Raw genomic sequence first — 54859 nt, forward strand, 5'->3', positions numbered from 1 at the left:
CACGGTGACGGCCACGGTGGTCGGCCGGGATGGCCGTCGCACCGTGGTCAGCCAGGAGGTGGAAGTGACTGCGCCGTAGGAGGGAATCAACCCTTCTTCTGGGCCGCGATCCAGCGGTCGGTCGCCGCCTCGAGCACGTCGAGCGGCACCGCGCCGTGCGACAGCACCTCGTTGTGGAAGGCGCGCAGGTCGAAGTCCTTGCCCAGGGTCTTCTCGGCGCGCGTACGCAGTTCGCGCAGCTTCAGTTCGCCGATCTTGTAGCTGAGGGCCTGGCCGGGAATCGCGATATAGCGTTCGACTTCCTGCACCGCCGTCACTTCGTTCTGCGGCACGTTGTCCATGAAGTAGGCGATCGCCTGCTCGCGCGTCCAGCCTTTCGAGTGGATGCCGGTATCGACCACCAGGCGCACGCCGCGCCAGATTTCGGCGGTCAGGCGGCCCACCCACTGCCATGGATCGTTGTACATGCCGATTTCCTGGCCCAGCATTTCGCTGTACAGGCCCCAGCCTTCCGAGAAGGCGGTGCTGCCGCCGAAGCGGCGGAACGCCGGCAGGCCGGTCGTTTCCTGCGCCAGGCTGCGCTCGAAGTGGTGGCCGGGAATGGCTTCGTGCAGGAAGAAGGCGGTGGTCGTGAAGTTGGTGCGGGTCTCAGGCTTGTAGGCGTTGAAGTAGAAGACGCCGGGACGCTTGCCGTCCACCGAGCCGCGCTGGTATGAGGCCGGGGCCGCGCTCACTTCGCGGAAGGCTTCCACCGGACGGATCTCGAACGGCGCCTTCGGCACGCGCGCGAACAGCTGGTCGACCTTGGCCTCGACGCGCGGACGCATCGCCTCGTAGGCCGCCTGGATTTCTTCGCGCGACTGGAAGCGCAGCTCGGGCGCGGTGTTGAGGTGATTGAAGAATTCCTTCAGCGTGCCCTTGAAGCCGACCTTGGTCTTGGCTTCTTCGAACTGCGCGCGGATGCGCGCGACTTCGCTCAGGCCGATCTCGTGGATCTGTTCCGGCGTGAGGTCGGTCGTGGTCGAGCGGCGCGCCAGGAAGGCATACCACTCCTTGCCGCCGGGGAGAGCGCCGATGCCGGCCGTGTCGCGGCCCGCAGGCAGGTAGGTGTCCTTCATGAAGGCCAGCAGCTTGCGGTTGGCTGGCGCCAGCTGTTCGCGCACCATCTTGCCGTAGGCCTCAGTCAGGCGCGCCTTGTCGGCAGCGCTGAACGACGCCGGGAATTTCTTCGTCGGCCCCATATAGGTGCTGGTGTCGAGATTGTCGCTGCCGACGTTCTCGAGCTGCGGCAGCACGCGCTGGATCAGCGCCTTCGGCATCACGATGCCCTGCTTGATGCCGGTGCGCATATTGGCGATGCTGTCGTCGACGGCCGGCGCGTAGCCGGCGGCGCGCTTGAGCCAGTTCTCGTAGTCCTGCACGGTCTGGAACGGCTGCGTCGAGGCGCCGGAACCCAGTTGGGCCATCAACAGATGCAGGCCCGAGAACTGATCGACCGGCACCAGGTCGGACGGGAAGCGCAGGCCGTCGAGGTCTTGCTGCAGGCGGTAGCGCAGCAGGTCATAGCTGATGCGGTCTTCCGACTGCAGCGGCGCGGGATCGAACTTGTCGCTGCTGGCGAGGTATTTTTCGGCCAGCGCGCGGGTCTGCTTGCGGCTCTCGGCCGACGAGGTCGGGCCGAAGCGGTCGTTGTAGCGATGGTCGCCATTGAAGGTGGCGGCGATCGGGTTTTCGCGCAGGTAGTCTTCCCAGTAGTCGCTATATAACTGGTTCATCTTTTCCGGCGTGGCCGGCGTCTTGACTTGGGCGACGGCGGGGAGGGCTGCGAACAGCGCGGTGCACAGCGCAGTGCGCAGCGCATTGGACAGAATAGGGGGGAGCGAGCGGGTCATGTCTTCTCTAGGTGGTCAGGGCAATGCAAGAATAGCATGATGGCCCAGGTGCAATACAACAGGGAGATGGCTCGCCGCAGAAACCCTTGCAGCCCGATTGTCCAGTGGTAAGCTATTGATGTTGTCATACCAACCCAGAGGGATTCCATGAAACCGCTGTTCTCCTCCGAAGACGAAGCGAAGGCTGCATCGACGACCCCCGTGACGCCTGCCGCCGGGCTGCCGCCCCTGCTGGATCCGGCCCTCACGCCGGACGCGCTGCCGGCGTTGCGGCCAGAGGCGGGAGCAAAGCCGGTGATCCCCGTCGATCTCACCGGCATCGACGACAAGGCCATCGAGACCCTGGGCAGCGCCGCCGGGCCGGGTGTGGCGAAGGTGTCGGCCAAGCTGCTGGGCACCGTGCGCGCATCGGACGCCGACGTGTTCGGCACGCAGCTGAACGAACTGATCGCCACCTCGAAGGGACTGGACCCGGCCAAGCTCAAATCGGGCGGCCTGCTGTCGCGCGTGTCGAACATGTTCGGCTCGGTCAAGGAAAAGATGCTGTCGCAATACCAGGTGGTCGAGTCGCGCATGGACACCCTGGTGTCCGAGATGACGCGCCACGCCAATGTGCACCGGGCGCGCATCCACGACTTCGACGAGATGTACAAGGGCCTCGAGGTTTACTATCAGGGCCTGGATGCGGACGTGAAGAAGGGCGAGGCCTGGGCCAACCGGCTGCGCCAGGCGGTCGCGCAGCAGGCCGCGGCGGCCAATGCCTTCGAGGCGCAGCAGGCGACCGAACTGCGGCGCCGCCTCGAGCGTCTCGAAAAACGCATCGACGACCTGCGCCGCGCCATGCTGATGGCCACGCAGATGGTGCCGCAGATCCGCCTGTCGCAAGACAATGCGCGCGCGTTGACGGACACCTTCACCGACATCGTCAATGTGTCGATCCCGGCCTGGCGCAATGTGTTCTCGCTTTACCTGCTGCAGCTGGAGGCCAAGCAGAGCGCGGCGGTGGCGAATGCCGCCTACGACGCCACCGACGCGGCCTTCCGCGCCCAGGCTGACATGCTGCTGGAAAATACCGAGACCGTGGCCCGCGCCAAGCAGCGCTCGATCGTCAGCCTGGAAACCGCCCAGCACGTCCAGACGCAGCTCGTAACTGCCTTCGACAAGCTCGAACAGATCTCGAACGAGGGCCAGCAGCGCCGTCGCGACGAGCTGCCGAAGCTGCAGGCGCTGGAGCAGGAGCTGATCGCCAGGTTCTCGCCAGGCGCGGCGTAATTTCAACCCAAACTACAAGGAAAGCTCATGTCGACGACGCTCCAGACTGGCCACCGCATCAACCTCGAAAAATCCGCACCGGGCTTGAAGCGCGTGCGGATCGGCCTCGGATGGAAGGTCAATGCGGCCGAGGGCCACGCCTTCGATCTCGATTCGTCGGTGTTCCTGTGCCGGAAGGACGCGGACGACCATCCGGTCATGATCAGCAACGCCCACTTCGTCTATTACAACCACACGACCTCGCCCGATGGCGCCGTTGTGCACTCGGGCGACAACCGCACCGGCGACAAGGATGGCGACGATGAAGTCATCACCGTCGACCTGGCCAAGGTCGATGCGGCGGTCCTGGAAATGCCGATTGTGGTGACCATCCACGACGCCGAAGTGCGCAAGCAGAACTTCGGCGCCGTCTCCGGCGCCTATGTGAAGGTGTACAACGACGAGACTGGCGAGACGATCGCCGAATACAACCTGAACGAAGACTACTCGGACAAGACCGCCCTGCAATTCGGTTCGCTGTACCGCAGGGATGGCGAGTGGCGTTTCCAGGCCGTGGGCGCGGGGTTCAAGCTGAACCTGGCGACCTTCATTCGCAAGCTGGGCGGCACTGTCTGAGCAGCGGTACGTTTTTCTCTTCCTGAGCGCTGATGGCTTGCGCCGGCGGGTAGATCGATGACACACCAGAAGCCCAAGGCATTCGACTTCGGCGACGCGCCGGAACCGTCGTCTGATCCGGTCGACCGTCCGGCCGGGCCGCGGGCGTTCGATTTCGGCGATGAGCAGGATGCGTCGGCGGCGCCGGACCGCAATGGCCCGCCCAGGGCGCTGTCCTTCGACGATGTTCCGGCAGCGCCGGCTTCTGCCGCCGTGACCAGGAAGACCGTGGCGCGGCCGCTGTTCGACAGCGAAGACCATCCGGCGGTGCGCGATGCGCTCGCCACCGTCCACGCCGAGTATCCGAACGTGTTCGCGCATTCGGAGCAGCGGCTGGCGATCCTGTTCCGCCGCATCCTGCCGGTGAGGCTGGCGCTGGTCACCGAATGGGCCGAAGCGCCGCTGATGGAGCAGGCGGCGCTGCTCCAGCCCATTACCGAACTGGTACTGAAATTCACGCAGATGGGCGTGCCGGCGCTGCTCGAGGCCGCGCTCGAAACCACCAAGGGGCCGCCAAGCATGTTCGGCCGGCTGTTTCGTCGGCCGACGTCGCCGGCCGAGTATCGCCCGGTGCTGACGTCGTCCCGCACGCAGCTCATGCAGCTGATGGACGACAGCGAGGTCGCCGTGCGCAATCTGGAAGAGTCGGCGAAGGGGCTGGGCTTGCACCTGCTCGTGCTGGCCGTCGTCTCGACACTCGTCGAGGATGCACCGGATGCGGCCTTGCGCGATGCGCTCGTGCAGCGGCGCACCTTGATCCAGCAGGCGGTGCGTCAGGCCGAGCTGTCGGTGCTGCAGATGAAGCAGGTGCGGCAGCAGGCGGCGGATTTGATCGGGCAGGTGTCGTCGTTTTTGACTGTTACCTTGCCGGCGGTGGAAATGGCGCAGGCGCAGGGCGGGGCGCGATAGGCTCCAGGCGCCCTGAAACAGGTGCGGCTGTTAGAATTTGCCATAGCCTCAGGGCCCTTTTGCAGGAGTATACAAATCCTACGTTTTCTCATCACTGCGGCAATCGCCAGGCCAAGGTTGACGGCCGCCGTTGCGATATTCATGTTGGCCGTCTTGGCCGGTACGATGACCTACACCGGTTTTCTCGTCATCGGGGTGGTGGCCGATTATCTCGGCACGGGCCGGATCGCGGCAGGACTGCTTCTCGGCGTTCTTTTCGCGAGATTTCCCTGGATAAAAGAGGGCAGGTTGCGCATTGTCGGCCTCTTGCCCAAACCTGCGCGTCGGCCGCTCATCGTGAGCATACTTGTACTGAGCCTGTTCACCTTTGTGGCGCGAGGCGACTACGTGCCGGCACTGTTTGCAGGTGTCGCGACGGCTTTTGTTCTAACTTACCCATGGCTGCGGCGAACGATTGTCGATCGCGTGTCTTCGTCTGTTTTCAAATTCGCCGGCCAAAACCGTCCCGAGACCGCCGACGACACGGTCATTGAAGGCGAATTCAGGGAACGAAAAGAATGAGCTCGATTGCTTCAGGCCAAATGGGAAAACTCGCGTCGTAATCCTTCCTCAGGATGTTTGCTCATCAAGAAGCTTTTCGACAGCCCGGCTTCTGCGTACTATGTGGCTTGATGTGTCTTGGAGATAACAGCTGGCAGGCAATGTCCATGTATTGACGGGCTTGCTGCTGCGCGTATCCACGATTTCAAAGTCCCCTTTTAAGCAAAGGCTACGATGACTGCACAAGCAACTGGCGCGAAACCGCGTGGATTGACCCGTGTCCTGAATTTCATCGAGGTGGCCGGTAACAAGCTGCCCGATCCCGCCATCCTGTTCGCCCTGCTGCTGGTCCTGGTCTGGATCGTCTCATGGGCGATGTCGGGGGTGGTGTTCGACGAAGTCGACCCGCGCACCGGCCAGGCCATCGCGATCAAGAACCTCCTGGCGCCGGCCGCCCTGACGGATTTCATGGCGAAGATGGTCAATATCTTCGTCACCTTCCCGCCGCTCGGCGTGGTGCTGGTGGCGATGCTGGGGCTGGGTGTCGCGGAATATACGGGCTTCATCAATGCCGGCCTGCGCAAGATCCTCGCGGTCACGCCGATGGCCTTGCTGACCCCGGTGCTGATCGGCGTCGCCATCCTGAGCCATATCGCCGTCGATGCCGGCTATGTGCTGGTCATCCCGCTGGGCGCCGTCATCTTCTATGCCGCCGGCCGCCATCCGCTGGCCGGCATCGCGGCCGCCTTCGCCGGAGTGTCGGGCGGCTTTTCGGCCACCTTCTTCCTGCCGTCCAGCCTGGATCCGCTGCTGTCCGGCCTGACCCAGGTCGCCGCGCGGCTGTCGTCCGATCCGGCCGCCGCATCGATCGTGATCAATCCGCTCAACAACTACTATTTCACGACGGCGTCGACCTTCCTCGTGATTGCCATCGGCTGGTTCCTGACCGATAAAGTGATCGAACCGCGCCTGAAGAAAACGGAGATCGACGGCGACCCTGCCGGCCTGCCGCGCATGGATCCCCTCCAGCCGCACGAAACCAGGGGCTTGCGCTGGGCCGTCGTGGCGATGCTCGCCAGCCTGGCGCTGCTGCTGGCGTCGATCGCACCGGAAACCTCGGCCTGGCGCGCGCCGGATACAGGCGAACTGACGCACTCGTCGGCGCCGCTGATGCAGTCGATCGTGGCGCTGATCTTCATCTTCTTCCTGATCCCGGGCGTGGTCTACGGCTACGTCGCCGGCACCGCGAAGAACCACCGCGACATCGTCAAGGGCATGAGCCATGCGATGAGCGGCATGGGCTACTACATCGTCATGGCGTTCTTCTGCGCGCTGTTCATCTTCGCCTTCGGCCAGTCCAACCTGGGCGCGCTGATCGCCCTCAAGGGCGCATTGTGGCTCAAGGACATGGCCTTTCCCTTGGGCGTCACGCTGGCCGGCATCATACTGCTGACCGCGAGCGTCAACCTGTTCATCGGCTCGGCGTCGGCCAAGTGGGCGCTGATCTCGGCGGTGATGGTGCCGATGCTGATGGAGCTGGGCGTGTCGCCCGACCTGACCCAGGCCGCCTACCGGGTGGGCGATTCGTCGACCAATATCATTACGCCCTTGCTGCCGTACTTCCCTCTGATCATCGTGTTCTGCCGCAAATACGTGCAGTCAACCGGCATCGGCACCCTGATCGCCCTGATGCTGCCTTATTCGATCAGCCTGATCGTGTTGTGGACCCTGTTCCTGCTCGGCTACTGGGCGCTGGGGCTGCCGTTGGGCATCGGCTCTACTTACACCTATCCAGCAGTACCTTGATATGGCGAAACGCGGAATAGCTTAAGTTTTTCGTGATGCCGCCCGATATTCTCATTATCGACAATCAGTGACCCGGGACGCGGTCAAGGCCGAATTCGATCGCTGGGAAAAGGACGGCATGCCGGCGGACTGATGTGTCCGGTATGCCCGGCGTGGTCCTCCAGCCGCTCGGCAATCGCGCGCACCGCAGTCGCGTAGCTGCGGCTCGCGCGCAGTGATACCCCGGACTCGAGATGCAGCAGCATATCGCTGTTGGGCAGGGCTTCGACCTTCTGTACACGGTCTGCCGCAACGATGATGCTGCGATGAATGCGTATGAACCGGGCGCCATCGATCCGTGCGCCAAAGCGTGACATGGTGTCGCGCAGCAGATGCTGTTGGCTGCCGACATGCAGCGCGATATAGTTGCCTTGCGCTTCGATCCAGTCCACTTCGGACAAGGGCAGCGACAGTGGCTGGCCGCGCCGTTTGACGTCCACATGCGTCAGCACCAGCGCCGGCTTCGCGACCGGTGCCGGCAAGGCCGTCCGGGGAAGATTCGCCTGGACCAGCGCAGTGAGTGCGGCCAGCGCGAACATCAGCAGGGTGATATTGCCTACCAGTTGGTCCAAGATCTCGTCCCAGGACGGCAGCCACTGTCCGGCGAAGACCCATGCTGCCAATAAACACGATACCACCACCAATATCAGCGCCAGTCCGGCGACGCCAGCGGCATGGATCAGCAGATGGCGGCGGCACTGGGGGCCGCGCAGCGGAAACCGCTCGACCAGTGCCTGGATCGCCGAGGTGACCGTCGTACCCAGCAGGGCGGCCACCAGGATGCGGATCGCTTCGTGGGACCAGCTCAGTGACTGGCCGGCCTGGCTGGCTCGCTGGATGTTGCCGGGCTCAAGCACCAGCAGGAAGGCCAGCCAGTACAGCATGACCCAGGCGTGCGTACGCACCCAGGCGGGCCAGGACGGCGCGGGGGTGGAATAGGCAGAGGTCCTCATGCACCGATTCTAGCAGCGCACCACTGCTACACAAGAATGGGATGACCGGGTGGAAAAAGTGATCATCCGGTCTGGCCTCGCCGCCGCGGCCAGGCGACACTGGCCGCTGATCAATTGTGACGGAGTGACTATGTGGAAGGCGATCTGCAAAGGGGGCTGGGCGATATTATTAGCGAGCGCGGGCTGGGGGCAGGCGGCGCCGGTGATGACGGCCGATGGCGCGGTGGCCGGGCAGCGGCAGGCCGGCGTGCACGTGTATCGCGGCATACCGTTCGCACTGCCGCCACTGGGTGCGTTGCGCTGGAGGCCGCCGCAGCCGCCGGCGCCCTGGCAGGGCGTGCGCGATGCCAGCAAGTTTGCGCCGGCGTGCATGCAGCAGGGCGTATCGATGCCCGGCGAAACGGCGCCGTCGGTCAGCGAGGATTGCCTGTATTTGAATGTGTGGGCGCCGCCACGGCGCACAGGCCAGCATCTGCCGGTGATCGTGTGGATCCACGGTGGCGGCTATACCAATGGGTCGGCGTCGATGCCGCTGTATCACGGCGACCGCCTGGCGCGCAAGGGCGTGCTGGTGGTCACCGTCGCCTACCGCCTCGGCGCGCTGGGCTTTCTGGCGCACCCGGCGCTGAGCGCCGAATCGCCGCAGCGATCGTCGGGCAATTATGGTCTGATGGACCAGATCGCGGCATTGGAATGGGTGCAGCGCAATATCGCTGCCTTTGGCGGCGACCCGAAGCGCGTGACCGTCGCCGGGCAGTCGGCCGGCGCGATGGCGGTCAGTGCGCTGCTGGCGTCGCCGCGTGCACAGGGACTGTTCCAGCGCGCCATTGCGCAGAGCGGTGGCATCTTTGAACCGTTGCAATTAGCTCCCGGCTACCTGCTGGCCAATGCCGAACGCGATGGCGCCGGCTATATGGCATCGCTCGGCGCCACCACGCTGGAGGCGATGCGCATGCTGCCGGCCGAACGCCTGGTCGGGTCCAACGCCGTCAGTCACCCGGTGATCGAGCCGGACGTGCTGCCCCTGGCGCCGTACGACGCCTATGTGCGGGGGCGCTTTCACGATGTACCGTTGCTGATCGGTTCCAACAGCGAAGAGGCGCGCGCGCTGGTCGATGTCACCAAGGTGAGCGCCGACCGCTTCGAGGCGGACATCGGCGCCAGTTTCGGCACGCTGCCGCCGGCGCTGCTGGCGGCCTATCCGCATGCCACCGACGCGCAGGCGCGCGAAGCACGGCTCGCCTTCGAGCGCGACCTGCGGTTCGGCTGGGACATGTGGGCGTGGGCGCGGCTGGCCCAAGCCGGGCGCAGTCCCGTGTATTACTACAGCTTCGAGCAGCGCCCGCCGTTCCCTGCCGATTCGGTGCATGCCGGCTGGGGCGCCAGCCACTTTGCCGAATTGTGGTACATGTTCGACCACCTCGGGCAGGCGCCGTGGGCGTGGCGCGACGGCGATCGCGCGCTGGCGGCGGCAATGTCGGGCTACTGGGTGCGTTTTGCCGCCGCTGGCGATCCCAACGGCAAGGGCTTGCCGCACTGGCCGGCATTTCGTGGCGCGGCCGGGCAAGTGCAGCGTCTGGGCGATTCGATCGGCCCCGGCCCGGTGCCGGCGCTGGAACAGCTGCAAGTGTTCGATGCCGTGTATGCCGGGCTTCGCGGCAGGCCGTTCGGGGACTGAGCCGGCAGGCTCAGTTTTTCTCGGGATCGTGGCCCCAGTTCATCAGTGAATAGCGCCAGTCGCTCGATGCTGGATCGCTCTTGGTAGGCCCCTGCGCAAGGTGCCGGTGGATGTACCCGACCACCTTGCGCATGTGCGCAATGTCCGCCGCACTCAAGTCCCGGGCGTGCCGGTGCAATAGTTCGACGATGCGGCGTCCGGACTGGTGCCCGGTCGATTCGGCATTGCCGTGCTTCTGGCCGACACGCCTGGAATCGTCAGTCTCGAGCCACTTCTCCAGTTGGGTTGGCGTCATGTTTACCGCCTGCTTGAATTCCGCGACCGTCTGGCGCCTGGCGGCGTCCTCATCACCGGTGCCTGCCTGTTTTGACATGCTTACTCCAATGAACATTAAAATTGGCATCGTCCGTCTGATGTCCGGCAGACCATACCCACTTTTAAAGTATCACGAGCGCTGTTTTTCCTGGCGCACCAGAAATCGCTTGATCCTGCTTGCTGTCGAAGCAAGCCAGGAAAGCAGAACGTCATGCAGAAAACAAAAACGCCACCCGAAGGTGGCGTCTTGTTTGCAGTGCTTTCGCAATGCCGAATTCTTGGTGGCCCGGGGCGGAATCGAACCACCGACACAAGGATTTTCAATCCTCTGCTCTACCAACTGAGCTACCAGGCCAAGAGGCCGCAATTATAGCAGCGTTTGCGCAGGATAAACAATCCCGCGCCTGCGTCACCCCTTGGACGAGATCCGCTGCGCGTGATCCCGCTCCAGCGCCAGGCGTGACTCGCGCCGGCCCTTGGCTTCCTCGAAGCGGCGCAGTTCATCCGGCGTCGACGGTTCCAGCGGCGGAATCGCCGCCGGCTTCTTGTCGTCGCCCACCGCCACCATCGTGAAGAAGCAGCTGTTCACATGGCGCACCACCTTGCTGCGGATGTCCTCGGCAATCACCTTGATCCCGATTTCCATCGAGCTGCGGCCGGTGTAGTTCACGGCGGCCAGGAAAGTCACCAGCTCGCCCACGTGGATCGGCTGGCGGAAAGTCACCTGGTCGACGCTCATCGTCACCACATAGCGGCCGGCGTAGCGGCTGGCGCAGGCATAGGCGACCTGGTCGAGCAGTTTCAGGATGGTGCCGCCGTGCACGTTGCCGGAAAAATTGGCCGTGTCGGGCGTCATCAGCACCGTCATGCTGAGCTGGTGGGAGGGCAGGTTCATGGTCGTGTCATTACAAAAGGTATTCGGTGCTTGATGTTGCCTTAGAAACTGCTGCGCGGCAAGTTCGACGGTTGGCGGAGGCCGTTTTTGAGCCCGTCGAAGCACGCATATCGACATACCAATAAAATCGTAGTCATTGAAAAACGAATCGTATAGGCTCGGCGAATGAACAGCGAATTTCCCCATCAGGGTGGATCGGTGCAGTGGCACCTCGGTCCCGTCATCGACGCATTGCGCACCTCGCGCGAATCCACCCACAATATCCGGCACCAGGGCAGGGTGCGCGAGCTGCCGTCGCGTGAAGTCGTGCGCCAGATCGTGGACGGCATTTCCGCGGCCCTGTTCCCCACGCATTATGGCCGCCCCGACCTGAACGACGAGAGCATTGACTACTTCGTCGCCGACACGCTCAACGTGGCGCTCGACCGCCTGGCCGAGCAGGTACGGCGCGCGCTGCGCTTTTCCCCCGAGTTCTCTTCGGAGCACGACCAGACCGCGGACGCCGTGCTGACCGAGCGCGCCCGCGCCATCACGCGCGAGTTCGCCGCCAGCCTGCCGGCCGTGCGCGCGCTGCTGGTGTCCGACGTGCAGGCCGCGCTGGCCGGCGACCCGGCCGCCACCTCGGTGGCCGAGATCATGCTGTGCTATCCCGGCACCATCGCCATCCTCTACCACCGCATCGCGCATTGCCTGACTCGCCTTGGCGTGCCGTTCCTGGCGCGGGTGGCGGCCGACATCGGGCACTCGCTGACCGGCATCGACATCCACCCCGGCGCGCAGATCGGCGGCAGCTTCTTCATCGACCACGGCACCGGCGTCGTCATCGGCGAAACCGCGATCCTGGGCGAGCGCGTCCGCCTGTACCAGGCCGTCACGCTCGGCGCCAAGCGCTTCCCGGTCGACGAGAGCGGCGCCCTGGTCAAAGGCACGCCGCGCCATCCGATCGTCGAGGACGACGTCGTCATCTATGCCGGCGCGACCATCCTTGGCCGCATCACGATCGGCGCCGGTTCGACCATCGGCGGCAACGTCTGGCTGACCCAGAGCGTCCCGCCGGGCAGCAATGTGTCGCAGGCGCAGATGCGCAACACCTGAGTCATCAGATGGCGTGCACCGCATGCAGGCTGTCGAGGATCGCCGGTTTCAACGGCGACAGCGCCAGCTTGCCGCGCTCGCGCGGCCACGGTGCGTCGTTCGTAAACTCGGCGCGTACCGGGCCGGGCACGCCATCCATCAACACCACGCGGTCGCTCAGATAGATCGCCTCATCGATATCGTGCGTCACCAGCAGCACGGTCAGGCCGCGCTGGCGCGCCGCTTCCGCCAGCAGGTCTTGCAGGCGCATGCGTGTGAAGGCGTCGACCGCCGAGAACGGCTCGTCCAGCAGCAGCACGTGCGGCTCCAGGTACAGGCCGCGCGCGATGGCGGCGCGCTGGGCCTGGCCGCCCGACAGCTGCTTGGGCAGCGCATCGCCATACCCTTTCAGGCCGACTTCTTCCAGCAGGGCGTGGGCCCGCTCCAGGTTCGGCCGCCCGTGTCCGCCGAAGACGACGTTCTGCGCCACGGTCAGCCACGGGAACAGGCGCGGCGCCTGGAACACCAGGCCGACGTCGGCATCCGGCCCCGTCAACTGGCGGCCGTCGAGGCGCACCGCGCCGCGGTAGGCGGAGTCCAGCCCTGCCACGATCGACAACAAGGTGCTCTTGCCGCAGCCGCTGGCGCCGACCAGGCTGACGATCTCTCCCTGGTCCAAGCCCAGGCGCAGGCCGCGCAGCACGGTGCGCACGCCGTGGCGCTTTTCATCGATGGCGATGTCGAGAAAACTCATCGCGCCGTCCTTTCCACATAATTGTCGCGCCACGCCAGCCAGCGCCGTTCCAGCGCCTGCATCGCGCTGTCGCTGGCCTTGCCCAGCAGGGCCAGCAGCACGATGGCCGCCAGCATGATGTCGGCGCGGCTCGACTCGCGGCCGTCGGTCAGCAGATAACCCAGGCCGCGGCTGGCGGCAATCAACTCGGCCGCCACCATGAACATCCACGCCAGGCTCAGGCCGTTGCGCAGGCCCGTCAGCACCGAGGGCAGGGCAGCCGGCAGCAATACCCGGCGCGCCAGCGCCAGGGGAGACAGGCGATACAGCAAACCGACCTCGGTCAGGCCACGGTCGACGCCGCGGATGCCGGCCACCACGCCCATGTACACCGGGAAGAAGGCGCCGATCGCGATCAGGATGATCTTCGGCGCCTCGTCGATTCCGAACCAGAGCAGCAGTAGCGGCACCCAGGCCAGCGAGGGAATCGCGCGCAGCGCCTGGAAGCTGGGGTCAAGCAGGCTTTCCGCGCGCCGGTTCAGGGCCACCAGCGCGCCGAGCGGCAGCGCCAGCAGGGCGCCGGCGGCGAAGCCGGCCGCCACCCGCAGCGTGCTGGCGCCGACGTGGCCGGCCAGGCCGTTCTCCAGCAGCCAGGACAGGGATTCGAGGATGGCGCTCGGCGGCGGCAGCAGGTTGGCCGGCACCAGGCCGGCGCGCACGCCGGCTTCCGCGCCGATCAGGGCCAAGGCCGGCAGCAACAAGCCCAGAGGGAAGCCGAGGCGGCGCCATGCGCGCCGCGCTTGTGACTGCGGAGGAGCGTCCAGGGTGATGGCCTGCCGTTCCATGTCAGGCCCTGGTGAGCTGGCGCGCGAAGCCGGTGTCGACCAGGCCGGCGATCGCCTTGTCCAGGTCCGTGCCGGGGCGGACCAGCGCCTCGTCGCGCAGGATCGGCGCCGCCAGCTGCAGCGCGCGCAGGTGCTCGGCGGTCGGCTGGGCGTTGCTGAAGTCCGAGCGCAGCTTGACCTGCAGCAGCGCGACCGGCAGCGGCACCTTGGCCTCTATCGACAGGATCTTGGCCGCTTCGGATGGATTGGCGCGGGTCCAGGCGCGGGCGCGCTCATAGGCCTTGATCACGCGCGCGGTCTCGTTCGCGCGGGTGGCCAGGAAGTCTTCGCGCACGTTCAGGAAACCATAGGTATTGAAGCCCACGTTACGGTACAGCAGACGCGCGCCGCCATCGAGTTCGGCCGCCGCCATATGCGGATCGAGGCCGGCCCAGGCATCCACGCGGCCCTGCTCCAGCGCGGCCCGGCCGTCCGCGTGCTGCAGGCTGACGTGCTCGATGTCGCTGCGTTTCAGGCCCACGGTCTGCAGGGCGCGCAGCAGGAACAGATAGGGATCGGTGCCCTTGGTGGCAGCCACCTTCTTGCCCTTCAGGTCGGCCAGGCTCCGGATCGGCGAATTCTTGGGCACCACCAGCGCCGTCCACTCGGGCCGCGAGAACAGGTAGGGCGTGCGGATCGGATTGCCGTTGGCGCGGGCCAGCAGGGCCGCCAGGCCGGCGCTCGAGCCGATGTCGATGCTGTTCGCGTTAAGGTACTCGAGCGCGCGGTTGCTGCCTGCGCTGAACACCCATTTGATGCGGGTGCCGTCGGCCTTGAATTCTTCTTCGAGCCAGCCGAAGTGGCGCAGCACCAGGCTGGTCGGCGAGTAGTGGGCGTAGTCGAGGCGCAGCTCCGATAAGGGAGCCGCGCGTGCGGGCAGGACGGCGAGGGCGGCGCCGCTGGCGGCCAGTTGCAACAGGCTTCTTCGTTTCATGATGGTCCTTTGATGGTGATTCAAGCTGCCTGGATGCCAGACAGCGGGGATGCGATCTCGACCCGGTTGCCCGGATGGCCGGGCGCCAGGCGCGGACCCTGGCCGAGCAGTTGCCCGCGCAGCGTGCCGCCCCGTGGGGCGGCGTCGTAGCGTCCGCGCCGCGCCAGTTCGGGCACGATGTGCTCGACCACCAGCGTCATGTCTTCGAGCGGCAGCGCGAAGGCGAGGTTGAAGCCGTCGGCGCCGGTGTCGTCGATCCAGGATTCGAGCTGGTCGGCCACCTGGCGCGGGTCGCCCACGATGATGGGACCGCGTCCGCCAAGGCCGATGAATTCGGCCGCTTCGCGCACGGTCCAGTCGCGGCCCGGATCGGCGGCGCTGAGCGAGGCCAGGGCCGAACGGCCGGCGTCGGTGTCGATGTACTCGATGGTGTCGTCCAGGTGGTGGCGCGCGAAGTCGACGCCGGTCCAGCCGGAGAGCAGGGTGAGCGCGGCCTCGACGTCGACGTGGCGCCGGTATTCCTCGAGCCGCGCCTGCGCCTCGGCCTCGGTCGCGCCGGTGATGACGAGGGCCTGGGCATACACCAGCAGCGCATCCGGATCGCGGCCCTCGGCACGCGCGGCGACGCGCACGGCGTCGACGCCGCGTTTCACCACCGCCTTGCTCGGGCCGCTGATGAAGGTGGCTTCGGCATGGCGTGCGGCGAAACGGGCGCCGCGCGGCGAGGCCCCGGCCTGGTACAGGAAGGGCGTGCGCTGCGGCGACGGCTCGCACAGGTGAAAACCCGGCACCTCGTAGTAGCGGCCCTTGTGCCGGATCGGGTGCACCCTGGCCGGGTCGGTATACATGCCGCGCTCCTTGTCGCGCTTCACCGCGCCGTCTTCCCAGCTGCGCTCCCACAGCTTGTAGACGACCTCCATGTATTCGTCGGCCAGGTCGTAGCGCTCATCGTGGCCGGGTTGCTGGCCAAGGCCCAGGTTGCGCGCGGCGCTGTCGAGGTAGCCGGTGACGATGTTCCAGCCGATCCGGCCTCCGCTCAGATGGTCGAGCGTCGACATGCGGCGTGCAAAGGTATAGGGGTGTTCGTAGGTCAGGGCGGCGGTGACGCCGATCCCGAGGCGCGTGGTGGCGTGGGCGATCAGCGGCACGAGGGCCATGGGATCGTTCAGCGGGACCTGCACGCCGTGGCGCAGCGCGGCTTCCGGGCCCTTGCGGTAGACGTCGTACACGCCCAGCACGTCGGCGAGAAAGATGGCGTCGAAGCCGCCGTTCTCCAGCAGCTGCGCCAGCTCGACCCAGTAGCCGGGCGTCAGGTAACGCTCGCTGTCGCTTCTCGGATGGGTCCACAGCCCGGGCGACTGGTGGCTCGGGGTGTTCATCTGGAAGGCATTGAAGCGGATGCGGCGCGCCATCACCTGGCTCCGGTGGATTGCAGCGCCAGCTGGTAATCGGTCTTGGCGTAGTCGGCGAAATGCTTGTTGGTGACGTCCAGGAAGGCGCGCGATTTGTAGGCGGCCGCCAGGTCGCGCGCGAAGGGCTTGTCGCGGTCTGGCGTCCTGACCGCCACCAGGTTGGCGTAGGCCGGCGAGATCTTCTCGGTGCGCAGCGCGTCGCGCAATTTGAGGCCAGATGCCAGCGCATAGTTGCCATTGACGAAGGCATAGTCGGCGTCCTGCAGGGAGCGCGGCAACTGGGCCGCCTCCAGCGGCAGCAGCTTGACGCCTTTCGGGTTGGCGACCACGTCGCGCTCCGAGGCGCGGATCGGATCGACGCCAGCACGCAGCTTGATCCACCCCAGTTGGTCGAGCATGACCAGTGCCCGCGCCTGGTTGGTCGGGTCGTTGGGCAGCGCCACGGTGCTGCCGTTTTTCACGGCGTCGAGGCTCTTGTGGCGGCGGCTGTAGATGGCGATCGGCGCGGTCGGCACCTTGACCAGCTCGGACAGCGCCAGCTTGTGCTGGGCCGCGAAGCGGTCGAGATAGGTCACGTGCTGGAACACGTTGGCGTCGAGCGATCCCTCGGCCAGCGCGAAGTTGGGCTGGATGTAGTCGTTGAACTCGACGATGCGCACTTTGTAGCCCTGTTTCTCGAGGATGGGCTTGATGCCCAGCCTGACCTGGTCGGCATACGGTCCGGCGCTGGTGCCGATGACGATTTCCTTTGGATCCTTCGCTTGCGCATTGGCGGCGACGGCGAGGGCGATGGCCAGGATCAGCGGGCTGGCGAGCAGGATGCGGCGGTTCAGGCTCATGGAGTTCCTTCCGTTTCTTTTTTGTTTGTCGGTTCAGCGCTTGTCCAGGCGGCGCGCGAGGCGTCCGCCGCCGAACTGGATCAGCTGCACCATGGCGATCAGGATCGCGACCGTGATCACCATGACGTCGGTCTCGAAGCGGTAGTAGCCGTAGCGGATGGCGAGATCGCCGATGCCGCCGCCGCCCACCACGCCGGCCACCGCCGAATAGGACAGGAAGCTGATGGCGAGCACGGTCAGCGCCAGCACCAGGCCCGACCGGGCTTCCAGCAACAGCACGCGGGTGACGATCTGCAGGCGGGTGGCGCCCATCGCTTCGGCGGCCTCGATCACGCCGCGCGGTACTTCGTGCAGCTGCTGTTCGACCAGGCGCGCGAAATAGGGGATGGCGGCGCAGGACAGCGGCACGCTGGCGGCCAGCGGCCCGATCGAGGTGCCGGCGACGATGCGCGTAAACGGCACCAGGGCCACCATCAGGATGATGAAGGGGAAGGAGCGCACGGTGTTCACCAGCCAGCCCAGCACTTTGCCGATGCTGCGGCCACGGCCTGGCTCGCCCGAGCCGTTGAGGAACAGGACCACGCCGAGCGGACCGCCCAGCAGCACCGCGGCCGAGAGGCCGATGCCGAGCATGAGCAGGGTTTCGCCGAAAGCGCGCCACAGCTCGGGCGCGACGAGCAGGATTTTTTCAAGCATGCAGCTCTCCTGGCGGGAGGCCGGCATGGACGGCGGCGGCATGGGCTTCGGCGGCGTGAGCTTCGGTGGCGTGATACAGCAGCTCGCGGCCGAGCGAGGTCTTGCGCGGCTCGCTGTGGTCGCGCAGGTCGAACAGTTCGGCGATGCGGCCATCCTCGACCACGGCCGCACGCTGGCACAGGCTGCCCAGCGCCTGAAGCTCGTGGCTGACGATGACGATCGTCACCCCCAGGCGCGCATTGATGTCGCGCAGCGTATCGAGCACGCTGCGCGTGGTGTCCGGGTCGAGGGCCGACGTCGGCTCGTCGCACAGCAGCACCGTGGGATAGCTGGCCAGTGCGCGCGCGATCGCCACCCGCTGCTTCTGGCCGCCCGACAGGCGCGCCGGATAGCTGCCCGCCTTGTCGAGCAAGCCGACCAGGTCAAGGCATTCGGCCACGCGCGCCTTCAGGCGCGGGGCGTTCATCGCGCCGTGGATGCGCAGCGGGAAGGCCACGTTCTCGAACACGGTGGCGTTGGCGAGCAGGTTGAAGTGCTGGTAGATCATGCCGATGCGGCGCCGTGCCTCGCGCAGCTCGCGCGCGCCGAGGGCGGTCAGTTCCTGGCCGGCGACGCTGATGCTGCCGCTGTCGGGCTTTTCAAGAAGGTTCATCAGGCGCAGCAACGTCGATTTTCCGGCGCCGCTGCGGCCCACCAGGCCGAAGATCTCGCCCGGCAGGATCTCGAGCGAGACCTCGCGCACGGCGTCGAAGCGGCCGCCTTCCGGCAGCGCAAAGGCCTTGCTGGCGCGCTCGACGCGGATGACTGATACGGAAGCTGTCATGTCGGTCAGGAATAGGGTGTCGGATCGGGCACGCGGCCGCTGAGCGCGTAGCGCCCGAGGTCGCGCAACTTGTAGTCGACCGGGTCGTGCAGGGTGTGCACGCGCGCGTTGCGCCAGAAGCGGTCGAAGCCGAAACGGCTGGATGTGGCGCGCGCGCCGAGCAGTTCGAACATCTGGTTGCTGATCTCGATCGCGGCGCGGTGCGCCAGCACCTTGGCTTCGGCAACCGCGATCGCCACCAGGCCGCGCTCGCGCGCCGTCACGGCGTCGCCCTTGCCGATGGCGGCGTCGAGCTGGCGCGCGGCCTCGTCGGCCAGCAGCGCGGCGGGACGCACGGTCAGCCACAGCTGGCCATAGCGGTGCTGGGTGAAGGGATCGTCGATCGCATCGTCGACGCCGGACGCGAACCAGGGGCGCGCCTGTTCGAGCGTGTAATCGCGCGCGGCATCGAAGGCGCCCTGGGCGATGCCAAGGTACAGATTGGCCATGATGAGCTGGGCGACCTGGGAGCGCAGGGTGGAGCGGGCGGTCGGCGCCTGGCCCGGGGCCTGCAGCACCAGCGCGGTCGGCAGGTAGACCTTCTCGAAATGGACGTTGCCGCTGTCGGTCTGGCGCTGGCCGAAGGCGTCCCAGTCCGCTTCCACGTGCACGCCAGCCTGCTCGGTCGGCACCACGGCGATCAGGGCGGCGTCGGCTTCACTGTCCCAGGCGGACACCGTCAACCAGTCGGAACCCACCGAGCCCGACGAAAAACTCTTCACGCCGTCCAGGATATAGCCGGCCGGCGAGGCGGTGGCGCGGGTGCGCTTGTCGAGCGGGTTCAGGGCGTTCCCCCAGAACAGCTTCTGGCGCACCGTGGCAGTGAGCAGGCTGCGCTGCTGCAGTTCGGTGCCGTAGAGCCCTATTCCGGCCAGCTGCAGGTGGTGGAAGCCGAACAGGTGGGCCAGCGCGCTGTCGGCCTTGGCCAGGATGCGCACGGCCGCCATCACGGTGGCCCAGTCGGCGCCCTGGCCGCCGAATTCGGTGGGAATCGACAGCGTGAGCAGGCCTGACGCGCGGATCAGTTCGCGCTCGTGCTTCGGGTGGCCGCCGGCGCGATCGCGTTCGACGGCGGTGGCGGCCAGGCGCTCGGCCAGGTCGGCGGCGATGGCCAGCGGATCGGGTATGGCCGCTGTGGCGTAGTCGTCTTGTGGACGCAATTGCTGCAGGATGGAGGACATGGGGCAGTGTGCCGATGTTGGGTGAACTGCCATCTTGCATCCCAAGCTGGCGCCGCGTGAACGAAGAAATCCGGCCATGAATATGCGCGAAAAGTTAAAACGACAAACGCATATCGATGAGCGAAACGATTCGTTGGGTCGATCGTGCGCGCGGCGTACGCTGTGACGATCGTCGTCAACACTGGAATTCACCATGAGCGTCATCTTGCTGGGCGGTAGCCCGTCGTCGCAGTCGTCCTGCAGCCGCCTGTTGCAGCACGTGGGAGAAAAACTTGCCGTCCACGGCTGGCGCACGACGCGCCTCGAGGTGCGCGAACTGCCCGGTCCTGCCTTGCTGCGCATGGATGCGAATGACCCGGAACTGGCGCGCGCGCTGGCGCTGGTGGCCCAGGCCGACGCGCTGGTGGTGGCCACGCCAATCTATAAAGCGGCCTATACCGGCATGCTCAAGCTGTTCCTCGACCTGCTGCCGCAGGACGGCCTGCGTGGCAAGGTCGTGCTGCCGCTGGCGACCGGCGGCAGCCAGTCGCACCTGCTGGCGCTCGACTATGCATTGCGCCCGGTGCTGGCCTCGATGTCGGCGCGCGCCATCCTGTCCAGCATCTATGCCACGTCCGAGCAGGTCGCCTGGGACAGCGAGCGCGGCACGCGCCTGGCGGGCCCGATCGCCGAGCGGGTCGCCGAGGGTATCGAACAGCTCGACGCCGAACTCCAGGCGCGCGTACAGACAGCCGCCGCTGCCTGATTCACCGAGGACTTACCGTGTCGACTCCCAGTATTTTCTGGTTCATCCCAACCCATGGCGACAGCCGCTATCTCGGCACCACCAAGGGCGCGCGCCCGGTCAATGCCGATTACCTGAAGCAGGTCGCGGTCGCCGCCGATACCCTCGGCTACGACGGCGTGCTGCTGCCGACCGGGCGCTCCTGCGAGGACGCCTGGATCGTTGCCTCGTCGCTGATCAACGCTACCACCAGGCTGAAATTCCTGGTCGCGATCCGTCCCGGCCTGTCGACGCCCGGGCTGGCGGTGCGCATGGCCTCGACCTTCGACCGCCTGTCGAACGGGCGCCTGTTGATCAACGTCGTCACCGGCGGCGACCAGGGCGAGCTCGAAGCCGACGGCCTGTATGCCGACCACACCAAGCGCTACGAGATCTCGAGCGAATTCTTCAAGGTCTGGCGCGCCAGCATGGCGGGCGAGGGCGGCGCGGCCGGTTACGACTTCGAGGGCAAGCACATCCAGGTCAAGGGCGCCAGGACCTTGTATCCGGCCGTGCAGAAACCGTATCCGCCGCTGTACTTCGGCGGCTCGTCCGAGCCGGCGCACGAGCTGGCGGCCGAGCAGATGGACGTCTACCTGACCTGGGGCGAACCGCCAGCGGCGGTGGCCGAGAAGCTGGCCGACATCCGGGCGCGCGCCGCGAAGCATGGCCGCACGCTGAAATTCGGCATCCGCCTGCACGTGATCGTGCGCGAGACCAATGAAGAAGCCTGGCGCGCGGCCGACGAGTTGATCAGCCACCTGGACGACGACACCATCGCCAAGGCGCAGGCCGCGTTCGCGAAGATGGATTCGGTCGGCCAGCGCCGCATGGCGGCCCTGCATGGCGGGCGGCGCGACCAGCTCGAAGTCTCGCCCAATCTGTGGGCCGGCGTGGGCCTGGTGCGCGGCGGGGCGGGGACGGCGCTGGTGGGAGATCCCGAGACGGTGGCGGCGCGCATGCGCGAGTATGCGGATCTCGGCATCGAGACCTTCATCCTGTCGGGCTATCCGCACCTGGAGGAGTCGTACCGCTTCGCCGAACTGGTGTTCCCGCTGCTGGGGAAAGGAACGGAGCAGGGAGAGCAGTCGATCACCGGCCCGTTCGGCGAGATGATGGCCAGCGACATCCTGCCCAGGAAGGCCGCCTGAAAGGCAGCCTGCTCCCGCCTTCATCGCGCTTTGCTATGATGGCGCGATGACTATCCTGCTGGTTCCCGGCTATATGGCCGACGAGACGCTGTGGGACGGCATGCGCGACCGGCTGGCCCCCTTCGGCCCGCTGGCGCATGCCGACCTGCGTCACGATTCCACCCTCGAGGACCTGGCGCGCCGCGCATTGGCCGAGGCGCCGCCGTCCTTCATCCTGATCGGCTTCTCGATGGGCGGCTACGTCGCGCGCGAGATGGTGCGCCAGGCGCCCGAACGCGTGCGCGCACTGGTGCTGATCGCCACCTCGACCCGGCCCGATTCCGACGCCGTCCGCCAGGGCAAGCGCACGGTGGCCCGGGCGGCGCCGTCGGTCTCGTTCGCGGGACTGAGCCGCACCGCGATCGCCAGCTCGCTGCATCCGCGCGAGGTGGATAACGAGGCCTTGATCGAGCGCGTGCGCATGATGGGCGTGCGCCTGGGCGGGGTGGCTTTTCGCAACCAGTCGATGGTCGAGCGGCCGGGCGACCTGCATCTGCTGGGCGAGATCCGTTGTCCGACCCTGGTGGTGGCGGCCGGGCATGACCGCTTGCGCAGCCTGGAAGAAGCGCAGGAGCTGCATGCCGGGATCGCGGGGGCGCAGTTCGCGCTGGTCGAGGACAGCGGGCACATGATTCCGCTCGAGGCGCCGCAAGCATTGTGCGATGTGATCGTGCCGTGGTTCGAGCAATTGCAGGACAGCTGAATCAGGCCGGCGCGAACCTCGCGCACCAGCCGTCCAGGCCGCGGATCGCTTCTTCCTTGAGCTTGGCCTCGATCTCGATATGCGGCGCGGAAAGGTAGGACGAGGGCATCGTCGCGATCAGGTCGGAATGCTGGCGGTCGTTGAAGCCTTCGCGGCCATTCGAGATGTGCACCAGCTGGTGGGCCGGGTCGGGCCAGGTGGCGCGCGCCCTGGCCACCATCTCGGCCACGCTCGGATGCTCGTAGCTGTCCAGCTTTTCGTGGACGATGTGGTGGTGGGCGTCGAACACCATCGGCACGCCGGCGCGCACGCAGACGGCGTGGATTTCGTCGGCGCTGTAGGCGTATTCGTCATTCTCCAGGCCGATGCGGCAGCGGATCGCGTCCGGCAGGTCGGCAATGCGCGCGACCAGATTGTCTTCGCGGTCGGCCTTGCCGCCGTGGATTTCCAGCAGCGCCCAGGGCGAACGCGGCTGGTCCAGCAGATCCATGATGTCGGCGTGCATCTGCAAGATCTTGACGCTGTTGGCCACCACGTCTTCCGAGTCCGAACTGAGCACCACGAACTGATCGGGATGCATCACCAGGCGGATGCCGCGCTCGATCGCGCGCCGGCCAGAGCGGCCCAGGGTTTCCTTGAACTGCTGCAGGACGTCCAGCCCGAACGGCGTATCGGAAAAAGGGAAGATCGACGAGGGCATGCGGTAGAGCGCGATGCCTTCGCGCTCGCAGTAACGCAGCGCATTGTCCAGGGTCTGGATATTGTCGCGATAAATGTCTTCCAGCAAGCGGCGCTGGCCATCTTCCGAATGCTCGAGCAGGCGCTTGCGCGTGAGCGCGCGGTAGCGCACGTCCTTCGAGACGGTGATGCAGACGAGGCCGAGTCGTGGTTGCGGGGCGGACTGGGTCATGTGTTCTGGGCCGGCGCCGCGAGACGCGGACAGGGAGGTTGATATTGAGAGGCAGTCTATCCGAAGCAGCTTTCAGGGGCGGCGCGGCTCGGCCCGCAATCCGGGTCGAAGGCGGGGCAGGCATGGGGCTTGCCCTGCGGCGACTGTGCCTGTCTCTACCTAACGCGGCGCGCCGAACACCTGGGTCCAGTAGATGACGCCGGCCTGCCGCTCCGGCGTGACGCCATAAGCGGCGCCCATCTCGGTGAAACCGCGGTTCATGATGTTGGCGCAATGTCCGGGGCTATCGAGCCAGCCTTCGACGGCTTCGCGCGGCGAGCGCTGGCCGAAGGCAATGTTTTCGCCCACCCGACGCCAGGTATAGCCGGCGCGCAGGGCGCGGTCGGTGGCCTGGCTGCCATCCTTGCCTCGGTGGCTGAAGTAGCGCCCCGTGGCCATGTCGCGGCTATGGGCAAGTGCGGCATCGCCCAGTGCGGGGTTCCAGCTCAGGGGCGGCGCGGCCGGGAACGCTTGCTTGCCGCAGGAGCGGGCACTGGCGCGCGCCGCATTCACTTCATCCAGGATCGCGCGGCCGGCTTCGCGCCAGTCGGGATAGGTGGCCGAGGGCAGCGGCGGCGCCGGACGCGCCAGCACGACAGTCCAGGTCACGCCCTCGCGGTAGCTGCCGACCGCAGAGAAACGATCGCTCAGCAATACCTTGCAGTATTTTTGCGCCAGCACGTTCATGGCGGCCTGGGCATCTTCGGGACCGGTGACGTAGACCGCCTGTGCCTGCGCGGCAGGGTAACCGGCGCGTTCCAGCGCGGATTCGATGAAGGTGCCGGCGCCGATGCGCACCTGGGCCAGGGCCGGTTGCGGATCGAGCGCGGCGGCCGGCGCGGCGGAGCGGCCCTCGCAGGCTCCGGGTGCGGCGCGATAGGCATTGACCAAGTTCGCCAATGTATCGACCGTGAGCGCGGGTTGGGCAAGGGCCGCTTGGGGCGATAGCAACCCGATGGCCACGACTATCCCGGGCAGCATCCGGTAGGCATGGCACAGGCGTGGGAATCGTTCTGGAGCAGGCATCGATTTCGTTCTACAGGCAGACAGCTGGCAACTGACTTCGGTGGCGCAACGGACAAGTAGGCTGGCGCGAGAAGGACGGGAACATCCGCGCCGTCATCCAGATGGGGCTGAAAGCCGGATTTCCAACAAAGGTCATTTACCCTGCATAAATTTCTCGGAAACAATCTTAAAGGTAACAAAAGTTGCTATTATGAAATTTTAATGAGGTGTCTTGCCCTGCTGGCAGGCACCGATCTTCAGGAGTTGGCATGAGTTTGTGGACCGTTTCCGTCGTCGATGCACAGCAGTTGATGGACCAGGCCAGTCACGCGCTGATCGGCAAGAATGTGCAGTATGTCATGGCATATCTGGATCGTTTCATCGACTGGCATGGCACGCTCGACGTCAAGGTCAACATCAAGTCACATGCCGACCTGAAGAGTGAACTGGGCTGGGAGCAGGACGGTATTATCCCTGCGACCGAGATGTCCTGGATTGCCCAGGACGGCGTGCTGGTCAAAAGCAATTTGATCGAGATGACCACGGGCGTGGACATGAATGGCAGCGAATCCGACGCCGGCTTCACCATCTACCTCGGTGCCGATGGCAAGATGCGAAATTATGGCGTACCTGTCTGGCTTGATCCCGATCCCGTATTTTTCAAGTCGCCGGCCATTCCTCCCGGTACGCATGACTTCGTTTCGATCGCCTTGCATGAAATATTGCACACGATCGCTTTCGACCAGCCGAATATCGCCAGCGGCACCCTCGGCAGCAAGGTAGCGTTGCGCGATGGAGTTTACTACTTCGAGGGAGAAGCGACCATGGCCTTGCTGGGGCGGCCGTTAGCCCTGGATGAGGTTGGCCACATCATCATCAAGCTGACACCGGAGTACATGTTCGGTGGAATGATCGGCGATATTGGCAACTATGAACAGAACCGCTGGGACATTGGCCGGATTGAACTGGCAGTGATGCAAGACCTAGGAATCGACGTCAAACTGCCCGTAACCGGTCTTCCATATACCGACCTCGACGACAAGAGTCCGAATATCGTCGGGACGGCGGGCGACGACGTGCTGTACGGCGACTTTCAGCCGAACGTCATGACCGGAGGGAGCGGCAATGACGTGTTCGAAGGCGGCGCCGGCGACGATACCCTGAATGGCGGCGCGGGCCGGGATACCGCCCTGTACGCCGGCAGCGCGGATGGCTATGACGTCAAATTGCTTGGCAGGCACATCACCGTGGTAGATCGACAGTGCAATGAGGGCATCGATACACTGGAAAGTATCGAACGCATTCACTTCTCCGACAGCGCGCTTGCCTTCGACGTCGATGACAATGCGGGCCAGGCATTTCGCATCTACCAGGCAGCCTTTGACCGTGCGCCGGACCTGGCTGGTCTTGGGTACTGGATCGACCGGATGGATCGCGGCGATTCGCTGCAAGTGCTGGCCGAAGGTTTCATCGGCAGCGAAGAGTTTGCCGAGACCTATGGAACGTTGAGCGCGGACGGCTTCATCATCGCGTTGTACGGCAATGTGTTGGATCGTGAGCCGGACCAGGGCGGCCGTGATTACTGGATAAACGTATTGAGCGGTGACGATGGTATCGCGGCGCGCGCCAATGTGCTCGCGCAGTTCAGCGAGAGCAAGGAAAACGTCGGGAATCTCGCAGAACTGATCGCGAACGGCATCGCCTTCATTCCGTACGCCTAGCTTTTATTGCGATGTCTGCATCTGGGTCTGGGGTGTGCGCACCAGCCTGGACACATCCAGTCCCTGGGCCGTCAGGCGCGTGAGCAGGGCATCGTATTCGGCCGGTTCGACCTGGGGCGTGCGCGACAGGATCCACAGGTATTCGCGCTTGGGTTCGCTGACCGCGGACAACTGGTATTTGTCGTCGAGGTCGATGACCCAGTAATCCCCCCACACCATCGGGATAAAGGACAGGATCGCCGGCGCGAAACGCACCTTGAGCTTGGGCGAGGTGGCGCCGCCGAGCTGGCGCGCCACGCCGTCGGCCACGTCGAACGTTCCCTCGGCGGTGCGGCAGCGATTGACGACTTGCACTCGCCCATCCTTGCCGAGGTTGTAGGTGGCGGTCGTGTCACCGACGCACTTTTTCTGGAAATCGTTGGGGAGTTTTGCGATCTCGTACCAGACGCCCATGTAGCGCGGCACCACGAGCGATTCGATCGGCTGCAACGGCCGGGCGCTATCCGCTGCAAGCGCCGGAACGGCGCACAGGGCGGACAGGACCAGGGCGGCGCAGGACGCGAAGAACGAAGGTTTGGCGTTCATCGGAACCTCTTGTAAATATTCGGGCTCCTAGCATAAGTGACAATGGGATTGCTGTGTCGCATGATTTGCATGCGCGCTGCATGAGAACAGCAAGCCCTGAGCAGGGCACCACCACGCCGCGCAAGCGGGTACGTCCAAGGTCTAGAGCGCGGACAGCGCCGGCCCATCCGGCTTGCCAAGCCAGGTGGTCGCGAACTGCTTTTGCACGGCCGCGAGCGCGGCTTCGTCACCACGCTTGCGGTACACCTCCATCAAGCCGCGCAATGCCCAGCCATTGCTTGGGGTACGCGCCAGCGAATCGCGGAATACCTTTTCGGCTGCGTCCGGCTGTCCGCTGCGCAGGAGCGCCACGCCGAGCGACTGGCGCACCGGGTAGTACCAGTAGGGCGGCTCCATATAGGGCAGGGCGTCCTGCACCGCGATCGCCTGGCGGTAGGCTTTGACTGCACGCGGCAAATCGCCTCGCGCATCGGCAATCCGGGCCTGGGCCACCGAGCGGGCGGTCTGGACGATCTCGCGGCCGGGAATATTCCAGTCGTTCACCGGCTTGAAGTCGCCGTTCTTCTCGATCTTGTCGAGCGCGGCGACTTCTCGTGCGGCCGCATCGAAGTCGCCCTTGCGCGCATGGCCGACGGCGCGCGCGTAATGCCACATCGCCTGCACGAGCACGAATTGGGGGCCCGGGTCGGGCAGCGCGAGCAGGGTGTCCGCATCGCTGAACTGGACGTGGGCGAAGTAGGGCGCGGACTTGACCGGCTGCAGCGCGCCGATGGCGGTCAGGAGGTCGGGCGTGATGACCTTGTCGAGCTTGCCTGCGGCCTCGAGCGCCGTGCGGCCGTCGCCACCCATCAGGGCCGACACCATCACGAAGTGGATATTGTGCGGGTAATAGGCGCCCCGGTAGACGGGATCGCTGGCCGCGTCGGCAAAGTAGCGTTCGTCGGTGGCGACCGCCATGACGTTCGAGCGCAGCGCTTCGCGGTACATGCCCAGCCGGTAATAGATGTGCGAGGGCATGTGCACGATGTGGCCGGCGCCCGGGATCTGGCTTGCCAGCACGCGCGCGGCGGGCAGGGCTTTCTCGGGCCGGGTCGAGGCTTCCATCGTGTGGATGTAGTAGTGGGCGGCCCCGGCATGGGTCGGGTTGCGCGCCAATACTTTCTCCAGTGTGGCGACCAGCTCGGCCGTGCGGTTCTTGGGCCGGGCGCCGCCTGCCTCCCAATAGTCCCAGGGCGACAGGTCCATCAGCGATTCGGCGAACAGCACCTGGATGGTGTCGTGGGTGGGAAAGTCGCGCGCGGCCTCGGCCATGGCATCGGCATAGGCCTTGTCGAGCGCGGCGCGGTCGGCGCCGGGGTCAAGGCTGTAGCGGCGCGCCACGGCGCGGATCACGGCCTGCTCTTCGGGCCGCGTGCGCGGCGCCAGGCGGCTCGCCTCGGCCGCGGCGGCCGCCGCCGGCGCCACGGCCTCGGGGAACATGGGGGCGTTGATGTTCGGACCCAGCACCAGCGCCTCGCCCCAGTAGCACATCGCGCAGTCGGGGTCGGCGTCTTGCGCGGCGCGGAAGGCGCGCGCCGCCTCGGCATGGTTGAAGGCGAAGGTCAGGCGGATGCCCTGGTCGAAATAGGCCTGGGCGCGCTTGCTGGCGGTGGTGATCGGCACGTGCAGCTTGCCCAGGTTGTCGTACAGCGGCGGCGGCGCGGCCTTGCCCGGCTTGCCGGCGGGCTTGGCGCCCGGCGTGGCCTGCGCCTGCTGGCCGGGCGTGAAGGGGCGTGTCTCGGTCTGGGCCTGCACCAGATGGGCCAGCAGGGGCGGCGCGCCCGGGCGCGCCGGCGCGCAGGTGGCGCCGGCGGTCCCGGCGAACAGCGGGTCGAAACCGGCATTGGCCGTGCCGCGCCCGGACCAGAGCGATGGCATGGCGGCGAGCGCCACTGCGCCGATCGCGGCGATGGCAAGGATGATGGCTACGGCGGCAATGCTACGCGGAACAAGGCGCGGTTTCATGATGGTGCTCCTCCCAGACGGCGCCGTGTCTGCGGTGCCTGCCTTGTCCTTGGAGTCGCATCGGCCAGCCGATTTCCCTCTTCAGGATTGAGAAGGCACAAGCCGTAGCATCGAACCATGGGTGGCGCGGCCAGTCATATCGACAACCTGCCTGTTCAAGGAGACGGATCATGACCCAGCCAGCCCAACCCTCGCCGTCGCCCCAGGCGGCGCCCGGCACTGCCGTTCCCGACCTGGCCGCGATCAAGCAGCGGCAGCAGGCCACCTGGGCCAGCGGCGACTTCGCCGTCGTCGGCGTCACCCTGCAGATCGTCGGCGAACTGCTGGCCGAGGCCGTTGACGTGCGGGCCGGCGAACGGGTTCTCGACGTCGCCGCCGGCAATGGCAATGCCACGCTGGCCGCGGCGCGGCGCTTCGCCCGCGTCACGTCCACCGACTACGTGCCGGCGCTGCTCGAGAAGGGGCGGGCGCGCGCCGCCGCCGAGGGCCTGGCGATCGACTTTCGCGAAGCGGACGCCGAGGCGCTGCCGTTCGCGGACGCCAGCTTCGACGTGGCGCTGTCCACCTTCGGCGTGATGTTCGCGCCCGACCAGGCGCGCGCCGCCGCCGAGATACGGCGCGTGGTGCGGCCCGGCGGACGCATCGGCATGGCGAACTGGACGCCCGAAGGCTTCATCGGCCAGCTGTTCAAGGCGGTCGGCAAGCACATCCCGCCGCCGGCCGGGCTGGCGTCGCCGCTACTGTGGGGAAATGAAGACCATGTGCGCCAGCTGTTCGGCGCCGATGCGCTCCAGGCGCGCATCACGCGCAGGATGTTCAACTTCCGCTACGCGTCGCCCACGCACTGGGTGCACGTGTTCCGCGATTACTACGGACCGCTCAACCGGGCGTTCGCCGCCCTTGCGCCATCTGCCGCCGATGCGCTCGAACAAGACCTGCTGGCCCTGATCGATCGTTTCAACACGGCCGGGCCGGATTCGATGGTGGCGCCGGCCGAATACCTCGAGATCGTGCTGACCCGCGAGGCGGGGGGCGCGCTGCACTAGGCGCCGGGCGTGCTTATACCTTGCGCACGAATTCCGTCTTGAGGCTCATGGCGCCGAAGCCGTCGATCTTGCAGTCGATGTCGTGGTCGGCATCGACCAGGCGGATATTCTTGACCTTGGTGCCTTGCTTGATCACGCCGCCCGAACCCTTTGGTTTCAGGTCCTTGATCACGGTGACGGTGTCGCCATCCTGGAGGATATTGCCCGACGCATCTTTGTAGACCCGCACGCTGTCGGCCGCCGCGGCAGCCGCCTGGACCGGCCACTCATGGGCGCATTCCGGGCAGACGTATTGGCCGCTGCCATCTTCATAGGTATAGGCGGATTGGCATTGGGGGCAGGGAGGGAGGGTGTGCATGTGAACCTTGGAATATCAAACGCTGGCCCGGAAGGGCCGCAACAGGGAGGGTGGTGATCGGACGCCGCGTCGTCGACGCGGATGCGCGCCATCGGACAGGACCTGCATCGCTGGGCGCGACCCGGATCGTTGGGCAGGTGCCGACTACCATCAGTCAGCGCGTATGATACCAGAAGGAAACATGTCGACTGCCCGCCGCGGCACGCTCCGCCGCCAGCGCCACGGCCGCGGCATGCCGGTCCGGCTCGATCATCTCCACGTCAGCCACGACGCATCTGCCTCAGCCACGCACCGGGCGACAGTCCGATCGCGCCCTTGAACCGCCGGGTGAAATGGCTCTGGTCGGCAAACCCGGCGCTCACCGCGACCGTCGCCAGCGACATGCCACTCAATAAGAGCTGGCGTGCATTAGCCAGCCGAACCGCGTTCAGGTAGACATGGGGCGGCACGCCGAATTGCCGTTCGAACGCGCGGCTCAGATACACACGCGACACGCCGGCTTCGCGCGCGAGTTCGGCGATCGAGATATCGTTGCCCGCATGGGCGCGAATATAGTCGCGCACCCGGTTCAGCCGGGCCAGGCCGGCCAGCGCAGGCGCCTGTACCGCCGCCTGGGTCTCGCCGAATCGCAGGAGCAAGCCCATGAAGGCCTTGAGCAGCAGCGACTCGGCGCGCAGCGCTTCCTGCGCTTGTCCGGTTGCCTCTATGGCCTCGTGCAATTGTCTCGCTGCTTCTGGCGCGTGCACGACCGCATCGCGAAAATAGCTCGCAGGAAGAACGCCCGCCGCCCGCTCGCGCAGCACCGTCATTACGGCGGGATCGACATACAGCATGCTGTAGTCGTAGCTGTCGGTCTTGCCGCGCAAGCCGTCATGGGCCTGGTCCGGGTTCAGGAAGATCACGTTGCCCGGCGCGCTGACCTGCCTGCTGCCCTGGCAATTGAAAGTCTGGACGCCGCGATAGGTCAGGCCGATCCCGAATTCAGGATGGCTGTGCCGCTCGAAAGTGTAGTCGGTGAAATGGGCCCGCATCAGTGTCACGCCTTGCACACCGGTGGGGCGATAGCGCACCCAGTCGGTCTTCGATGCCGGTTCCGGTCCGGCTTGGTCGTGGTTCTCTGTGTCCATCGTCTGTCTGCAAGAAATGCCAGGAATGAAACGAAAGGCCGCACACGGCCGCGCTTGCCCTGGCGTCGCGTCAGCCGCAACACATGATGGCAGGCTTTTGGACAGCATGCTTGTACAGCTGTAAACACGCCAACCGGGCGCCGGCCGAGGTTACAGCCATACAAGACCTGGCCATTGGCCCTGAGCACACTGGGCGCTTTCCACTTTCTCCGGCAAAACCATGTACATCCATCGCGCACGCACTGCGGACATACCGAAAATCAAGGATTTGTATGAGGAAGCGATCGCCTTCCAGCGCAGTCGGGGACTGCCCTACTGGAATACGCTGGACCTGACGGTGGTCGAGGCCGACATCGCCGCGGGAGCCCAATATCTGCTGTCGGTCGATATGCATACCGTCGGCATCTTCAGTTTCTGTCCGCCATCGCCCATGGATGAGGATCTGTGGCAGGGCCTGCAGCCGCATGCGGCGCGTTATATCAACCGCATCATCGTCGGGCGTCTTTGGCAGGGGAGATCATTGTTCGGGCTGATGCTGGCCTGGAGCGAACGCGAGACGCTGCGCCTGGGATTCGACCGGCTGCGCCTGGATACCTGGGCGGATAACCGCCGCTTGAGCGACTACTATTCCCGCTACGGTTTCGTCCACATGGGCGAGCGCACGGCGTCGAGCGGTCCGGAGCTGTCGCCACAGTACCGCGGCGTGCGCCTGGCGATCATGGAAAAACTGCTGGCGCCGGCAAGCAACGCCGATCCGCGGGCATTGTGATCGCAGGCACGAAAAAAAACGCCAACCGGTGAGAGTTGGCGTTTTTTCGATATTCTTGGTGGCCCGGGGCGGAATCGAACCACCGACACAAGGATTTTCAATCCTCTGCTCTACCAACTGAGCTACCAGGCCAAGAGAGGCATGATTATAGCCAGCGATTTTCAGTTGCGCAAGTACTCTTGAATGCTTTGTCTGTGCCGGACAGCATTTTGACCCTTGCTCAGCCGTAAACGCATTTCGAGGCCGGCAGGGCGTGGCTTGGCATATCGCTATAATGAGCACCATGACCACGCCCACGACCTCCACTACCCGGACCGATGTTTGCATCGTCGGCAATGGCGCCATCGCCAAGACCACCGCCCTCGGCTTTGCCCAGGCCGGGCATAGCGTCACCCTGCTGGCGCCGCCCGCGCGCCCCGCGGCCGAGGCGCCATCGTCATCCTCGGCCGCGGAACGTCCATGGGACGTGCGTGTCTACGCGCTCAACCATACGGCCCACGACCTGCTGGCCTCGCTCAAGGTCTGGGGCGCACTCGACCTGGCGCGCGTCGCCGCGGTCGATGCGATGGACGTGCATGGCGACGGCGAGGGGGGCGGCAACCTCGGTTTCGACGCCTTCGGGGCCCGGGTCGGCACCCTGGCCTGGATCGTCGAAGACCATAATCTGAACGGGGCGCTGGATGCCGCGCTCAAGTTTGCCCACAACGTGCAGCGGGTCGAAGGCCGGGCCTGCGAGCTCACCTGCAGCGACGAGGGCGCCGCGCTGCGCCTGGAAGACGGCCGCCGCCTCGAATGCGCGCTGCTGGTCGGGGCCGACGGCCGCGAATCCTGGGTCCGCGGGCAGTGCGACATCGGCGTCGACTACCGCATGTACCACCAGCGCGCCATCGTCACCAACTTCGCCTGCGAGAAGCCGCACCATGGCGTGGCCCACCAGTGGTTCACCTGCGCCGACGGCATCGTCGCCTTGCTGCCGCTGCCGGGCAACCGCGTTTCGCTGGTGTGGTCGGCGCCCGAGACCCTGGCCGACACCCTGATGGACGAGTCGCTGGGCGAACTGGCGATCCGGCTCGGCGAATACGCCGACGACAAGCTGGGCGCCCTGCGCCCCCTGCAGCCCGAGGCCGTGGCGGCGGTGCCGCTGGCGCTGGTCAAGCCGCATGCGATCGTGGCGCCGCGCGTGGCGCTGGTGGGCGACGCCGCCCACGCGGTGCACCCGCTGGCCGGGCATGGCATGAACCTGGGCTTTGGCGACGTGGTCGACCTGCTCGCCGCCGTGCGCGAGCGCGAGGAGCGGCGCGCCATCGGCGACGAGCGGGTGCTGGCGCGCTATGCCCGCAAGCGCAAGGAAGACGTGGTCATGATGCAGCTGGCCACCGATGGCCTGGAGCGCCTGTTCGGGGCAAATCTGGAGCCGGTACGCGTCATGCGCAATCTTGGACTCAACTTGCTTGATAAAATGCCTGCTTTGAAGCGGCGCCTGATGGCGCATGCGATGGGCAAGTCATCAATCTGAGGAATCAAGCATGGTCAAAATGAAGCTCGCCGTCCTGCTGGCGACGGCGCTGCTCGCATCGTGCGTCGATGCGCAGAACACGGTCGAGGCAAACATCAAGAAGGCGCTCGAACCGCACCTGGGCGGCGCCAAGATCGAGTCGGTCAAGGAGACCCCGTATGGCGGCCTGTACGAGGTACGGGTCGCGGGCGACATCCTGTACACCGACAAGAAGGGCGAGTTCCTCGTGATCGGCCAGGTCTATGACGTCAAGAGCTCGCGCAACCTGACGCGCGAACGCATCGACGACATCAACAAGATCAAGTTCAGCGACCTGCCGCTCGAAATGGCGCTCAAGCAGGTCAAGGGCAACGGCAAGCGCGTGATCGCGGTGTTCGAGGACCCGAACTGCGGCTACTGCAAGCGCCTGCGCCAGACGACGCTCAACGAGATCGACAACGTCACCATCTATACATTCATGTACAACATCCTGTCCCAGGATTCGTTCACGAAGTCGAAGAACATCTGGTGCGCGCCGAACCGCAACAAGGCCTGGGATGACTGGATGATCAACGGCAAGGTGCCGCCGGCGGCGCCTGCCGCCTGCGAATCGCCGAACGACAAGGTGCTGGCGCTCGGCCAGAAGCTGCGCATCACCGGCACGCCGGCCATCTTCTTCAGCGACGGCACCCGCATCCCGGGCGCGATCGACCTGAAGTCGCTGGAAGACAAGCTCGATTCGCTGGAAGCGAAGCCGGCAAAATAAGCCAGCCGCCGGTCATGGTTGCCGTCCAGGAGCGTTCATGCTGACCTTGAACATCAACGGAAGAGACCTGCAAGTCGACGCCGACCCCGCCACGCCCGTGCTGTGGGCGTTGCGCGACAACCTCAACCTTACCGGCACCAAGTTCGGCTGCGGCGCGGCCCTGTGCGGCGCCTGCACCGTGCACCTGGACGGCGTCCCGATCCGCGCCTGCGTCACCCCGATCGGGGCGGTCGCGGGCCAGGCGATCACCACCATCGAAGCGATGCAGGACGACCCGGTCGGCAAGGCGGTCCAGGATGCCTGGGTGCGCCACGACGTGCCGCAATGCGGTTACTGCCAGAGCGGCCAGGTGATGAGCGCCGTCGCGCTGCTGCGCACCAACCGGCGCCCGCTGGACGCCGACATCGACAACGCCATGAGCGGTAATCTGTGCCGCTGCGGGACCTATCAGCGGATCCGCGCGGCCATCAAGGATGCCGCCGCGGCATTGAAGGCATGAAGCCATGGCGCTGACCGGCATCCTGCTGGCCGCGGGACGGGGCCGCCGCTTCGACCCGGCCGGCGTCCACAACAAGCTGTTGCAGCGCCTGCCCGGCGGCGAACTGGTGGTCGCCGCCAGCGCGCGCACGCTGCTGGCCGTGTTCCCGCGCGTGGTGGCGGTGGTGCCGCCAGATGACGGCGGGGTGGGCGACGTGCTGCGCCAGCTCGGCTGCGAAGTGACGATGTGCCCGGATGCCGACGGCGGCATGGGCCTGTCGCTGGCGCACGTGGTCCGTCATTCCCTGAATGGTCAACTTAACGGCCAGGGCTGGCTCGTGGCGCTGGGCGACATGCCCTTCGTCGCCCCATCCACCCTGCATGCGCTGGACGCTGCGATCGAAGAGGGCGCCGCCATCGCCGCGCCCCTGTTCGAGGGCCGGCGCGGCAATCCGGTCGCCTTCGGCGCCCGGCACCGCGACGACCTGCTGGCGCTGGACGGCGACCAGGGCGCGCGGCGCCTGCTGCAAACCAGCCCGGTCGCCACGATCGACGTGCCCGACCCCGGCATCCTGCGCGACATCGATTCCCCTTCCGACCTGCCGGGCTAGGCGTTTTGCTTCGCCCAATGGATTACACTATGTCCATTCGGCGCGTCCCGAGAGACCATTCAAGAAGATCATGAAAAAGCCATCGCAGAAAAAGCAGAACGCCATCCACTACACCATCGTTCCCAAGGACCTGGCCGGTCACCTGTTCAACGTCACCGTCACGGTGGCCAATCCCGATCCCGACGGCCAGGCGTTCGCGCTGCCGGCCTGGATCCCGGGCAGCTACATGATCCGCGAGTTCGCGCGCAATATCGTGCGCATCCGCGCCGAGAGCGGCGGCCAGCCGCTCGCGCTCACCAAGCTCGATAAGCATTCGTGGCGCGCGGCTCCTGGCGCCGGTCCCCTGACCCTGCACTACGAGGTGTATGCCTGGGACCTGTCGGTACGCGCCGCTCACCTCGACCAGACCCACGGCTTCTTCAACGGCACCAGCGTGTTCCTGCGCGTGGTGGGGCAGGAGTCGCTCGTCCACATGGTCGACATCCAGCGCCCCCTTGAGCCGGCCGCCAAAACCTGGCGCGTGGCCACCGCGATGCCCGAGGCGGGCGCGAAGCGCTACGGCTTCGGCGCCTACGCCTGCGCCAACTACGACGAACTGATCGACCACCCGGTCGAGATGGGCGACTTCGAGCTGGCCACCTTCAAGGCCCATGGCATCCCGCACGACATCGTGATCACCGGCCGCGTGCCCAACCTCGACATGGCGCGCCTGCAGGCCGACCTGAAGGCGATCTGCGAGACCCAGATCGCCTTCTTCGAACCGAAGACGAAGCGCGCGCCGCTCGAGCGCTACGTGTTCATGACCATGGCCGTCGGCGATGGCTACGGCGGCCTCGAACACCGCGCCTCGACCGCCCTGATCTGCGCGCGCGCCGATCTTCCGAGCCTGGCCACGCCGAAGGCGGCCGAGCCGGGCGAAGGCTATCTGCGCTTCCTGGGACTGTGCAGCCACGAGTATTTCCACACCTGGAACGTCAAGCGCATCAAGCCGGCCGCCTTTGCCCCCTACGACCTGCAGGCCGAAAACTACACGCCGCTCCTGTGGCTGTTCGAAGGCTTCACCAGCTATTACGACGACCTGATGCTGGTGCGCGCCGGGATCATCGGCGAATCCACCTATTTCAAGCTGCAGGCCAAGACGGTCGGCGGCGTGCTGCGCGGCAGCGGGCGCCTCAAGCAGAGCGTGGCCGATTCGAGCTTCGACGCCTGGAGCAAGTACTACCGCCAGGACGAGAATTCGCCGAACGCGATCATCAGCTACTACACCAAGGGTTCGCTGATCGCGCTGGCCTTCGACCTGACCATCCGCGCCAAGACCGGCGGCGCGAAATCGCTGGACGACATCATGCTGGCGCTGTGGGAGCGCTACGGACGCGACTTCTACAACGGCGCCGGCCGCGGCGTGACGGAACAGGAAGTCGAGGCGCTGTTCGACGAGATAAGCGGGCTCAAGCTCAAGAACATGTTCGAACGCTATGTGCGCGGCACCGAGGACCTGCCGCTGGCCAAGCTGTACGCGCCGCTGGGGGTGAAGCTGGTCGACGAGCGCAAGGGCGGCAAGGCTTCGCTGGATGCCGGCATCGGCCGCGACCCGCTGGGCGCCAAGCTCACCCAGGTGCACGAGGGCGGCGCGGCCCACCAGGCCGGCCTGTCGGCGCTGGACGTCGTGATCGCGATCGACGGCCTGCGCGTGAACGGCAATCCGCCCAACGTCGACGCACTGCTGGCGCGCTACCGCGTCGGCGACCGCGTCACCGTGCACGCCTTCCGCCGCGACGAGCTGATGGCCTTCGACGTCACCCTGCAGGGCGACCGCGTGCCTGGCATCAGCCTGGCGCAGGCGGTGGCCGGACGCAAATCGGCGGCGATCAAGCGGCCGAGCGCGGTGTAATCGACAAGAATTCCCATAACGACAAGCATACCCATGACCCTGACCCGTATCGCCGCGGCCATCGCCGTTTCCACCTCGCTGGCACTGTCCGCAAACGTCGCCCAGGCCCAGCAGGCCGCTCCGCTCAAGAACGACGTCGTCGCCAAGGTCGACGCCATGTACCCCTGGCTCGACGCGGTCTATAAAGACCTGCACGCGCATCCCGAGATCGCCTTCCAGGAAGTGCGTACCGCCGGCAAGCTGGCGGCCGAGATGCGCAAGCTCGGTTTCACCGTCACCGAGAAGGTCGGCAAGACCGGCATCGTCGCGGTGCTCAAGAACGGCGCCGGCCCGACGGTCCTGGTTCGCACCGACATGGACGGCCTGCCGATGGAAGAGCGCACCGGCCTGCCGTACGCCAGCCGCGCCCGCGCCACCAGCGAAGGCCGCGACACTTTCGTGATGCACAGCTGCGGCCACGACATTCACATGACCAGCTGGCTCGCAACCGCCCGCACGCTGGTCGAGCTGAAATCGCAGTGGAAGGGCACCCTGGTCTTCATCGGCCAGCCGGCCGAGGAAATCGTCGCCGGCGCCAAGGCCATGCTGGACGACGGCCTGTTCAAGCGCTTCCCGAAACCGGACTACGCCTTCGCCCTGCATTCGTGGCCGCTGGCCCATGGCACCGTGGGCTACAACGACGGCCCGGTATCGTCCAACTCGGACTGGCTCGAGATCACCTTCAAAGGCCGTGGCGGCCATGGCTCGGCGCCTGATAAAACCATCGACCCGGTGGCGATCGCGGCGCGTTTCGTGGTCGACGTCCAGACCGTGGTCAGCCGCGAGAAGGATCCCAAGGAATTCGGCGTGGTGACGGTCGGTTCGATCCAGGGCGGCACGGTCGGCAACATCATCCCGGACAGCGTGCAGGTGCGCGGCACCATCCGTTCGTACAGCCCACAAGTGCGCGCCAAGCTGCTCGAAGGCGTGCGCCGCGTGGCCGAGGGGTCGGCCGCGATGGCCGGCGCGCCGAAGCCGGACATGCTGATCGGCGGCGGCGGCCAGGCCATCGTCAACAGCACCGAGCTGGTAAACAAGACCGAGGTGGTGTTCAAGGAAGCGTTCGGCGCGGACAAGGCCAAGCGCATGCCGGCCATGACCGCCAGCGAAGACTTCTCGCTGTACGCCAACGAAGGCGTGCCGTCGATGTTCTTCTTCACCGGCGTCTACGATCCGAAGGTAGTCGCCGAGGCGGAGCGCGAGGGCGGCAAGCCGATCGCCTTCAACCACTCGCCGTTCTACGCGCCGGTGCCGGAACCGTCGATCAAGACCGGCGCCCAGGCGATGACCCTGGCCGTGCTGAACGTGCTCGGTAAATAAACAGCCAGGCCATACGAAAACGGCCGGTCGCTTGCGCGCCGGCCGTTTTTGTTTTTTTGCGTTCGTTCAGGACTTGAGGCAGTCGGCGCAGCGGCCGTACAGTGTCAGCTCGTGACTTTCGACGCTGAAGCCCTTCGGCGCCATGTGCTCGATGTCGCCGGGGCAGGCGTGCACGTCGAACACGCGCTGGCAGACGGTGCACTGGAAATGGTGGTGGTGATGTTCGGCGGCGCTGGTCGATTCGTAGCGCGCGCCTTCGCCCGGCAGGGTGACGACCTTGAGCGCGCCGTCGTCCACCAGCGACTTCAGGTTGCGGTACACGGTCGCCATGCCCAGCTGGCTGACCTGGCGGCTGGCTTCGTCCAGGATCTCCTGTGGCGATAGCGGGCGCTGCGCATGCTCGATCGCATGCAGGATGGCGGTTTTTTGACGTGTATTGCGTTGCATAGGCCGAAGGATACCTCAAAGCGTGCATCAGGATCAAAAAGCGGTTGAATGCTTAATGATAATGGCTTATCATTTCATTGTTAATGATAACGGATTATCGTTATCGGCTTTATATGCATCCTGCAGTTCAATCATTTCGAGGAACCACCATGTCTCACTTTTCCTGCAAGCGCACACCGCTGACCCTGGCGCTGATGCTGGCCTTCGGCGCGCCCCTGGCCGTCCATGCCCAGACGACGAGCCGTGCGGCCTCGGATCCGGACAGCGTGCCGACCGTGGTCGTGTCCGCCAGCGCCCTGGGCGTGGTCCACGACGACATGATCACCCCGGTGACCTCGCTCGGCGGCAGTGAACTGGTGCGCGCCCGCGAATCGACCCTGGGCGAAACCCTGGCCCACCAGCCCGGCATCACCTCGAGCCACTTCGGCGCCGGCGCCAGCCGTCCGGTGATCCGCGGCATGGACGGTCCGCGCGTGAAGATCCTGTCCGACGGCGCCGAGATCCAGGATGCCTCGACCATCAGCCCCGACCACGCCGTCGCTTTCGAGCCGGTCCTGGCCGAGCGCATCGAAGTGCTGCGCGGCCCGTCGGCCCTGGCCTATGGCGGCGGCGCGGTGGGCGGCGTGGTGAACATCCTCGACCGCAAGATCCCGACCGCGATGCCCGAGAAGGGCCTGGAAGGCAGCTTTGAGGCGCGCGCCAATTCGGCGGCGCGCGAAAAGACCGGCGCCTTCGAATTCACCACGGCCGCCGGCAGCAACCTGGCCCTGCACCTGGAAGGCGTCAAGCGCGATGCGGACGACTACCGCGTCGGCAAGGACTGGAGCGAAGGCCGCCACGTCCTGGGCAGCTACAAGGAGTCCGAAACCGGCACCGTCGGCCTGTCGTGGATCGGCAAGAACGGCTATATCGGCGCCGCCTTCACCAAGGAGCGCACCGAATACGGCATCCCGGGCCACGGCCACGAGTTCGAGAGCTGCCACCCGCATGGCTCGCACCTGCACTGCGGCGGCCACGAAGAGGAAGAGGGCCATGACCACGACGAGCACGGCGAGGAAGGCCATGACCACGACCATGAGCACGAGCACGGCGTGCCGGTGGTAAAACTCGACAGCGAACGCTGGGACATCCGCGGCGAATACCGCAATCCGGTAGCCGGCATCGAGCGCGTACGCATGCGCGCCTCGTTCACCGACTACGTCCACGACGAGCTGGAAGAGAACGTCGTCTCGACCTCGTTCCGCAACAAGGGCCACGACGCCCGCCTGGAGGCGGTGCACGCGCCCCTGGCCGGCTGGCGCGGCGTGTTCGGTCTGCAGACCACGCGCCGCGACTTCTCGGCGATCGGCGAGGAAGCCTATGTGCCGGCGACCCTCACCAAGAAGCACGCCGCCTTCCTGACCGAGGAATACAAGCTCGATGACTGGCGCTTCGAGGCCGGCCTGCGCCACGAATGGCAGGACATCGAGGTCGATGCCCCTGGTCTGCGTGACACCGATGCGCGCGGCACCTCGGCCTCGGTCGGCGCCGTATGGAAGCTGGCGCCGCAATACTCGCTGCGCGCCTCGCTGTCGCGCAGCCACCGCCTGCCGACCGCCGAAGAACTGTATGCCGATGGCGTGCACCTGGCCACCGCCACCTATGAAGTCGGCAACCAGGACCTGGACAAGGAAACCTCGAACAACGTCGACCTCACCCTGCGCAAGTTCGAAGGCGACACCACCTTCTCGGTCAGTGCCTTCCACAACCGCGTCGACAACTACATCTACGCGCACACACTGGACAACCACGAAGGCTTCCAGCTGGTGGAATACGCCCAGCGCGACGCCACCTTCACCGGCCTGGAAGGCGAGATCCGCCAGAAGCTGACCCCGACGATCAGCGCGACCGTGTTCGGCGACTACGTGCGTGCCCGTTTCGACGAGGGCGAGGGCAGCCGCAACCTGCCGCGCATCCCGGCCGCGCGTCTTGGCGTCAAGCTGGACGGCGACTGGAACCAGTGGCATGGCATGGTCGAGTTCTACCGCGTCGGCAAGCAGGACAAGCTGGCCGACTACGAAACCGAGACCGCCGGCTACAATATGCTCAACGTCGGCGCCCATTATTCGACCCGTATCGGCGGCGTGCCGACCCAGTTCTATGCGCGCCTGAACAACTTGACCGACGAACTGGCCTACAGCCACACCTCGTTCATCAAGAACGCGGCGCCGCTGACCGGGCGTAATCTGACGGCGGGTATTCGCGTCATCTTCTGACGCATCGCGTCAAGACGTATCGGCCGGCACAGGGCGAGGTTCGCCCTGTGCCGGTTTTTTTTGTCGCGCGCAATTGCTGCGCCGCGTTGAATCCTTAACGATAATCGGTTATCATTAGATTCTGCTTATGGTGCATCATTGCCACCACGGCGCATTCGACGACCAAGGATTCCCATGACTGACTTCACCGGCAAGCGCACGCCGCTCGCACTGGCCTGCATGCTGGCGCTGGGCGCTCCGTTGACCGCCCACGCGCAATCGACCGCGGCGCCCGCGACCGTCGTCGTGTCCGCCAGCGGACTCGGCGTGGCCAGCGACGACATGGTCACTCCGGTGACGTCGATCGGCGGCAATGAGCTGGTGCGTACCCGCCAGTCGACCTTGGGCGAAACCTTGTCGAGCATGCCGGGCATTACCTCGAGCCACTTTGGCGCCGGCGCCAGCCGTCCGATCATCCGCGGCATGGATGGTCCGCGCGTGAAAATCCTGTCCGACGGTTCCGAGATCCAGGATGCGTCCACCATCAGCCCCGACCACGCCGTCGCTTTCGAACCGGTCCTGGCCGAGCGCATCGAGGTATTGCGCGGTCCGTCGGCCCTGGCCTATGGCGGCGGCGCCGTCGGCGGCGTGGTGAACATCATCGACCGCAAGGTGCCGACCGCGATGCCCGAGAACGGCCTGGAAGGCAGCGCGGAAGTGCGCGCCAATTCGGCGGCGCGCGAAAAGACCGGCGCCTTTGAGTTGACCACGGCCGCGGGCGGCAACGTCGCCCTGCACGTGGAAGGCGTCAAGCGCGATGCCGACGACTACCGCGTCGGCAAGGACTGGGAAGGCGGCCGCCGCGTCCCGGGCAGCTACAAGGAAACCGAGACCGGCACCGTGGGCCTGTCCTGGGTCGGCAAGGACGGCTACCTGGGCGCGGCCTTCACCAAGGAGCGCGGCAAGTACGGCCTGCCGGGCCACGGCTTCGAGAACGAGGCGGGCGAGATCGAGGCGCCGGTCGTGGACCTGGACAGCGAACGCTGGGACGTGCGCGGCGAGTACCGTAATCCGGTCGCCGGCATCGAACGGGTGCGGCTGCGCGCCTCGTTCACCGACTACATCCACGACGAGGTCGAGGGCAGCGCGGTCGCCACCACCTTCAAGAACAAGGGCCACGACGGCCGCCTGGAATTCGTGCATGCGCCGCTTGCGGGCTGGCATGGCGTGTTCGGCCTGCAGACCACGCGCCGCGATTTCTCGGCCATCGGCGCCGAGGCCTATGTGCCGCCGACCCTGACCAAGAAGCATGCGGCCTTCCTGACCGAGGAATACAAGCTGGGCCATGTGCGCTTCGAAGCCGCCGTGCGCCACGAATGGCAGGACGTCGAAGCCGAGGTGGACAAGCCTGACAGCCACACGCGCGGCACCTCGCTGTCGGTCGGCGCGGTCTGGAAGTTCGCGCCGGAATACTCGCTGGGCACCTCGCTGTCGCACACGCACCGCCTGCCGACCGCCGAGGAATTGTTCGCGGACGGTCCGCACCTGGCGACCAACACCTATGAGATCGGCAACCCGAACCTGGTCAAGGAAACGTCGAACAACCTCGACCTGACCCTGCGCAAGTTCGCCGGCCGTACTACCTTTTCGCTCAGCGCCTTCCACAACCGCATCGGCGACTACATCTATTCGCAGACGCGCGGCGAGTTCGAGGGCCTGCAGCTGATCAATTATGCCCAACGCGACGCCACCTTCACCGGCCTGGAAGGCGAGGTTGCGCACAACCTGTCGTCGGTGTGGAAGACGACCCTGTTCGGCGACTACGTCCGCGCCCGCTTCGATGAAGGCCCGGGCAGCCGAGACATCCCGCGCACCCCGGCGCACCGCATCGGCGTCAAGCTCGAAGGCGACTGGGGCGCCTGGAATGGCCTGGCCGAACTGGTCCGCGTGGGCAAGCAGGACAGGATCGCCGATTTCGAGACCGAGACGCCCGGCTACACCACGCTGAACCTCAGCACGCACTATTCGACCCGCATCGGCGAGTTGCCGGCGCAGCTGTACCTGCGCCTGAACAATGTGACCGATCGCCTGGCCTACAGCCACACCTCGTTCATCAAGGACTATGCACCGCTCACAGGCCGTAACCTGACGGCCGGCCTGCGCGTACTGTTCTGACCGGACCCAATCCACCGGCGCCGCGGACATTTCTCGCGGCGCCGGTTTTAAAGAAAGGAACAGGGTTCATGAAATCCCTGATCAAATACGGCGATGTCGCCGGCATGGCGGCATCGATCCTGTGCTTGCTGCACTGCATGGCGATGCCGCTCGTGATCCTGGCGTTTCCGATGCTCGGGCTGGCCCATGTGCACGACACCTTCCACGACACGCTGATCGCGGCGATCACCTTGCCGGTCTTGCTGGCGCTGGTGCCTGGCTACCTGAAGCACCGCGACAAGACCACCTTGCTGGTCGGCTGCGCCGGCCTGGCGATCTTCCTGGGCGGCGTGTTCGTCGTCAGCCCGCTGTTCGGCGAAGTGGCCGAAGCGGTATGCGCCGTCATCAGCGGTTTCATGCTGCTGTATGCGCACCTGCGCAACCGCCGTCACTGCAAGCGTTGCGGCGCTCGCGCGCAGGACGCCGCCCATCCGGCGCCGGCATCCTGCCACCCTCACTGATTCAAGCTACAAGCCTGCGCGCTGCGGCCCCGCCAGCGTGCGCAACTGGAAGCGGTAACGCTCGCCGAACAGGAAGGTCTCGGAAAACGTCATCAGGTCGGCATGTTCCGGCCCCAGGCCATCGGGTGGGGGCAGCGGACCGCTACGGCGCAGCGACGCCAGCGCCACTTCGGAAGCGCCCTGGTCGCGCGAACGCTGCACCTGGACGTCGGCGAGCTGGCCCGCTCGGTCGACCGTGATGTTCAGTACCACGACCGCCGGCAGCATGGGCGGCAATTCTCCCTCGAACACTCTTTCTGGATTGCGCTGCATGACGTGGCGCGCGACGTCGGCTTTATAGGCGTCGAGCGTGCGTGTTGGGGGAGGGGCGGGGATCGGTGTCAGCGGAATGGTCACCGCCTGGGCCTGTGGCGCAGGCGCCGGTGGCTGGGTAGACGTGCTGCATGCGGCGAGGGCCGCGAGCACGACCAGTGAGAAAAAGACGAAGATGCTGCGATGAGGGTTCTTCATGGCGGATGCAGGACTGTCGCAGGTCGCGCCGGTATTGGCGTACCTGTTCGACCCATCCGTGCATCCGGAGTTCCTCTACCGTTCCTTTACTTCAGGCGAACAGGCGCTGCAGTTCGCGGCCAGGATTTTCCGCGCGCATGAAGGCTTCGCCGACCAGGAAGGCGTGGACGTCGGCCTCGCGCATGCGTTGCACGTCGCCCGTGCCGAGGATGCCCGATTCGGTCACCACCAGGCGGTCCTTCGGGATGCGCGGCAGCAGGCCCAGCGTGGTGTCGAGCGTGACGTCGAAGGTGCGCAGGTTGCGGTTGTTGATGCCCAGCAGCGGTGTCTTGAGCTTGAGCGCGGCATCGAGTTCCTCGCCGTCGTGCACTTCGACCAGTACATCCATGCCGAGGTCCATGGCGCAGGCCTCGAGTTCCGCCATCAGGCCGTGGTCGAGCGCCGCCACGATCAACAGGATCGCATCGGCGCCCATCGCGCGCGCTTCATATACTTGATACGGGTCGACCATGAAATCCTTGCGCAGCACCGGCAGGGCACAGGCGGCGCGCGCCTGCTGCAGGTAATCCACCGAACCCTGGAAGAACTGGACGTCGGTCAGCACCGACAGGCAGGCGGCGCCGTGTTCGGCATAGCTTTGCGCGATCGCGGCTGGCTGGAAGTCGGGACGCAGCACGCCTTTCGACGGCGAGGCTTTCTTGCCTTCGGCGATCACGCCGGCCGCACCTAGAGCGATCTTCGCGCGCAGGCTGGCTTCGAAACCGCGGATGGCGGCGCGCGCCTCGCGGTCGCTTTCGACCTCGCTGCGCAGGCTGGGCAGGTCGCGCACCTTGCGCGCCGCGGCCACTTCATCGGCCTTGACGGCCAGGATCTTGTTGAGGATGTCAGACATCGATGTTCTCGCGGGTGAAATTAATTGACCGCGCCGAGCTGGCGCGTGACCTGGACGAACTGCTCCAGCTTGGCGATGGCGGCGCCGGAGGCAATCGCTTCACGCGCCTTCTGCAGGCCGGCTTCGATCGAGCCGGTCACGCCGGCCGCATACAGGGCGGTACCGGCATTCAGGGCCACGATGTCGTGCGCCGGGCCCGGCTCGCCGCGCAGCGCTTCCAGCACGCGCGCCTTCGATTCCTCGGCATTGCTCACCTTGAGGTTGCGGCTCGAGATCATCGAGAGGCCGAAGTCTTCCGGGTGGATCTCGTATTCGCGGATCTCGCCGCCCACCAGCTCACCGACCAGGGTGCCGGCGCCGAGCGAGACTTCGTCCATATTGTCGCGGCCCCAGACCACCACCGCGTGCTCGGCGCCGAGGCGCTGCAGCACGCGCACCTGGATGCCGACCAGGTCGGGGTGGAACACGCCCATCAGGATGTTGGGCGCCCCGGCCGGATTGGTCAGCGGACCGAGGATGTTGAAGATGCTGCGCACGCCCAGCTCGCGCCGCACCGGCGCCACGTGCTTCATCGCCGCGTGGTGGTTGGGGGCGAACATGAAACCGATGCCGGTCTGGGCGATCGACTGGGCGATCTGCTCGGGTTTCAGGTCGATGTGGGCGCCGAAGGCCTCGATCACGTCGGCGCTGCCGGACGAGGACGAGACGCTGCGCCCGCCATGCTTGGCCACGCGCGCGCCGGCGGCGGCGGCCACGAACATCGAGGCGCTCGAGATATTGAAGGTGTTGGCGCCGTCGCCGCCGGTGCCGACGATGTCGAGCAGGTGGGTGGTGTCGGCCATCGGCACCTTGGTCGAGAACTCGCGCATCACCTGGGCGGCGGCGGTGATTTCGCCGATGGTTTCCTTTTTGACGCGCAGGCCCATGGTCAGGGCCGCGACCATGGTCGGCGACATCTCGCCCGCCATGATCTGGCGGAACAGGTGGAGCATCTCGTCGTGGAAGATCTCGCGGTGTTCGATACAGCGCAGCAGCGCTTCTTGTGGGGTGATCGGCATGATGGTTCCAGTTCGTCTAGACGTAATGAGGGCGTGGCGCCGCGAACGTGGCGCTCACGCATGGACGCATCAGCGCGTCAGGAAGTTCTTGAACAGGGCGTGACCGTGCTCGGACAGGATCGATTCGGGGTGGAACTGCACGCCCTCGATGTCATAGTCCTTGTGGCGCACGCCCATGATCTCGCCGTCGTCGGTCCACGCCGTCACCTCGAGGCAGGACGGCAGCGAGGAACGTTCAATCGCAAGTGAGTGGTAGCGGATGACGGTAAAGGGGCTGGGCAGGTCGGTAAACACGCCTTCGCCGATGTGGGCGATGCTCGAGGTCTTGCCGTGCATGACCTGCTTGGCGCGGATCACCTTGCCGCCGAAGGCTTCGCCGATCGCCTGATGGCCCAGGCACACGCCCAGGATCGGCAGCTTGCCCTTGAATTCGCGCAGGATGTCGAGCGAGATGCCGGCATCCTTCGGCGCCTTCGGGCCCGGCGAGATGCAGATGCGGTCCGGCCTCAATGCTGCGATCTGTTCGATGGTGATCTCGTCGTTGCGCACGGTGCGCACGTCCTCGCCCAGTTCGCCGAAGTACTGCACGATGTTGTAGGTGAACGAGTCGTAGTTGTCGATCATTAGCAGCATGTCAGAACTCCCCATCCAGGCCATCTTGCACTTGCTCGGCCGCGCGCAGCACGGCGCGCGCTTTCTTTTCAGTCTCTTGCCATTCCATCTCGGGGATCGAATCGGCCACGATGCCGGCCGCGGCCTGCACGTACAGGTTGCCGTCCTTGATCACGCCGGTGCGAATCGCGATCGCGACGTCCATCTCGCCGCCGAAGCTCAGGTAGCCGCAGGCGCCGCCGTAGATGCCGCGCTTCACGGGCTCCAGCTCGTCGATGACTTCCATCGCCCGCACCTTCGGCGCGCCGGTGAGCGTGCCGGCCGGGAAGGTGGCGCGCAGCACGTCGAGGTTCGACATGCCGTCTTTCAGCTTGCCTTCGACGTTGGAGACGATGTGCTGCACGTGCGAGTATTTTTCGATGACCATGCGGTCGGTGACTTTCACCGAGCCGATGTCGGCGATGCGGCCGATGTCGTTGCGCGCCAGGTCGATCAGCATCACGTGCTCGGCGACTTCCTTCGGATCGTTCAGCAGCTCTTCGGCCAGCGCCGCATCCTGCTCGGGCGTGGCGCCGCGGCCGCGCGTGCCGGCGATCGGGCGCAGCGTGACCTTGCGGCCGCCTTCCGGCGAGAGCTCGTTGCGCACCAGGATCTCGGGCGAGGCGCCGACGATCTGCATGTCGCCGAAGTTGTAGTAGTACATATACGGCGACGGGTTCAGCGAGCGCAGCGAGCGGTACAGCGACAGCGGCGAATCGACGTAGGGCTTGCGGATGCGCTGGCCGATCTGCACCTGCATCAGGTCGCCCGCCATCACGTATTCATGGGCTTTGGCCACCGCCTTGAGGTAATCCTCTTTGCTGAAGTCGCGCACGGCTTCGGTGCGCACCGAGCTCGAGGTGACCGGGGCGTCGACGCTCCGGCGCAGCATCATGCGCAGGTCTTTCAGGCGCTGGCGGCCGCGCGAGTAGCTTTCCGGCTGGCCCGGGTCGGCATACACGATCAGGTACAGCTTGCCGGACAGGTTGTCGATCACGGCCAGTTCTTCGGTCACCATCAGCTGGATGTCCGGCAGGCCCAGTTCGTCGCGCGGGCATGTGTCGGCCAGCTTGCGCTCGACGTGGCGCACGGTGTCGTAGCCGAAGTAGCCGGCCAGGCCGCCGCAGAAGCGCGGCAGGCCGGGACGCAGGGCGACCTTGAAGCGCGCCTGGAATTGCTCGATGAAGTCGAGCGGGTTGCCCTCGTGCGTCTCGATCACTTCGCCGTTCTTGACGATCTCGGTGAGATTGCCGGTGGTGCGCAGCAGCGTGTGGGCCGGCAGGCCGATGAAGGAATAGCGGCCGAAGCGCTCGCCGCCCACCACCGACTCCAGCAGGAAGGTGTTCTTGCCGGTGTGCTGGGACTGGGCCAGCTTGAGGTAGAGCGTGAGCGGGGTTTCGAGGTCGGCGAAGGCTTCCGCGATCAGTGGGATGCGGTTGTAGCCCTGGTTGGCCAGCGACTTGAATTCGAGTTCGGTCATGTTTTCTCCGGACCGCCCGGCAAGATGGGGCGGTGGTGTGCTTCAAAAAACCTGCCGGGTTGGTATCGCGGACACTATCGCGGATACAAGCGCCGGCAGCAATCGGTACGGCTTAGTTAGCCCAGGATTGCCAGCGTCGCCACAGCCAGGCCTCAAGGGCGCCGGTCTGGTTGACAGTGTGTTTTTTGGTGAAAAACATGTATAGATGACTTAGTTTGCGGTGCGATTGTGTGCAGCGATCAGAGCCGCCGCTTCGAGTAGCGAATCAACTATACCATCGGATTGAATTTCTTGTACAGGGCGTCCGTGGTTATAACCATATGGGACGGTCAACACGAAGCAACCCGCGCCACGGGCGCTTTCGGCATCGTTGGACGAGTCGCCGATCGCCACCACTTGGCTCGGCGGCAGGTCGAGCGCGGCGCAGGCGCCAAGCATCGGCATCGGATCGGGTTTCTTCTTCGCGAACGAGTCGCCGCCGAACACCTGCTCGAAGTAGGGCGCCAGGCCTTTCTGCTCGAGCAGGGGCAGGGTGAAGGCAACAGGCTTGTTGGTCACGCACACCAGGCGCAGGCCGAGGTCGCGCATGGCTTGCAGGCCCTCGAGCACACCGTCGAACAGCGTGCTGCGGTCGCCGTTGATGGCGAGGTAGTGACGCTGGTAGCCGGCGATCGCTTCATCGTACGCCGCATCGACTCGTGCGGCGTCCCAGTCGAGCAGGAGCGCATCGCGCACCAGCTTCTCGGAACCCTTGCCGACCAGCGGCTTGATGGTGGCCTGGGTGATGGGGCCCAGGCCCAGGTCGGCGCGCATGCCGTTCAGGGCCGCCTCGAAATCGGGCACCGTGTCGAGCATGGTGCCATCGAGGTCGACGATGGCGGCCCGGATGGCTGCTGCGCCGGCCCGCATTATTTAGCCACCGTGGCCAGCTCGGCGCGCATGGCGTCGATCACGGCCTTGTAGTCCGGCTTGCCGAAGATGGCCGAGCCGGCGACGAAAGTGTCGGCGCCGGCGGCAGCGGCGGCGGCGATGTTCTCGGCCTTGATGCCGCCATCGACCTCCAGCATGATGTCGCGGCCCGATTCATCGATCATGCGGCGCGCGATCGCGATCTTCTTCAGTGCTTCGGGGATGAAGGACTGGCCGCCGAAGCCCGGGTTGACCGACATGATCAGGATCATGTCGATCTTGTCCATCACGTGTTCCAGGTAGTGCATCGGCGTGGCCGGGTTGAACACCAGGCCGGCCTTGCAGCCATGGTCGCGGATCAGCTGCAGGGTGCGGTCGATGTGTTCCGACGCCTCGGGGTGGAAGGTGATGATGTTGGCACCGGCCTTGGCGAAATCGGGGATGATGCGGTCCACCGGCTTGACCATCAGGTGCACGTCGATCGGCACGTCCACGTGGGGACGGATCGCCTGGCACACCAGCGGGCCGATGGTCAGGTTCGGGACGTAGTGGTTGTCCATCACGTCGAAGTGGATGATGTCGGCGCCGGCGGCGACGACATTGCGCACTTCCTCGCCCAGGCGGGCGAAATCGGCGGACAGGATGCTGGGAGCGATGCGGTAGGTGGTCATGGGACGATGGGGCGGGTTTGAACAAGAAGCCGCTATTCTACGCTGGTCAAGCGCCGGATTGGCGTCTTGCGGCCCGTTCTTCCCTCCTGCAGCGCCGGGATCGGGCCGCAGGCGGTATCATTATTGTTGTTTGCGCCACACGGCGCGCCGGCCGCCGCTCGACGCGCAGCGGCCTTGTTAATGATCATCCAAGGAAACCCGATGCCCGCCTACGATTTCACTGTCACCGTCAGAACGCAATACCTGCCGGAGCAGTCCGACCCTGACCGGAGCCAGTTCGTGTTCAGCTATGCCATCACGATCAAGAACACCGGCAGCATCGCGGCCCAACTCATCTCACGCCATTGGGTGATCCTTGACGCCAACAACCAGATGCAGGAAGTTCGCGGCCTGGGCGTGGTCGGCCACCAGCCGCTGCTGCAGCCGGGCGAACAGTTCGAATACACCAGCGGCACCCAGCTCGGCACCGCCCAGGGCTCGATGCGCGGCGAATACTTCTGCGTGGCCGAGGATGGCCACCGCTTCGAGACCCCGATCCCCGAATTCGTGCTGTCGCCGCCACGTTCGCTGCACTGATCAGGGCCGGGTGTCACTGCTGTCGTCGTCTTTGCGGTCGACGTCCTTGCGGCCGGCGAACATGGTCCACCAGACGATAAATACGAGCAGGAACAGCGCCACGCCGGCTTCCACCATCAGGATCCACATTTTCGTCTCCATGCCTTTTATGTATACGACACGCCGCAGTGTACCTTCCCTGATCGCCCTCGTCTGCCTGCTGAGCGCCTGCTCGACGACGCCGCAGCCGGAACAGCCGCCCATCACGATGCCGCCGCCGGTGGGGCCGGTAGTGGTGCCGCCGACGCCGCCCGCCGAACAGCCGGCGCCGGCGCCGGCGCCCGAGCCGCCTCCACCGACGCCGCCCCTGACGCCCGTGAGTTTCGCGGCGCTGCCCGGCTGGCAGCAGGACGACGTGCGCCAGGCCTGGCCGGCTTTCCAGCAGTCGTGCAGCGTGCTGGCCGCGCGCGCGGCCGAGTGGAAGACGCCATGCGCGGCGGCGCGCTCGGTCGACGCCGGCGATTCGGCGGCGGTGCGCCGCTTCTTCGAGACGTATTTCGTGCCCAACCAGGTGCGCAATCCCGACGGCACCGACACCGGCATGATCACCGGCTACTACGAAGCGATGCTGTACGGCTCGCGCAAGCGCGGCGGCGCTTACCAGACCCCGTTGTACCGGGTGCCGGACGACCTGATCACGGTCGACCTGGGAAGCATTTATCCGGACCTGCAGAACCGGCGCCTGCGCGGACGCTTGTCCGGCAAGTCTCTGGTGCCGTATTACAGCCGCGCAGAGATCGACCGCGCGCCACTGAAGGGCAGGGAACTGCTGTGGGTGAACGATCCGGTGGAGGCGTTCTTCCTTGAAGTGCAGGGCTCGGGCCGCGTGCAGCTCGATGGCGGCGACACGGTGCGTGTCGGCTATGCCGACCAGAATGGCCATCCATACAAGGCGATCGGGCGCTGGTTCGTGGAGCAGGGCATCATGACGCCCGACCAGGTGTCGGCCCAGTCGATCCGCGCCTGGCTGGCGGCCAATCCGGCGCGCCGCCAGGAAGTGCTGAACGTGAACGCCAGTTATATCTTCTTCACCGAACAGAAGGTGACGGATCCGAACGCCGGTCCGCGCGGCGCGCTGAACGTGCCGCTCACGCCGGGCCGCTCGATCGCGATCGACCGCAGCATCCTGCCGCTGGGCGCGCCGGTCTGGCTGTCGACCACCATGCCCAAGGACGGCGCGCCGCTGCAGCGCCTGGTGATGGGGCAGGATGTGGGCGGCGCCATCCGCGGCGCGGTGCGGGCCGATTTCTTCTTCGGCTTCGGGCCCGAGGCAACCGAGAATGCAGGGCTGATGAAGCAGCAAGGCTCATTGTGGGTGCTGCTGCCCAGGACCGCAGCACCGGACACGGCCCGCTAGACGTGCGTCCGGCAGATCATCTGCAGCGTATCTACCCTGACTCAACAACCCGCTCGACTTGACGTGCGCGTAAAGCGCTAGAATCGTAGAGTCGTGATTAACCAAATAAGGGTGTGATATGGAATATGCTGACCTGTTGATCGAGAACCACGGCAAGGTCGCCGTGGTCCGCCTGAACCGTCCGAAGGCGATGAATGCGCTGAACGACAATATGATGAACGAGCTGGGCGAGGCCTTGCGCAAGTTCGACAAGGATCCGGCGATCAATGTGATCGTGCTGACGGGCAGCGAGAAGGCCTTCGCGGCAGGCGCCGACATCGCCGCCATGGCCAATTACGATTACCAGGAAACCTACGGTAATAACTACATCGGCCGTAACTGGGAGCACATCCTCGACATCCGCAAGCCGGTGATCGGCGTGGTGTCGGGCTACTGCCTGGGTGGCGGCTGCGAGCTGGCGATGATGTGCGATTTCCTGATCGCCGCCGACAGCGCCAAATTCGGCCAGCCCGAGATCAAGGTCGGCGTCACCCCGGGCGCGGGCGGCACCCAGCGCCTGCCGCGCGCGATTTCCAAGTCGAAGGCGATGGACATGCTGCTCACCACGCGCATGATCGACGCGCTTGAAGCCGAGCGCACCGGCCTGGTGTCGCGCGTGTATCCGGCGGCCGAGGTGATGGAAGAGGCGATCAAGATCGCCCAGGGCATCGCCGAGATGCCGGTGTCGGTGGCGATGCAGATCAAGGATTGCGTCAATCAGGCGTATGAGACGACCCTGCGCCAGGGCGTGGCCTATGAGCGCCGCTATTTCCACGCCGGTTTCGGCACGCCTGCCCAAAAAGAAGGCATGTCGGCCTTCCTCGAGAAGCGCAAGCCGGACTTCGAAGGGCTGTAATCGATGGGCGCGCGCAGGGTGTGGCTGGTATTGCCGGGGGCGCTGCTGGCGCTGTCCCTGGCGCTGACGAGTTGCTCGTCGCTGCCGCCGCTGGAGGGCAGGGTGGCGAGCACGTCCTTCGTCCAGACCGACGATACCCGTCTCGGCAAGGCGCTCATGCCCCTGACGATGGCGCATCCCGGCCTGGCCGGCATCCACGCCCTCGCGGACGGGCGCGACGCCTTTGCCGCGCGCGCCGTGCTGGCGCAGGCTGCCGACCGCAGCCTGGACGTCCAGTACTATATCTGGCGCGACGACACCACCGGCCGGCTGATGTTCGACGCGCTCAGGAGTGCGGCCGAGCGCGGGGTGCGTGTGCGTCTTCTGCTCGACGACAACAATACGGCCGGGCTCGACGGTGCGCTGGCCGCGCTCGACGTCCATCCGATGATCGAGGTGCGGCTGTTCAATCCGAACGGCATCCGTTCGGTGCGGGCGGCCGGCATGGCCGCCGATTTCATGCGCCTGAACCGGCGTATGCACAATAAATCGTTCACCGCGGATAACCAGGTCACGATCATTGGCGGGCGCAATGTGGGCGACGAGTATTTCGGCGCGGCGGGCGAAATCTCGTTTGCCGACCTCGACGTCATCGCCGCGGGGCCGGTCGTGCGCGCCGTGTCGGACGATTTCGACCTGTATTGGAACAGCCCGTCGGCCTACCCGCTGGCCTTGCTGGCCCCGGATGCGGTCGCGGCGCCGGCCTTGAAACCCGATGCCGAGGCGCAGGCCTATATAGAGGCCATCAAGCGTTCCGCCTTCCTCGAGCAACTGGTGGGGGGGAGCCTGCCGCTGGAGTGGGCGCGCGCCAGGTTCGTCAGTGACGATCCGGCCAAGGTCATGGGGACGGCGGCGCCGGAAGCGAACATCGCTTTCAAACTGAGAGACATCCTGGGAGAGCCGCAGCGCAGCCTGGATCTCGTCTCGCCGTATTTCGTTCCCGGCAAGGAGGGAACCGCCGCCTTCGTCGACCTGGCTAAAAAACGCACTCGGACCAGGATACTGACCAATTCACTGGAAGCGACCGACGTCGCGGCGGTGCACGCGGGCTATGCCAAATGGCGCAAGCCGCTGCTCGAGTCGGGCGTGACACTATATGAACTGCGCCGGGAAGCGACCGACGAGCCTTCGCGCGAAAAACGCGGCAGCGGCAGCGGGATCGGCAGTTCGGACGCGAGCCTGCATGCCAAGACCTTCGGGGTGGACGGCAATCGGGTATTCGTCGGCTCGTTCAACTTCGACCAGCGCTCCATTCACCTGAATACCGAAATGGGGATGGTGATCGACAGCCCGGCCCTGGCCACGCGCCTGACCGAGACGCTGGACCGGACCTTGCCGACACGCGCCTATGAAGTGAAGCTCGATGATCGCGGTTCGGTGATCTGGCTGGAACGGCGCGGCGATCAGGTGATCCGGCATGAGAAGGAGCCGGGCACGAGCTGGTTCAAGCGGGCCGCGGTAAAGGCGCTGTCGTGGCTGCCGATCGACTGGCTGTTGTAGCCGCCACACTTTCTTTCTCGCCCTCTTGCGGACTCGGCAGTTGGTTTGCTATAGTTCGCCTCCGCTTCGGCACTGACCGAAAAACGCAAGCCAAATCAAACGGTTAGCGCAATGAAGTCAACGGTGAAAACTGCGACGAAGCGAAATGAGGGGTTGACGAAAAACGAAAAACACTTCATACTCTCTCTCCTCTGCTGCTGACGAACAAAACGATTCGAAGCAACAGCAGATGAAGCAGTAACCGAATTCTGATCTTTAAAAATTAACAGTCGATAAGTGTGGGCGTTTGATGAAGGTGCCAAGAACTTAGGTTCTTGATTACTTAAAATATCAAATGTTCGCACAAAGTATTAAACGTTGCTTCAGCAATGAAGTGACGGTCAGTATTTTGAGTGAGCGACTCCGCAGCAATGCGGATGACTCGAAAGAGTCAACAAACAGAGATTGAACTGAAGAGTTTGATCCTGGCTCAGATTGAACGCTGGCGGCATGCTTTACACATGCAAGTCGAACGGTAACAGGGAGCTTGCTCCGCTGAC

Annotated in this window: 54 protein-coding genes, 2 tRNA genes and 1 rRNA gene (1 of these 57 running past the window's edge); 28 read left to right on the forward strand and 29 right to left on the reverse strand. The window is 65.6% G+C overall.

From position 1 onward, the window contains the following. On the forward strand, nt 1-79 hold the 3' portion of the coding sequence (locus J3U95_RS28720) for a PKD domain-containing protein (RefSeq protein ID WP_208277345.1). 1274 nt of this gene lie to the left of the window's left edge; only the last 79 of its 1353 coding nucleotides appear in the window; its start codon lies beyond the left edge, outside the window; it ends in the stop codon at nt 77-79. 7 nt (nt 80-86) lie between these two features. Here J3U95_RS28720 and J3U95_RS03915 read toward each other — a convergent pair whose 3' ends face one another. Beyond that, on the reverse strand, nt 87-1892 hold the full coding sequence (locus J3U95_RS03915) for a DUF885 domain-containing protein (protein ID WP_208277346.1): 1806 nt from the start codon (nt 1890-1892) through the stop codon (nt 87-89). Nucleotides 1893-2039: 147 nt separating this feature from the next. Here J3U95_RS03915 and J3U95_RS03920 point away from each other — a divergent pair, with 147 nt between their 5' ends. The 5 genes from J3U95_RS03920 to J3U95_RS03940 all read left to right on the forward strand — a co-directional run bounded on the left by J3U95_RS03920 (nt 2040) and on the right by J3U95_RS03940 (nt 7073). Further along, nucleotides 2040-3164 carry a toxic anion resistance protein gene (locus J3U95_RS03920; protein ID WP_208277347.1) on the forward strand — a complete coding sequence of 375 codons (1125 nt, stop codon included), beginning with the start codon at nt 2040-2042 and terminating at the stop codon, nt 3162-3164. 27 nt (nt 3165-3191) lie between these two features. Further along, nucleotides 3192-3779 carry a TerD family protein gene (locus J3U95_RS03925; protein ID WP_208277348.1) on the forward strand — a complete coding sequence of 196 codons (588 nt, stop codon included), beginning with the start codon at nt 3192-3194 and terminating at the stop codon, nt 3777-3779. 57 nt (nt 3780-3836) lie between these two features. Continuing rightward, complete coding sequence (locus tag J3U95_RS03930) at nt 3837-4727, forward strand: hypothetical protein (RefSeq protein WP_208277349.1); 891 nt, start codon at nt 3837-3839, stop codon at nt 4725-4727. A gap of 141 nt (nt 4728-4868) precedes the next feature. Continuing rightward, nucleotides 4869-5288 carry a hypothetical protein gene (locus J3U95_RS03935; RefSeq protein WP_208277350.1) on the forward strand — a complete coding sequence of 140 codons (420 nt, stop codon included), beginning with the start codon at nt 4869-4871 and terminating at the stop codon, nt 5286-5288. Nucleotides 5289-5501: 213 nt separating this feature from the next. Continuing rightward, the gene (locus J3U95_RS03940) at nt 5502-7073 is read left to right on the forward strand and encodes an AbgT family transporter (RefSeq protein ID WP_208277351.1); all 1572 of its coding nucleotides are present in this window, start codon (nt 5502-5504) and stop codon (nt 7071-7073) included. An 83-nt stretch (nt 7074-7156) separates the two neighbouring features. On the opposite strand, the gene J3U95_RS03945 is transcribed toward J3U95_RS03940, so the two are convergent. After that, entirely contained in the window at nt 7157-8065 is a 909-nt protein-coding gene (locus tag J3U95_RS03945) for a LytTR family DNA-binding domain-containing protein (RefSeq protein ID WP_208277352.1), read from the reverse strand. A gap of 130 nt (nt 8066-8195) precedes the next feature. Here J3U95_RS03945 and J3U95_RS03950 point away from each other — a divergent pair, with 130 nt between their 5' ends. Then, the gene (locus J3U95_RS03950) at nt 8196-9743 is read left to right on the forward strand and encodes a carboxylesterase/lipase family protein (RefSeq protein WP_208277353.1); all 1548 of its coding nucleotides are present in this window, start codon (nt 8196-8198) and stop codon (nt 9741-9743) included. A gap of 10 nt (nt 9744-9753) precedes the next feature. Here the strand turns inward: J3U95_RS03950 and J3U95_RS03955 are convergent, their stop codons facing one another. From J3U95_RS03955 to J3U95_RS03965, 3 genes are all read right to left on the reverse strand, one after another. After that, entirely contained in the window at nt 9754-10116 is a 363-nt protein-coding gene (locus J3U95_RS03955) for a DUF3140 domain-containing protein (protein ID WP_208277354.1), read from the reverse strand. 221 nt (nt 10117-10337) lie between these two features. Further along, nucleotides 10338-10413 (reverse strand) — tRNA-Phe (locus tag J3U95_RS03960). A 54-nt stretch (nt 10414-10467) separates the two neighbouring features. Beyond that, nucleotides 10468-10953: an acyl-CoA thioesterase gene (locus tag J3U95_RS03965; RefSeq protein WP_005671532.1), complete on the reverse strand. Its 486-nt coding sequence runs from the start codon at nt 10951-10953 to the stop codon at nt 10468-10470. 165 nt (nt 10954-11118) lie between these two features. Between J3U95_RS03965 and epsC the strand changes: the two genes are divergently transcribed. After that, nucleotides 11119-12048 (forward strand): serine O-acetyltransferase EpsC, encoded by a 930-nt coding sequence (epsC, locus tag J3U95_RS03970; RefSeq protein WP_208277355.1) that lies wholly within the window; start codon nt 11119-11121, stop codon nt 12046-12048. 4 nt (nt 12049-12052) lie between these two features. On the opposite strand, the gene J3U95_RS03975 is transcribed toward epsC, so the two are convergent. The 8 genes from J3U95_RS03975 to J3U95_RS04010 are packed head-to-tail and all read right to left on the reverse strand — an operon-like array spanning nt 12053 to nt 19568. Beyond that, nucleotides 12053-12781, reverse strand: a complete 729-nt coding sequence (locus J3U95_RS03975; RefSeq protein WP_208277356.1) for an ABC transporter ATP-binding protein — start codon at nt 12779-12781, stop codon at nt 12053-12055. Continuing rightward, nucleotides 12778-13605: an ABC transporter permease gene (locus J3U95_RS03980; RefSeq protein ID WP_208277357.1), complete on the reverse strand. Its 828-nt coding sequence runs from the start codon at nt 13603-13605 to the stop codon at nt 12778-12780. Before J3U95_RS03980 ends, J3U95_RS03975 begins: the two co-directional genes overlap by 4 nt. A gap of 1 nt (nt 13606) precedes the next feature. Beyond that, nucleotides 13607-14578, reverse strand: coding sequence for an aliphatic sulfonate ABC transporter substrate-binding protein (locus J3U95_RS03985; protein WP_208277358.1), 972 nt, complete (start codon nt 14576-14578; stop codon nt 13607-13609). Nucleotides 14579-14598: 20 nt separating this feature from the next. Next, nucleotides 14599-15990 (reverse strand): LLM class flavin-dependent oxidoreductase, encoded by a 1392-nt coding sequence (locus J3U95_RS03990; RefSeq protein WP_208277359.1) that lies wholly within the window; start codon nt 15988-15990, stop codon nt 14599-14601. Further along, the gene (locus J3U95_RS03995; RefSeq protein ID WP_208277360.1) at nt 15990-16829 is read right to left on the reverse strand and encodes a MetQ/NlpA family ABC transporter substrate-binding protein; all 840 of its coding nucleotides are present in this window, start codon (nt 16827-16829) and stop codon (nt 15990-15992) included. Before J3U95_RS03995 ends, J3U95_RS03990 begins: the two co-directional genes overlap by 1 nt. Nucleotides 16830-16862: 33 nt before the next feature. After that, complete coding sequence (locus J3U95_RS04000; RefSeq protein ID WP_208277361.1) at nt 16863-17525, reverse strand: methionine ABC transporter permease; 663 nt, start codon at nt 17523-17525, stop codon at nt 16863-16865. Further along, nucleotides 17518-18348 (reverse strand): methionine ABC transporter ATP-binding protein, encoded by an 831-nt coding sequence (locus tag J3U95_RS04005; RefSeq protein ID WP_208277362.1) that lies wholly within the window; start codon nt 18346-18348, stop codon nt 17518-17520. Before J3U95_RS04005 ends, J3U95_RS04000 begins: the two co-directional genes overlap by 8 nt. Before the next feature lie 5 nt (nt 18349-18353). Beyond that, the gene (locus J3U95_RS04010) at nt 18354-19568 is read right to left on the reverse strand and encodes an acyl-CoA dehydrogenase family protein (RefSeq protein ID WP_208277363.1); all 1215 of its coding nucleotides are present in this window, start codon (nt 19566-19568) and stop codon (nt 18354-18356) included. A 193-nt stretch (nt 19569-19761) separates the two neighbouring features. On the opposite strand from J3U95_RS04010, the gene ssuE reads away from it, so the two are divergent. From ssuE to J3U95_RS04025, 3 genes are read left to right on the forward strand one after another with little or no spacing between them, the layout of a single operon-like run. After that, on the forward strand, nt 19762-20313 hold the full coding sequence (ssuE, locus tag J3U95_RS04015; RefSeq protein ID WP_208277364.1) for an NADPH-dependent FMN reductase: 552 nt from the start codon (nt 19762-19764) through the stop codon (nt 20311-20313). 17 nt (nt 20314-20330) lie between these two features. Further along, nucleotides 20331-21482: an FMNH2-dependent alkanesulfonate monooxygenase gene (gene ssuD, locus J3U95_RS04020; protein ID WP_208277365.1), complete on the forward strand. Its 1152-nt coding sequence runs from the start codon at nt 20331-20333 to the stop codon at nt 21480-21482. A 46-nt stretch (nt 21483-21528) separates the two neighbouring features. Further along, on the forward strand, nt 21529-22224 hold the full coding sequence (locus tag J3U95_RS04025; RefSeq protein WP_229519620.1) for an alpha/beta fold hydrolase: 696 nt from the start codon (nt 21529-21531) through the stop codon (nt 22222-22224). Between the two features lies 1 nt (nt 22225). Here the strand turns inward: J3U95_RS04025 and uvsE are convergent, their stop codons facing one another. Then, nucleotides 22226-23134, reverse strand: coding sequence for a UV DNA damage repair endonuclease UvsE (gene uvsE, locus J3U95_RS04030; protein ID WP_208277366.1), 909 nt, complete (start codon nt 23132-23134; stop codon nt 22226-22228). A 159-nt stretch (nt 23135-23293) separates the two neighbouring features. Continuing rightward, the gene (locus J3U95_RS04035) at nt 23294-24199 is read right to left on the reverse strand and encodes a CAP domain-containing protein (protein WP_229519621.1); all 906 of its coding nucleotides are present in this window, start codon (nt 24197-24199) and stop codon (nt 23294-23296) included. 248 nt (nt 24200-24447) lie between these two features. Between J3U95_RS04035 and J3U95_RS04040 the strand changes: the two genes are divergently transcribed. Then, a complete protein-coding gene (locus J3U95_RS04040) occupies nt 24448-25899 on the forward strand; it encodes a DUF4214 domain-containing protein (RefSeq protein WP_208277367.1) in 1452 nt (483 codons plus the stop codon). Nucleotides 25900-25902: 3 nt separating this feature from the next. Here J3U95_RS04040 and J3U95_RS04045 read toward each other — a convergent pair whose 3' ends face one another. Together J3U95_RS04045 and J3U95_RS04050 are read right to left on the reverse strand one after the other, a co-directional pair. Next, nucleotides 25903-26484 (reverse strand): lipocalin family protein, encoded by a 582-nt coding sequence (locus J3U95_RS04045; protein WP_208277368.1) that lies wholly within the window; start codon nt 26482-26484, stop codon nt 25903-25905. A gap of 141 nt (nt 26485-26625) precedes the next feature. Further along, nucleotides 26626-28488 (reverse strand): tetratricopeptide repeat protein, encoded by a 1863-nt coding sequence (locus tag J3U95_RS04050; RefSeq protein ID WP_208277369.1) that lies wholly within the window; start codon nt 28486-28488, stop codon nt 26626-26628. Nucleotides 28489-28658: 170 nt separating this feature from the next. Between J3U95_RS04050 and J3U95_RS04055 the strand changes: the two genes are divergently transcribed. Next, entirely contained in the window at nt 28659-29534 is an 876-nt protein-coding gene (locus tag J3U95_RS04055) for a class I SAM-dependent methyltransferase (RefSeq protein ID WP_208277370.1), read from the forward strand. A 13-nt stretch (nt 29535-29547) separates the two neighbouring features. Here the strand turns inward: J3U95_RS04055 and J3U95_RS04060 are convergent, their stop codons facing one another. Further along, entirely contained in the window at nt 29548-29892 is a 345-nt protein-coding gene (locus J3U95_RS04060) for a zinc ribbon domain-containing protein YjdM (protein WP_208277371.1), read from the reverse strand. A gap of 260 nt (nt 29893-30152) precedes the next feature. Then, complete coding sequence (locus tag J3U95_RS04065; RefSeq protein ID WP_208277372.1) at nt 30153-31019, reverse strand: AraC family transcriptional regulator; 867 nt, start codon at nt 31017-31019, stop codon at nt 30153-30155. A 220-nt stretch (nt 31020-31239) separates the two neighbouring features. Here J3U95_RS04065 and J3U95_RS04070 point away from each other — a divergent pair, with 220 nt between their 5' ends. Next, entirely contained in the window at nt 31240-31788 is a 549-nt protein-coding gene (locus J3U95_RS04070) for a GNAT family N-acetyltransferase (protein ID WP_208277373.1), read from the forward strand. Between the two features lie 56 nt (nt 31789-31844). On the opposite strand, the gene J3U95_RS04075 is transcribed toward J3U95_RS04070, so the two are convergent. Further along, nucleotides 31845-31920: transfer RNA gene (locus tag J3U95_RS04075), tRNA-Phe, on the reverse strand. A gap of 151 nt (nt 31921-32071) precedes the next feature. Here J3U95_RS04075 and J3U95_RS04080 point away from each other — a divergent pair. The 6 genes from J3U95_RS04080 to J3U95_RS04105 all read left to right on the forward strand — a co-directional run bounded on the left by J3U95_RS04080 (nt 32072) and on the right by J3U95_RS04105 (nt 38387). Further along, on the forward strand, nt 32072-33304 hold the full coding sequence (locus J3U95_RS04080; RefSeq protein WP_109345187.1) for an FAD-dependent monooxygenase: 1233 nt from the start codon (nt 32072-32074) through the stop codon (nt 33302-33304). A gap of 10 nt (nt 33305-33314) precedes the next feature. Next, nucleotides 33315-34049, forward strand: coding sequence for a DsbC family protein (locus J3U95_RS04085; protein ID WP_208277374.1), 735 nt, complete (start codon nt 33315-33317; stop codon nt 34047-34049). A gap of 37 nt (nt 34050-34086) precedes the next feature. Further along, a complete protein-coding gene (locus J3U95_RS04090; RefSeq protein ID WP_208277375.1) occupies nt 34087-34548 on the forward strand; it encodes a (2Fe-2S)-binding protein in 462 nt (153 codons plus the stop codon). A 4-nt stretch (nt 34549-34552) separates the two neighbouring features. Continuing rightward, nucleotides 34553-35137, forward strand: a complete 585-nt coding sequence (locus J3U95_RS04095) for a nucleotidyltransferase family protein (protein ID WP_208277376.1) — start codon at nt 34553-34555, stop codon at nt 35135-35137. A gap of 70 nt (nt 35138-35207) precedes the next feature. Beyond that, entirely contained in the window at nt 35208-37028 is a 1821-nt protein-coding gene (locus tag J3U95_RS04100) for a M61 family metallopeptidase (protein ID WP_208277377.1), read from the forward strand. Nucleotides 37029-37061: 33 nt separating this feature from the next. Next, a complete protein-coding gene (locus J3U95_RS04105) occupies nt 37062-38387 on the forward strand; it encodes an amidohydrolase (protein WP_208277378.1) in 1326 nt (441 codons plus the stop codon). Nucleotides 38388-38453: 66 nt separating this feature from the next. On the opposite strand, the gene J3U95_RS04110 is transcribed toward J3U95_RS04105, so the two are convergent. Further along, the gene (locus tag J3U95_RS04110; protein WP_005671481.1) at nt 38454-38834 is read right to left on the reverse strand and encodes a Fur family transcriptional regulator; all 381 of its coding nucleotides are present in this window, start codon (nt 38832-38834) and stop codon (nt 38454-38456) included. Between the two features lie 149 nt (nt 38835-38983). On the opposite strand from J3U95_RS04110, the gene J3U95_RS04115 reads away from it, so the two are divergent. From J3U95_RS04115 to J3U95_RS04125, 3 genes are all read left to right on the forward strand, one after another. After that, the gene (locus tag J3U95_RS04115; protein WP_208277379.1) at nt 38984-41089 is read left to right on the forward strand and encodes a TonB-dependent receptor domain-containing protein; all 2106 of its coding nucleotides are present in this window, start codon (nt 38984-38986) and stop codon (nt 41087-41089) included. A gap of 174 nt (nt 41090-41263) precedes the next feature. Further along, nucleotides 41264-43243: a TonB-dependent receptor gene (locus J3U95_RS04120; RefSeq protein WP_208277380.1), complete on the forward strand. Its 1980-nt coding sequence runs from the start codon at nt 41264-41266 to the stop codon at nt 43241-43243. A 68-nt stretch (nt 43244-43311) separates the two neighbouring features. After that, complete coding sequence (locus tag J3U95_RS04125) at nt 43312-43743, forward strand: MerC domain-containing protein (protein ID WP_208277381.1); 432 nt, start codon at nt 43312-43314, stop codon at nt 43741-43743. A gap of 6 nt (nt 43744-43749) precedes the next feature. On the opposite strand, the gene J3U95_RS04130 is transcribed toward J3U95_RS04125, so the two are convergent. The 7 genes from J3U95_RS04130 to rpe all read right to left on the reverse strand — a co-directional run bounded on the left by J3U95_RS04130 (nt 43750) and on the right by rpe (nt 49914). Then, on the reverse strand, nt 43750-44253 hold the full coding sequence (locus J3U95_RS04130; protein WP_208277382.1) for a TonB C-terminal domain-containing protein: 504 nt from the start codon (nt 44251-44253) through the stop codon (nt 43750-43752). A 91-nt stretch (nt 44254-44344) separates the two neighbouring features. After that, entirely contained in the window at nt 44345-45145 is an 801-nt protein-coding gene (gene trpC, locus J3U95_RS04135; protein WP_208277383.1) for an indole-3-glycerol phosphate synthase TrpC, read from the reverse strand. A 20-nt stretch (nt 45146-45165) separates the two neighbouring features. Continuing rightward, nucleotides 45166-46203 carry an anthranilate phosphoribosyltransferase gene (trpD, locus tag J3U95_RS04140; RefSeq protein WP_208277384.1) on the reverse strand — a complete coding sequence of 346 codons (1038 nt, stop codon included), beginning with the start codon at nt 46201-46203 and terminating at the stop codon, nt 45166-45168. Between the two features lie 69 nt (nt 46204-46272). Beyond that, a complete protein-coding gene (locus tag J3U95_RS04145; protein WP_109345174.1) occupies nt 46273-46836 on the reverse strand; it encodes an anthranilate synthase component II in 564 nt (187 codons plus the stop codon). Between the two features lies 1 nt (nt 46837). Next, nucleotides 46838-48334, reverse strand: coding sequence for an anthranilate synthase component I (gene trpE, locus J3U95_RS04150; protein ID WP_208277385.1), 1497 nt, complete (start codon nt 48332-48334; stop codon nt 46838-46840). Between the two features lie 210 nt (nt 48335-48544). Continuing rightward, nucleotides 48545-49243 (reverse strand): phosphoglycolate phosphatase, encoded by a 699-nt coding sequence (gene gph / locus J3U95_RS04155; RefSeq protein WP_208277386.1) that lies wholly within the window; start codon nt 49241-49243, stop codon nt 48545-48547. Next, on the reverse strand, nt 49243-49914 hold the full coding sequence (gene rpe / locus J3U95_RS04160; RefSeq protein ID WP_208277387.1) for a ribulose-phosphate 3-epimerase: 672 nt from the start codon (nt 49912-49914) through the stop codon (nt 49243-49245). The genes gph and rpe overlap by 1 nt, the downstream gene beginning before the upstream one ends. A gap of 201 nt (nt 49915-50115) precedes the next feature. On the opposite strand from rpe, the gene apaG reads away from it, so the two are divergent. Beyond that, a complete protein-coding gene (apaG, locus tag J3U95_RS04165; protein WP_109345171.1) occupies nt 50116-50490 on the forward strand; it encodes a Co2+/Mg2+ efflux facilitator ApaG/CorD in 375 nt (124 codons plus the stop codon). Here the strand turns inward: apaG and J3U95_RS28495 are convergent, their stop codons facing one another. Continuing rightward, nucleotides 50491-50619, reverse strand: coding sequence for a hypothetical protein (locus J3U95_RS28495; RefSeq protein ID WP_267877768.1), 129 nt, complete (start codon nt 50617-50619; stop codon nt 50491-50493). Between the two features lie 19 nt (nt 50620-50638). Here J3U95_RS28495 and mltA point away from each other — a divergent pair, with 19 nt between their 5' ends. From mltA to J3U95_RS04185, 4 genes are all read left to right on the forward strand, one after another. Further along, nucleotides 50639-51886, forward strand: coding sequence for a murein transglycosylase A (gene mltA, locus J3U95_RS04170; protein WP_208277388.1), 1248 nt, complete (start codon nt 50639-50641; stop codon nt 51884-51886). Nucleotides 51887-52004: 118 nt separating this feature from the next. Further along, nucleotides 52005-52781: an enoyl-CoA hydratase gene (locus J3U95_RS04175; RefSeq protein WP_208277389.1), complete on the forward strand. Its 777-nt coding sequence runs from the start codon at nt 52005-52007 to the stop codon at nt 52779-52781. A 3-nt stretch (nt 52782-52784) separates the two neighbouring features. Next, complete coding sequence (locus J3U95_RS04180) at nt 52785-54320, forward strand: phospholipase D family protein (RefSeq protein ID WP_307728333.1); 1536 nt, start codon at nt 52785-52787, stop codon at nt 54318-54320. Nucleotides 54321-54766: 446 nt separating this feature from the next. After that, a 16S ribosomal RNA gene (locus J3U95_RS04185) occupies nt 54767-54859 on the forward strand; the annotation flags it as partial.

The organism is Massilia oculi, from assembly GCF_017582745.1.
Lineage (GTDB): Bacteria > Pseudomonadota > Gammaproteobacteria > Burkholderiales > Burkholderiaceae_D > Telluria > Telluria oculi_A.

Excerpts from the sequence above, each read along its gene's own strand:
- J3U95_RS04095 (WP_208277376.1), top strand. The coding sequence starts at position 34,553 with ATGGCGCTGACCGGCATCCTGCTGGCCGCGGGACGGGGCCGCCGCTTC.
- J3U95_RS03975 (WP_208277356.1), bottom strand. The coding sequence starts at position 12,781 with ATGAGTTTTCTCGACATCGCCATCGATGAAAAGCGCCACGGCGTGCGC.
- J3U95_RS04085 (WP_208277374.1), top strand. The coding sequence starts at position 33,315 with ATGGTCAAAATGAAGCTCGCCGTCCTGCTGGCGACGGCGCTGCTCGCA.
- J3U95_RS04090 (WP_208277375.1), top strand. The coding sequence starts at position 34,087 with ATGCTGACCTTGAACATCAACGGAAGAGACCTGCAAGTCGACGCCGAC.
- J3U95_RS03990 (WP_208277359.1), bottom strand. The coding sequence starts at position 15,990 with ATGGCGCGCCGCATCCGCTTCAATGCCTTCCAGATGAACACCCCGAGC.
- J3U95_RS04120 (WP_208277380.1), top strand. The coding sequence starts at position 41,264 with ATGACTGACTTCACCGGCAAGCGCACGCCGCTCGCACTGGCCTGCATG.
- J3U95_RS04180 (WP_307728333.1), top strand. The coding sequence starts at position 52,785 with ATGGGCGCGCGCAGGGTGTGGCTGGTATTGCCGGGGGCGCTGCTGGCG.
- J3U95_RS04080 (WP_109345187.1), top strand. The coding sequence starts at position 32,072 with ATGACCACGCCCACGACCTCCACTACCCGGACCGATGTTTGCATCGTC.
- J3U95_RS04050 (WP_208277369.1), bottom strand. The coding sequence starts at position 28,488 with ATGAAACCGCGCCTTGTTCCGCGTAGCATTGCCGCCGTAGCCATCATC.
- J3U95_RS04035 (WP_229519621.1), bottom strand. The coding sequence starts at position 24,199 with ATGCCTGCTCCAGAACGATTCCCACGCCTGTGCCATGCCTACCGGATG.
- J3U95_RS04115 (WP_208277379.1), top strand. The coding sequence starts at position 38,984 with ATGTCTCACTTTTCCTGCAAGCGCACACCGCTGACCCTGGCGCTGATG.
- trpC (WP_208277383.1), bottom strand. The coding sequence starts at position 45,145 with ATGTCTGACATCCTCAACAAGATCCTGGCCGTCAAGGCCGATGAAGTG.
- J3U95_RS03930 (WP_208277349.1), top strand. The coding sequence starts at position 3,837 with ATGACACACCAGAAGCCCAAGGCATTCGACTTCGGCGACGCGCCGGAA.
- J3U95_RS03995 (WP_208277360.1), bottom strand. The coding sequence starts at position 16,829 with ATGAGCCTGAACCGCCGCATCCTGCTCGCCAGCCCGCTGATCCTGGCC.
- J3U95_RS04005 (WP_208277362.1), bottom strand. The coding sequence starts at position 18,348 with ATGACAGCTTCCGTATCAGTCATCCGCGTCGAGCGCGCCAGCAAGGCC.
- J3U95_RS04010 (WP_208277363.1), bottom strand. The coding sequence starts at position 19,568 with ATGTCCTCCATCCTGCAGCAATTGCGTCCACAAGACGACTACGCCACA.
- J3U95_RS04070 (WP_208277373.1), top strand. The coding sequence starts at position 31,240 with ATGTACATCCATCGCGCACGCACTGCGGACATACCGAAAATCAAGGAT.
- J3U95_RS04110 (WP_005671481.1), bottom strand. The coding sequence starts at position 38,834 with ATGCAACGCAATACACGTCAAAAAACCGCCATCCTGCATGCGATCGAG.
- rpe (WP_208277387.1), bottom strand. The coding sequence starts at position 49,914 with ATGACCACCTACCGCATCGCTCCCAGCATCCTGTCCGCCGATTTCGCC.
- J3U95_RS03945 (WP_208277352.1), bottom strand. The coding sequence starts at position 8,065 with ATGAGGACCTCTGCCTATTCCACCCCCGCGCCGTCCTGGCCCGCCTGG.
- J3U95_RS03980 (WP_208277357.1), bottom strand. The coding sequence starts at position 13,605 with ATGGAACGGCAGGCCATCACCCTGGACGCTCCTCCGCAGTCACAAGCG.
- J3U95_RS03935 (WP_208277350.1), top strand. The coding sequence starts at position 4,869 with ATGTTGGCCGTCTTGGCCGGTACGATGACCTACACCGGTTTTCTCGTC.
- J3U95_RS03925 (WP_208277348.1), top strand. The coding sequence starts at position 3,192 with ATGTCGACGACGCTCCAGACTGGCCACCGCATCAACCTCGAAAAATCC.
- gph (WP_208277386.1), bottom strand. The coding sequence starts at position 49,243 with ATGCGGGCCGGCGCAGCAGCCATCCGGGCCGCCATCGTCGACCTCGAT.
- trpD (WP_208277384.1), bottom strand. The coding sequence starts at position 46,203 with ATGCCGATCACCCCACAAGAAGCGCTGCTGCGCTGTATCGAACACCGC.
- J3U95_RS03955 (WP_208277354.1), bottom strand. The coding sequence starts at position 10,116 with ATGTCAAAACAGGCAGGCACCGGTGATGAGGACGCCGCCAGGCGCCAG.
- J3U95_RS03920 (WP_208277347.1), top strand. The coding sequence starts at position 2,040 with ATGAAACCGCTGTTCTCCTCCGAAGACGAAGCGAAGGCTGCATCGACG.
- J3U95_RS04130 (WP_208277382.1), bottom strand. The coding sequence starts at position 44,253 with ATGAAGAACCCTCATCGCAGCATCTTCGTCTTTTTCTCACTGGTCGTG.
- uvsE (WP_208277366.1), bottom strand. The coding sequence starts at position 23,134 with ATGACCCAGTCCGCCCCGCAACCACGACTCGGCCTCGTCTGCATCACC.
- J3U95_RS28495 (WP_267877768.1), bottom strand. The coding sequence starts at position 50,619 with ATGTGGATCCTGATGGTGGAAGCCGGCGTGGCGCTGTTCCTGCTCGTA.
- J3U95_RS04105 (WP_208277378.1), top strand. The coding sequence starts at position 37,062 with ATGACCCTGACCCGTATCGCCGCGGCCATCGCCGTTTCCACCTCGCTG.
- mltA (WP_208277388.1), top strand. The coding sequence starts at position 50,639 with ATGTATACGACACGCCGCAGTGTACCTTCCCTGATCGCCCTCGTCTGC.
- ssuE (WP_208277364.1), top strand. The coding sequence starts at position 19,762 with ATGAGCGTCATCTTGCTGGGCGGTAGCCCGTCGTCGCAGTCGTCCTGC.
- J3U95_RS03965 (WP_005671532.1), bottom strand. The coding sequence starts at position 10,953 with ATGAACCTGCCCTCCCACCAGCTCAGCATGACGGTGCTGATGACGCCC.
- J3U95_RS04145 (WP_109345174.1), bottom strand. The coding sequence starts at position 46,836 with ATGCTGCTAATGATCGACAACTACGACTCGTTCACCTACAACATCGTG.
- J3U95_RS03940 (WP_208277351.1), top strand. The coding sequence starts at position 5,502 with ATGACTGCACAAGCAACTGGCGCGAAACCGCGTGGATTGACCCGTGTC.
- J3U95_RS03915 (WP_208277346.1), bottom strand. The coding sequence starts at position 1,892 with ATGACCCGCTCGCTCCCCCCTATTCTGTCCAATGCGCTGCGCACTGCG.
- epsC (WP_208277355.1), top strand. The coding sequence starts at position 11,119 with ATGAACAGCGAATTTCCCCATCAGGGTGGATCGGTGCAGTGGCACCTC.
- J3U95_RS04000 (WP_208277361.1), bottom strand. The coding sequence starts at position 17,525 with ATGCTTGAAAAAATCCTGCTCGTCGCGCCCGAGCTGTGGCGCGCTTTC.
- trpE (WP_208277385.1), bottom strand. The coding sequence starts at position 48,334 with ATGACCGAACTCGAATTCAAGTCGCTGGCCAACCAGGGCTACAACCGC.
- J3U95_RS04100 (WP_208277377.1), top strand. The coding sequence starts at position 35,208 with ATGAAAAAGCCATCGCAGAAAAAGCAGAACGCCATCCACTACACCATC.
- J3U95_RS03950 (WP_208277353.1), top strand. The coding sequence starts at position 8,196 with ATGTGGAAGGCGATCTGCAAAGGGGGCTGGGCGATATTATTAGCGAGC.
- J3U95_RS03985 (WP_208277358.1), bottom strand. The coding sequence starts at position 14,578 with ATGAAACGAAGAAGCCTGTTGCAACTGGCCGCCAGCGGCGCCGCCCTC.
- J3U95_RS04175 (WP_208277389.1), top strand. The coding sequence starts at position 52,005 with ATGGAATATGCTGACCTGTTGATCGAGAACCACGGCAAGGTCGCCGTG.
- J3U95_RS04045 (WP_208277368.1), bottom strand. The coding sequence starts at position 26,484 with ATGAACGCCAAACCTTCGTTCTTCGCGTCCTGCGCCGCCCTGGTCCTG.
- apaG (WP_109345171.1), top strand. The coding sequence starts at position 50,116 with ATGCCCGCCTACGATTTCACTGTCACCGTCAGAACGCAATACCTGCCG.
- J3U95_RS04055 (WP_208277370.1), top strand. The coding sequence starts at position 28,659 with ATGACCCAGCCAGCCCAACCCTCGCCGTCGCCCCAGGCGGCGCCCGGC.
- J3U95_RS04060 (WP_208277371.1), bottom strand. The coding sequence starts at position 29,892 with ATGCACACCCTCCCTCCCTGCCCCCAATGCCAATCCGCCTATACCTAT.
- J3U95_RS04125 (WP_208277381.1), top strand. The coding sequence starts at position 43,312 with ATGAAATCCCTGATCAAATACGGCGATGTCGCCGGCATGGCGGCATCG.
- J3U95_RS04025 (WP_229519620.1), top strand. The coding sequence starts at position 21,529 with ATGACTATCCTGCTGGTTCCCGGCTATATGGCCGACGAGACGCTGTGG.
- J3U95_RS04065 (WP_208277372.1), bottom strand. The coding sequence starts at position 31,019 with ATGGACACAGAGAACCACGACCAAGCCGGACCGGAACCGGCATCGAAG.
- J3U95_RS04040 (WP_208277367.1), top strand. The coding sequence starts at position 24,448 with ATGAGTTTGTGGACCGTTTCCGTCGTCGATGCACAGCAGTTGATGGAC.